Genomic DNA, 57,549 nt, shown 5'->3' on the forward strand with positions numbered 1-57,549 from the left:
ACCTCGGCACAGGTCACCGATACCTATCTTCTTGCGCTCGCCAAGGCGCATGGCGGCCAACTTGCGAGCTTTGACCGCAAGCTGTCGGGGGCGGCGGTGAAGGGCGGGAAGACTACACTGCACCTGATCCCCACAAGGTAGACCACCGGGGTCTTTGTGTCAGGGTACATACCGGCAAAGGATCAGCCGTTGGTGGCCTTAGCCGGCGTGAAGGACAGCTTCTTCGAGGCGGAGATCTTGATGGTCGCGCCCGTCGACGGGTTGCGGCCCTCGCGTTCAGGTGTTTCCTTCACCTTGAACTTGCCGACACCGGGCAGGCTCGGCTCAGCACCGCCATCGGCCGCATCAGCGATCGCCTTGAATTCTCTCGGTGCCGGACGCTTCTACTCGAAAATAGCCGGCCATTCTTGCAGAACGTGACGAATACAACCGCCGTGGCGTACGTGATCTTGGCCACGGTTCGATAGTGCGCAGACCAGAAAAACATCTGCTAACAAGGTCGAAGTACAGCACTCGTTGGACCGAAAACCGGTCGTCTGCGTGCACCCAAGCGGTTACGATTTGCCGGGGCCATGCACAGGCTCAAAGCGCATTCTGAACAGAGCTCAGCATCGCCGTGATCACCTGTTTGTACTTTGCGAACTCGGGCGACGTCTGCCGGACCTCCGTGGTGGTCGTCGTCTGCTGGCCCGCCGTGGTTGTGGCTGGGCTCAGCTTGCGACCCATCTTTCTTTCGGCCCAGTCCGCGACATAGCTGGCGGTCTTGCCCGTCAGAAAGGGATTGGCCTGAATGACGGCTGACCCGAGCACGGCGCTCAATTGCGCGGAACCCGATGCCGACAGCACCTGATGCGCGCCCACCATGCCGAGAAAGTGGCAGAGATAGAGCCGGCCGGCTGTGATCTGGTGGCCGCGCGCCCGAAGATAGGCTTCGCCTTCTCGCGCCAGATTGCGAACCATCTCGCGCGAGATCGTGGCGTCATATCGCAGGGCGAGCAGGTCGGCAGTCGAGAGTGTGCGTGCAAGTTCGGGGCGGTAAGTGTTCATCATCCGGATCCAGGTCTTTGTGATGAATTGGCCGGCGCCGGTCGCTGAAGAATTTGGGTTCTTGGCACGGGAGCTGCCGCCACTTTCGACATGAACGATACGGTCGGTGAGCGTTTCCACGGCGGAAAGATCCGAAGCGACCGCGGTAACCGTGCCCAGTGGGTCGATCGCCGCGCCATTCTGATAGAGTTCGAAATGCAAATGCGGTCCGGTCGAAAGGCCGGTGGTGCCGATATAGCCAATGATGTCGCCAGCCTTCACCTTGCTGCCGACGCCGCCCTCGATTGCGAATTTCTGCATATGCGCATAGCGCGTCTCGCGCCCGCTTCCGTGCGAAATCTTGACTAGATTGCCGTAGCCGCCCCCATTGCCCTGGAAGCTGATTTCGCCATCGAAGGCGGCTGCGATCGGCGTGCCGACCGGCGCCGCCCAGTCGACGCCCTTGTGGATGCGAACGGTGCCTAGAATTGGATGCTTGCGCGGCCCGAAGGTCGAGGTCAAGACCCCGTTGACCGGTGTGACCATGCCATTGGTGACCGTCAGCGAACGGACCTGATCGTCGCCTGTCACGCATGCAAACTGGCCATCACCCTGCTGGAAGACGAAACAGTCGAGACTTTTTGTCGTGCCCTGGACACCAACATACAGCACGCGGCCGGCGCCTTCGTCCTTGCCGCGCGGCGTCTGAGAATAGATCAGCACAAGACGCTGGTCCTCGCTTGCAAAGGCATCCAGATCCTGTCCTCTCGACAGATACATGATGGCTTCGCCGATCACGCCGGTTGGAACGCTGTTGCGTGCCGCAGTCGAGTAGATCGCGTCGAGCAGACGATACTGCCTTTTGTGGCCGCCTTCCGCCGGCGCGCCCGAGTAGTTGAACAGATCTTCGCGTACCCAAGGGTCAACGCCCGATACCAACACGCCCGCGGCATTACGCGTCAGCGTACCGACAAAGACGTTCTTGGCGTAGATCGACACCTGCATGAGGGACATCGTTGTCGTCTCGCGGTTGGGCCGGTATCCACGCATGGCCACGACATAGCCCGGTTCCAGGCCGTCCCGGCCGAAGAGGGCCTTCAGCGCCTCGCCTGCCTGGTTGGCGTCGTCGGCGGAGAAATGTGCATCGAGCGCAACGCTATCCAGACTGCGATCGTTGAGGATCTTCACGAACGTGTCTTCCGTCGCCTCAAACCGCTGATATTCGTTCGTCACAGTTGCGACGCTGGTGTTGTTTTCGATCTGGGTCTTGTGGAACGCCGGAAGAGCTGCATCGCCTGCATCGATTGTTTCACCCCAGCCGGCCTCCGGGTCGTCGGCTTCGGCCAGTTGATCGGCAGCAGGCGCGGGTTCATCCGGGGCAGGAAATGGCTGAAGATTGTTCTGCAGATCGCTGGAGGCTGCTGGAGCCGTCTTTCGTTGCGCCTGGAAGAATGCAAAATCCTCCTGCGTCGACGGTATCGTCGTCATGAATTTTTCGCTGGCGCTAAGCATGACGTCGGACAGGATCTCGATCTGTGGCGAAACCCCTGCCGGGTCGAGTTCTGCCGGACGCGGAATCACGTGGCCTTTCGTTGCTGCGCCGTTATCGGGTGCGAGCGTGATCCACATCGGGTCCCCCGCCAGGCCGATAATGGCAGGCACATAAACAGAGGCATCAGCGGGCACATCGTCGGCTCCTTCGACCGCATGCAGCTCCTCGTCTTCGTCGCCAAACGACCAATAGTCTGCGGTGAGATAGAAGCCGGCGGCAATCGAACACAGGAAAACCGTGGCGAAGCCGGCAAGAAGCCTGCGCCAAAACGTGCGCCGGCGAAGGGCAGCGCGTGCTTGCTTCTTTTCCTTGAAGCTGGTGTCGATAGCGTGCGTCACGGACTGCTTCCGCTCAGGAAAAATGTCCACCGCACCTGTTCAAGCGTATCGACTTCAACAAATCGCGCGGCAATATGGCCGCGCTGCCAGCATTCGTCGATGCCGCGTATCGAGAAACGTCGCCGCTCAATGCACATTTCGGTCGATCCGGTCAGGATGGCGTGGCCGAAAACGTCAGTGGCGTAGAGGTAGATGTAGCGGTTCGTCAGTTCCTCGCGGATGACGTTCACGCACTGATTTGCGCCGATGGTCCACCAGCCATCGGTCTGGTTGGCATTATCGACCTCCTGGCCGACGGCGAGGTTGACGACGTCGAGCGTCTGATTGCACACCGTGAATTCGGCGCGCGCTTCGTTGCATGAGAGCACGGCCAGCAACGCGGCGGCCGAAACGACCGCAAGCCTCATGCGACCCCTCGAGGCAAGCAAGGTCCGAAGCCGACCACGCTGCTTTACGGGCAGGTCAGACGACGAGCGGGGCAGACGCGAGCTACGTGGTTCCATCGGACGCCCATGCTACCCGCCGAGCCGGAAATACTTGGCACTGGCCGAGAACTTGGATCCGTTGGCCTCGATTTCCTCGAGAATTTTGGGCAACAGCTGCGAGGCTGGCATTGGCGTGGAGAACGCAGCCGCCTGGATATCCTGGGGGCCGGTGATCACCATGATGATCTGCGGCACGGCCTTGCCTGCAGCCCTGTCGGCGGCGCCGAGACCGATCGGGATGCTGAAGGTGGCCTTGTCCGATTGAACGACCATGCGGTCATCGAGGTTGAACATCATGCCTTTGTGGTCGATCAGCAGCACGCTGGAAATGAGCCCGCCACGCGTCACCAGCGTACCGCTGATCGGCGTACCATTTGGCACCGATGTTCGATCGAGAACAAGCTGCGGCTTGTCGCCAGCAGCCTGCCCCAGAAAGCGCAGGAAGTTGGTGACTTCGCACTGGCTCGGCTCAATGAGGCGCACGTTGATGTCCGGCTCAACGTGGAACTTTGCCTGGAAATCAGCCAGCATCTGCTCGAATGGCTGGACCGCGGTTCCAAATCCTTCGATGGCAGCGGTCTTGTCGGTTATCGAAGTCACGGCGGCGTAGAAACAGTCGCCGCCGCTGAAGTCGCGAACCCACGAGACACGTTGCGCTATATCGTCGATTACCGGGGCAACTTCTGGCTTAGGCAGGTTCAGGGCGACAATGGCCTGGTCTGGTTCTCTGGCCGCCGGCAAGTCGGCCTGCTGCTCCTTTGCCCTCGTCGCATCCGCCTGGCGTGCAGCCGGCTCTGGAACGGGCGCTGCTGGTATCGCCTTCGCCGGCCGGCTTGCCTGGTGTTTGGCCGGCGGGAGGTCGGGCTGCTGCTCCTGTGCGTTCGTCGCATCTGCCTGGTCTGCAGCCGGTTTGGGGGCGGGCGTGGCCGGTTTCGCCTCCGCCTGGTGGCTTGCCTGATGTTCAGGCTTCTGGCTCGCCGCGGCACCTGACTGGGTCGCGGGCGCCGTCGGAGCTTTTTCGACCGGCGGGAGGGCGGGAGCAATCTTGGCAGGCGGCGGGGGCGTATCGGGCTGAACTGATGGCGTTGCGTTTTCCGCGGGCGGTTGCGCCCCACTTGCCGACGGCATCAACGTTTCCTCGGGTTTCGGGAGCATCTTGGGCGACGCTGCCGGCGGGGGCGTTCGAGCCGCGGCGGCCTCCGCCTGATTTTCAGCTGGCGCTAATGTGGCCTCCGTTTGCGGCTTTGGGGCTGGAACTTCCTGTAGCGGCTCAGGGGAGTCCGCAACATTGTCCGTCGCCAGCGGCTTTGATGCCTCTGCCTCAGGAATTGATGCTTCGGGGACAGGCATTGTTGCTTGTGGTGTAGGTTGTGGTGGCTCTGGCGCGGAAAGCGAGGTCTTGCCGGCGCTCGGCGCGGGGGGCGTTGTAAAGCCGCTGAAATAAAGGCCGGCAGCTGAGGCGAGAGCCAATGTCGCGAAGGCAGAGATTGCGATGGCTCGGCCCTTTGTGGATTTGCCGGGAACAGCGCCCACGACCGCACGTGGCGGCGCGGCGACCGGTGAGGCCCGCGGTTCGGACAAAAGCGCTGGCCGGACATGCGGGACAAAGCGCTGCCCGCCCGAGCCTGCCAAAGGCGCGTCATGGCCCAAGACATTGGATTGCGGGGATGAGGCCTTCAGATCGGGCGCAAGGGTTTGCCCCGCTCGTGGCAAACCCGGCCTGTCGCGGTTTGGGGTAAACGTCGGCGGCGTTGTCCCTTCGTCCTCGTCACGCGTCATCCTGGCGATTTCCGCCATGCTCACCGGGCGGTCTCGCGGATCCGGCTGCAGCATGGCTTCAACAATGCCGCGAAAATCGGCGTCGATGTCGGACAGGTCGGGCACGGTCCGGCGCTTTTCGATGATCTCGAATTGCGACCCGCTCATGTCGATCGGCTTGCCGCGCAGGGCGGCAACCAGCACCAGCCCCAGGCTGTAGATGTCGGACTGCTCGCTGACATCGCCGCTGTATAGCCCAAGCTGTTCGGGGGAAACGTAGTTGTACTTTCCCGCGAATTTTCCGCCGATCAGGGTCTCACCGCCGACGGTCGCCGATCGCGCGATTCCGAAATCGATGATCTTGGCGCGATCCACCCGACCTCCCGGCAAGATGATGTTGTCCGGGGAGAGATCGCGGTGAATTGCTCCCGCTTCATGCACGGCGCTCAGACCCGACGTGAGGCGATGGCAGAGCTTGCGCACCTCTTCAGTCGGCATCGGGCCACGTCGGATGATGTCGTATAGCGACTCGCCGTCGACGAATTCCATCGCAAGATAGGGACGACCGATCCCTGGATCGATCGTGAAGACGTGATATCTCACGACCGCATCATGTGAGAGGTGATTGAGGATCGACGCTTCCTTGCGGAACAAGGACAAGATCGTCGGGTCACGGGCAAATTCGGGCAGGACGATCTTGATCGCGACATGGTCGCCAGTCTGGATGTTGTGGCCGCGGTAGACCTCACCCATGCCGCCGAATGCGATCCGCTCGTCAAGTTCGTAGATGCCGCTGAGCTGCGTGCCGACGGCGGTGTTGGCCAGCTGCGGCGATATTCGCGTCTTGTCGTCGGCGCTCATCGGCCTCAACCCTCCGCTCTGGACAGATCAGGGTAGGGGGGGTGTCCATTGCTTCTGTTTGCGAATTTTACCAGCACAATCGTGACATTGTCTGTCCCGCCTCGCTCCAGCACCGTTTTCAGCAGAGCCTCACAGGCCGCCTGAGGTGTTGCAGTCACGACCGCGGCGCCGATTTCGGCATCGGTCAAATGCGCCGTCAGCCCATCGGTGCACAACACAAAGATGTCTCCCGGCATGATTTCCCCTTGCTGGAAATCGATGACGATTTCGTCGCTCACGCCTACCGCATGCGTGATGACATTGCGGCGCGGCCAGGTGAGCGCCTCGGCTGCGCTGATCATACCGCGGTCGAGAAGTTCCTGAACTTCGGTGTGGTCCTTCGATATCTGCGAGATCGAGGCGTTGCGGATCAGATAAACCCGGCTGTCGCCTGCCCACAGGCAGGCAAATCGCCCATCCATCGCCAACAGGGCGGCAACGGTGGAGCCGATGGTTATGCCGCGGGATTCGGATATCTTGCGGATCTCGGCGTTGGCGCGGCTCAGCCTGTCCTCGAAGCGCGCACGAAGATCCGGGGCGGAACTGGCAATGCCGATCGTGGCCAGATGATCGACAATGCTGGCTGAAGCGACCTCTCCGGCTTCATGCCCACCCATTCCGTCGGCCACCACCCACAGGCCAGTCCGTGGCTCGACCAGATAGTTGTCTTCATTGTGCTCACGGACACAGCCATTGTGGCTCACGCCGAAGCTTTCAAAGGAAAGGGCGACATCGCTCAACTTGCCACCAAGCGCTTCTCGAAGCGTCCTCTGCAGCGCACTCTCAGGCGCTCGCTAGCGCCACTTTGCCATATGCTGCAATATTAAAGTACCGAAATTTAGCTTTGAGCGCGTGACGCTTTTCGGAAGAGCCTTGATGGCGAGGGTCATTGACGACGCGAGGCGGAACGTCGATCGGCTCGTTGCGATACCAATAAAAGGCCGTGTCAATATCGCCAGTGAGTTCCGTCGCCGCCGAGATCACTTTCACCATTTCGCGCATCCTGCCCCACAGGCGCTCGGATAAAGGGTTGCGCAACGTATTTCGATGGACGCCTGTCAGCTGCGCCAGATTGGCAATCTTCACACCTAGGGCCTTCGACAGGCGTTGGGGCGAGATATAGGGGGTCCGAGGCTGCTGAAGGCTGTCAACGGAGCCCGAGACCATTGCGTTGTGTGTGAACCTGCGTTGTGGGAAAGCTCACCAGGTGAGGCTCAAATCCTCTCAAAACGCCTTCGGACAGCTGAATGCAGAAAGTGCGGGAAGGAGGAAGGGGCTGGGTCCGGAACCGGTCTGGATCGTATAGCTGACGTCGCGTCCGCCGATTACGAAGCGCGCCTCAACAGAGCCGTCTTTGCTGGTGATCGTCGCCTTGTCCAGCAACCGCTTGAGCGACCACGGCCCTTCGAACCTGATTGCTGATTCGCGGCCCGGCATTTCTGGCATCAGCCTCAGACTGGCGGATGTCGAGGCCGCACCGGTCGGCCAGGACACAGTGCTTGGCGTGTTACCCGCCTGGTTGCTCTGGACGATCTGGCCATCGACGTCGAGCATCGCAGTATCTGCATCACCGTTCAGCGAGAACGGGGTAAAGGTCAGGTTGACCGACGGCATTGACCCGCCCGAAGGGAAAAATGCGCCGCGGATTTCCGCAGCCAGCTGAAAGTTTTTCAGCGTCGACTTCGACAGGTCGCGTCCAAAGCGCGCATTCTGTTTCCAGCTCCAGTCCTGGCCGCTCATGTCAATCAAGGAAGCAAGGTTTTGTGCGAAGAACCGATCCATCAGGCCGCCCGGAGAGAACAACTTGGCGAAGTCCGCCATCGCAATATCCTTGGCACCATCGCCGGCGAAGGGGTAGCGGCCGTTGACCGCCTCCTCGCAGGTCTGCGTGACGGCCTGGTCGAGCATCTCGTTCAAATTCGTCAACGAAATTTCAGCCGCGTTGCCCTCAAATTCGTCTGCGGTTGCGTTGACTATTCTGCCGAGTTGCTTGGGCAGACGCGATGCATTGGCGCGAAGGGTGGCTATCTGCAGCTGCAGGTTGGCGTTGACATGTTCCGTCTGCGAAGGGACCTCGGTTGCCAGTTGCAGGCTCTGGTGGATATCGCGAAAATTCTGGGTCAGCGCATCGATCGGTCGGTGTCCAAAAGGCCCGCTTACCAGAGCCTGGAAGGACCTGAACTGAGCTTCGATGTTTGCCCCAGGGCTCTGGGTTTGAAATTTCGCGGACCCGGTACCAGCACGGCTTTGCGATTTTGCGGAGCTAATTTGAATGCCGATGCGAGCCAGGCCCTTGGCCATGTCTGCGGCGTCCTGGGACTGGCGCATAACGGTCCCAGCTTGCATCCCAGTGCCCGAGTCTTCGCCGGAGACAGAGTCGCGCGCCAGGGCTGTTTCCTCGGCGATCGCAGTAAAAAGCTGTTCGATCGGCGAGCTTGGTGAGGCAACGGCGGAAAGCGCGACATAGTGCGGCTTGTCGTTCAGCATGGCTTTGAATTTCAAGCCATCGAGAACGCTGTTCCATGCGGCTGCGAACTGCTTGCCGTAGCGGTCGAGAAGTTCGGGGCCGAGTTTGAGCAACTCCTGATCGATGCCGCCTTGCTCGCCGCCACCTCCCAGAACCCACTGGTCGTCGTCGAGTGTCTGCGCAATGCGCGAAAGCTGTCCGAGATAAAAGTTGTTGAATCCGGCATGGGTGTAGAGACCGGGAATACGAAGCTTCGACAGATCGCCGCCATCGACGCGCTCGAACACAAGCTGCGCTTCGGTTCCAGCTTTTTGAGAGACAGCAAAATCGTCCAGCGCAGCCGCATACACCGCCGACTTGATCAATGCTGACGCGCGATCCGCAAGGCTCATACGTCCGAGCGAACGCTGAGCGGCTTCCACAAGCGGCTGGTTGAGTTCGAAAACTGGATCATAGGCATCGTCCAACGCAAGCATGGCGCGTAAGTGCTTTTCGAGCTGCGCGCGTCCTTCGCGGTTGCTCTCGCCTGGATACCGGTTCTGTTCCCAATCCTGCTTCATCCAGGAGATGATCAATGCGTCATCGACCTTGGGTGCCTTGCCGCCGAGCATCAGGTAGATCTTGAGCGGTTCGTAGAGCGCGGCGGGCTCAGCCATCGTCGCCTGGACGGTCCGCTCCGCCTGAACAAGCAGACGCGACCGCAACATTCGTTCCAGTGCTTGCCGGTAGGCCGTTGTCGATGCCGAAAGAAGCCTTTCCCGCTGGCTAAGGCCGACCGTTTCCTCGATCGGGGTCGGTAAGTCACTGGTTTCAAAACCGGCCGGCATGTTGCGCAACTGGTCGAGCGGCCCGATGACGTTTTCAAGGTCGACATCGGTGACCGTCGTGCTTTTGAGCAGGGCGTCCGCTGTCACGCGATATTGGCCCATCGCCTGCGTCGTGGAGGCGATCAGCGAGCGGTTGGCCATGAAGCTCATCCCGAGCGTGCCAAGGGCTATGGCTGTGATCAAGGCTATGATGCCAAAGCCGCAATATCGGAGAACCGCCGCCCGCTTCTCGGTCGCTCGGTCATAGGAAACCCATCCGGATTCAGCGAAAATGACATCAGTCAGGAGGTCGTGCAAAAAGAAGCTCTTGCCGGTCCCGGACAGATGGGGGCGGGAATTGTTGCCGAAACTGCGGCCGATTGCGCCCAACACCTGATCGATCGGCGTTCCCTCTTGGGTCCCCGACGAGAAGTAGAGCCCACGCAAGCTGACATTCACCTGGCTGCGGACCGGATCGAACAGGCTGGTCACGAAACCGGCAATTCGGCCCTTGAGCGCGTAAAACTGGGCCGGAAAGCCAAAGATCGATATGCGCGAGACCGGATCAGGCTCTTCCTGCAGGCGGTCAGCTATCTCGTCCGCCAATCGGTTCGCCAGTGCATCGAATTCGGCCGGAGCCTCACGGGCCATGTTCTTGTTGCGGTCGGTGGTCTGGAATGTTGCGCCCCAGACCTTGCGCCTGCGGGGCTCCTCGAAACTGCCGAAATACTCCATGAAGCCGGAAACAAGATCGGCCTTGGTGAAAAGCAGGTACACCGGAAACTGGATTTTCAGCGTCTCGTGGATCTCCCTCAGGCGACTGCGTATTTCAACGACATGGGCGTCCAGCTGCTGGTCATCGAGGCTGATGAGATCGGCAAGGCTGATGGCCAGGATAACCCCGTTGATCGGTTGTCTGGTGCGGTATTTCTTGAGCAGTGACAAAAACGCAAGCCAGCTCTTGCTGTCGCTTCCAGCATTGGAATCCTGCGTGGTGTAGCGTCCCGCCGTGTCGATCAGCACGGCCTCTTCGGTAAACCACCAGTCGCAGGAGCGGGTGCCGCCAACACCGGCCACCGGCTGGGCGTCTCCTGAACCGGCGAGCGGAAAATTCAGACCCGAATTGATCAGTGCCGTCGTCTTGCCGGCGCCCGGCGGACCAATGACGATGTACCAGGGAATGTCATAGAGGAAACTGCGCTTGCCGCTCGACCGCTTGAGTGCTGCGATGGCCTCACTCATGCGCGCCTCGAGCACCGGTGAATCGTCATTGCCCCCGTCGTTGCGGGCAACGACCGTCTCGAGCGCTTTTTGTGCCTTTCTCACCTGCCAGACGCGCACTGCGTAAACGAGGGCCGCGGTCGCCACGATCGTGCCGATGATTATCGCGCGCAACCAGACAGGTCCCAGCGGCCGGATATCGGCGAAGCGGATCAAAGGTCCAGCAAACCAGATCGCCGCCGCGAAACCGGCCAACGCGGCCGTGCTGAATATCCGCGGCAGCCAACGCATCATTGGCGTTTCCCACCGGCGGTGTTCACAGCGTTTCCTCCTTGGGGATCATCACGTCGACACGGCGGTTCTTGGCGCGGCCCTCGGACATCGCATTGTCGGCAATTGGCTCATCTTCGCCCTTGCCCTCGGCGGTTACTCGCGAGGGATCGCTAAGCTTCGCGGCGATCATTGTCTCAACAGCCTTCGCGCGGGCGACCGAAAGGTCAAAATTCGATTTGAACGTGCTTGATTTCCGTGGTTTCACATTATCCGTGTGGCCAACGATCGTGATTGGCCCTGGCTCGTGCTCAAGGGCTGCGGCAATCTGTGTGGCCAGTGGCAGAAACTCGGGCTTCACTTCGGTCTTGCCTGGCTGAAACAACAATTGATTGTTGATCTCCACTACGATGAAGTCGCCTTTTGTGCCGATGGTCATCCCGCCGCGCTCGACTTGCGTGGACAGTGCTGAGCGGATGCGGTCGATCTGGCCGGTCACGGCAGGCGAGGCGGCTGTCACCGGTTTGGCAAGTGGGGGTTCCACACTGGCGCGCTCGATCGTCACAGGCGTCGAGGGATTGAGCGCCAGCAATTGTCTGGCTGCAGCATCGCCTTCATCGGTCATGAACGCCCGCAACGTGAAGAACGCGGCCGTCACCAGGGCTGACGCCGCTGCAGCAACACCCCAGAGCGGCAGGCGGGTCGAAGACGGCACCATCATAGCGGCCATGCCTTGCCAGCGGGGGGAGATGTCCTCTCCGGCGCGGGCCCTGAAGTAGCGAAGCGTCTCGTAGACGTCGCGCCGCACACGTTCGAGACTGGTATCGTCGCGCGCCAGGCCACGATACTGGCCCTCAAATCCCAGGGATAGGCAGACATGCATCAGCTCGAGCAGGTCTAAGTGTGGCTCAGGATTGGCCAGCACCTTATTCAGTGCTTCGTAAAAGCCGGCGCCGGTGGGCTCGATGTGAAAGAACCGCGACAGCATACTGTGCTGTGCCCAGGTGTCCTCGCCGGCCCAAGGCAGGTTGCCCACAAGATCGTCGGCCGTTTCGCAAAGGGCAAACTTCGCGATCCGCGCATCCTCTTCGGGAACCCCTGACTTCTCCAGCGTCCAGTCGAACCTCTCGATCGCATCGGCGATATGTTCGGCCAATGGCGCCGCCTGTCTTTCGACCGGCACGAGCCTGAGATGCCCGAACAGGACGAGCAACGGTGCTGACCCAGCGAGGATCGGATTTGCCGTCGAATATTTTACCGTGTCTGCGGCGCCGAGCAGCACCTCCTGCTGAATGCTCGGCCTTGACCCGGCCGCCTGGGCTCTGGCCGCTGTACCGGACGATGCTCCCTGATAAAGAATGGTTCCGGATGTCCAGTCCGGCGGCATATGCCGACCTATTTCAGGATCGAAAACTGTCGATTCCTTGACATGCGGGGGCGCGACGGCCTTCGCAATCGGTTCGTTTGCGGCTGATTTCGCATTCTGCCCGCGTCGTGGATTGGTGCGGATGACGGTCTTGCCGACCGGGCCGAAAGGATCGTCCTTCGAGCTCATCGCCGATATGCCGCTGCCGTGCAGTGTCCGCGCTCGCGTGCGAGAGGCGCCAGATCTTTCCTGGCTGGATAGGGCAGGCAATGGTCCTTCCGGTAAGGCGGTCCGGAGCTACAACAAACTATGGCGCCGCAATGTGACATTTGCCGCAGACCCCCAGGTCAATCAGGCTTACCCGCTTGGCGAACTGTCGTATGTGATCGTAGTCCCAGATGTTGTCGATTGGAACATGATGCGTTGCGCCGACGCTCTTTTCTTCGTCAGCTACAGCGGTGCAGTATGTTGCGCAGGTCTATTTGTGCTTGTCGGCCTTGGCATACGCCTCGCTGAAATAGGCCAAGAATATATCCAGCATGCCGTTTTCGTGGGCTTCCTCCATGCTCCGCCATGTGCCGACAAAAGCGTCCCACGCTTGGGCCTTCTTCGAGGTAAACGATGTCGGCGGGAGCTTTTTGCCGATCGCTTCCGGCGACAGGTCGTCAAGCAGTCGCGAGAGTGCAGCTTGCATGGCGGCATAGGTGGCAAATTCGTGCGCCTTGAGATCGCGGAACGCGTCCTCGACGCTGCGCCTGGCATCGAGATAGCCAGCCTTGCGCCGCGCGAACATGATTTCGAGTATGTCGTCGGTCCCCGGGACAAATTTAAGGGGATTGTTTTCAGCGGAGCTTATCATCGTTCGGTGTGGGCTCTTGGCCAATGTCTTTGCAGCCGCACGTGCCTTCAGCAGCATGGCCAGTTGGTCGACCACCGTGCGAAGCACTGCGCCGATTTCGGCAGCGACTTCATGCGGATCACGCAATTGGAACAATTCCGGCGAGATGCCTGCGCCGATTGCAATTTCCCGCAGCGCCTCGTCTGTCGTCGAGGGGACGGACCTAGGCAGCGACGATGACGATGGCGGTGCTTGCCCGAGCCATCGCTCTGCCGAACTGAAGAGAGGCTCGCCTCCGGAATCAAGCAGCCGATCGGCCGCGACCGGCATGTGTCGTTGCGTCGAACTTCGGTCGGCCTCCGGATGACTTGGCGTTGCATGCTCGTCGTCAATCGATACAAAGATGACGTAGCGGCCGACCAGGAGCCTGTCGCCGTGGTCTAGCCGGCGCGGACCGGTGATGCGTTGGCTCGATCCATTGATGAAAGTGCCATTGCGCGAAATGTCGTGCAGCCAAAACGCGCCTGCCTCGTATCGGATTTGGCAATGCCGGCCTGAGATGAACTTGTCAGGATCAGGCAAGATCCAGTCGCAATGTTCGCGGCCGATTTTGAAGCTGCGATTACGCGATCGGTAGCCAGGCGCCACGCCAGTGGGCAGGGCATCGACATTGCTGATCTGCAGACTGATTAACATGCGAAAATCGCCTGTGTGATCGCTGGCGGCCTTGCCGACACGATACTCCATGTTTTTAGCGTGGCTAACCCCAAATTCGCATAACGTTTGGCGCAACGCAGCGAGCGAATTCTTGGTAGCGCAGGGCCGGGCGGCGCTTCATGGTCCTCTTTGGCCAGCACAACAACATGTGTTACGCTCGACATGGACTGGCATTCATCGAGGTTAGATGTGATTTCGAGTTCCTGATTTGGAGATTCGAATCCACCACGCTGGCGGCCAGGCCGAGGAGGGGCACGACCCATGCCAAGTGAACAACGTGCCACGGTGGTGCAAACGCCAGTTGGCGCTGAGCTGTTGACCTTTACACATCTCGTCGGGCGCGATGAGATCAGTCGTTGTCTGGCCTATACGGTCGGGTTCGTGAGCCCCAGCCACGATATTGATCCGCTTAAGATGCTGGGTGGCCCCGTCTCGATCGAAGGTGAAGCCGACCCCCAGCGCTGGTTCAGCGGCATCGTGTCGGAGTTTCGCCTCACCCGGATCGAGGATCGGCTGGCCTATTACGAAGCAGCCGTCCGGCCATGGCTCTGGTTTCTCGGCAATACGATCGACTGCCGCATTTTCCAGAACATGAGCGTCATCGAAATCGTCGAAGAGGTATTTTCGAAATATAGCACGGCAAAATTCGAGAAACGCCTGCAAGGATCCTATCCGCCGCGCGAATATTGCGTGCAATATGACGAGACGGATCTCGATTTCGTGCAGCGGCTGCTCGAGCACGAGGGCATCCTGTATTTCTTCGAGCATGGCGAGGGCAAGCACACGCTTGTGCTTGCTGATGCGATGAGCAAGCTCAAGCCGGCGCCGGGCTATGAAAAAGTGCCGTACCACTTTGAGGGGCAGGGCTCCCGGCGCGATGTCGAATACATTACCGAATGGATTCCGGGGAGTTCGGTGCGGCCGGGCGCCTATGTCCATACCGACTATGATTTCAAGAAGCCGGGCGCTGACCTGATGGCCAAATCCGCCCAGCCGTTCAATCACAAGCTGGCCGCAGGCGAGAATTACCGTCAGCCCGGCGCCCACCTGGAAGTCGGCCGCGGTGATAGCCTGGCGGCGATCCGGCGCGAGGAAATCCAGGCGGTGCACCACCGCATCGCCGCGGTCGGAACCGTGCGCGGCCTGTATTCAGGCTGCACCTTCAAGCTGGATGGCTTTCCGCGCGAGGACCAGAACCAGGAGTATCTGGTGGTGAGCGCCGAATACAGGCTGTTCGACCCGGGCTACAGGCCCCATGCCGACGTCGACAGCGAGAACTTCAAGGTAATCCTTGGTGTGGCACCCACGGCCTTGCCCTATCGTCCGCCGCGGGTCACGACACGGCCGATCATGCGCGGTCCGCAGACGGCGACGGTAGTCGGTCCGTCCGGCGAGGAGATATTCACTGACAAATATGCGCGGGTGAAAGTGCAGTTCCATTGGGACCGGCTGGGCAAAAAAGACCAGAACAGTTCCTGCTTCGTGCGGGTTTCGCAGACCTGGGCCGGCAGCGGCTGGGGTTTTATCCAGATACCGCGCATCGGGCAGGAGGTCATCGTCGACTTCATAGAGGGCGATCCCGACCTGCCGATCATTACCGGCAGGGTCTACAACGCCTCGCAGATGCCGCCCTACGGGCTGCCGGGCAGCGCCACGCAATCCGGCTGGAAGTCCGACTCATCGAAAGGTGGCGGCGGTTACAACGAGCTGATGTTCGAGGACAAGGCCGGCTCCGAACTGGTCAACTTCCAGGCGCAGAAGGATCATAACCTTCTGATCAAAAACGACCGCACCAAGCTGGTCCAGCACGACCAGTCGGACCGCATAGACCATGATGCCAAGCACTCCGTCGGCCACAACCTCGACGAGGAGGTCGGCAACGACAAGACGGTCAAGGTCGGCGTCGACCAGACTACGGATATCGGCTCGAACGATACCGAGACGGTGGGCAAGAACCGGTCGCTGACGGTGGGCGTCGACGAGACGATCAGTATTGGCTCGAACTCCACCGAAACGATCGGCCAAAATCACACGCAGACGGTAGCGCTGCTGCAGACGATCACCGTCGGCGCCGCGCGGATAGACTCGGTGGGGGCGGCCGAGACGCGGACCGTGGGAGCTATTCAGACGAACACGATCGGAGCGTCGAGATCGGTGACGGTGGGGGCGGGCCAAAGCCATAGTATCGGGTCGGGCGACAAATGGACGATCGCGGCTGATCAAACAATCAGCATCGGGGCAGGTCAGACCGTGACCATAGGATCATCGCAGGCAACCGATGTCGGCGCTTCGCGCATAGCCAAAATCACGTCGAACGACTCCACCGATGTTGGTGGCGGCTTCATGCTCAAGATTGCAAAGGGCAGCCTTACCGACATCAAAGAAGACTCGGTTACAAAGTCTGGCAAAAGCCTGTCGATCGAAGCGACGGACGACATCACCCTGACATGCGGAAGTTCGAAGGTTGTCATGAAAAAGGATGGCACGATCGTCGTGGAGGGAAAGGACATTTTCTTGAAGGCATCTGGTAAGATCAACGCCAAGGCCTCCGGTGACATCATCCTGAAGGGCTCGAAGATCAACGAGAATTGAGGTCGCGATGGGCAAAGTTGTCGAACGTATCTACGGGGTGGTCATCGGGCTGTTCCTTGGTTTCGACGATCAGGGTCCGCTGGTTGTATTTCCCGGCAATCCCGAGGATGTGGCGCTGAGGGCCAGAAGCCTGGTTGAACTCGATCAGACTATGATAGGATCAGAAGTGGCGTTGCTGTTTCAGGACGGCGACCCGAGACGTCCGCTCATCATGGGACCGATCGTCGAACCAGCCCGCAAGGGCGCGGCCCAGCGCGTTATCCGCGATGGTGAATATGTCCGACTGAAGGCCTCGAAGAGGATCGAACTTCGCTGCGGAAAGTCCAGTCTCATACTTGACAGTGATGGACATATCTCGCTTCGCGGAAAATACATCGTGAGCCAGGCCAGCGGTGCGAACAATATCCGCGGTGGCTCCGTGAATCTGAACTGATGACTGCGCCACAGGTCACAACGCAGGCGCGGCCCAACAGAGTGGCTAATGACGTGCTCCGTCAGCATGTCGAATTGGTGGCATTCCTTTGGGCGCAACGAGGTACGCTGCTGAATGCAGACCCGCCGGACGTTCAGGTGGCAAAGAGCATTGGCGAGCGGCTTGACGTGCATCTAGACGCGCTGCGGATCGCCGGCGCGGCAGCTTGGCCATTTGCCATCGAACAATGGGCCGATTTTCCCGACAAAGGCGAACTTTTCACGTGTGCATGGCTCGCAATTGAGCTGGAAGACGAAAAAAGCCTGAACGAGTCGATTGAATTCTTCCGCGCTGAAAGAAACGCAGCCTACGGCTTTGTTGGCGCGTTGGAAATCCATCGAGCCGACAAGATCGCGAGGTGGGTCAGGCAGTGGGTGTCGCACGAGGATCCCGTTAGGCGGCAACTTGCCGCTCACGCGATCGACGTGCACAAGATGGACCCCGGCAGAACGCTTTTGCATTTGCTAAAGGACTCTGGCGCAGAGACGCGGTGTATCGGTCTTAGGCTCACGGCGAGACTTCGACATATCGAGCTTGTCCAGGTTGTCGCCGCGCTGCTCGATGATCGCGACGCTCAGGTACGCTTCTGGGCCGGTATCGCACTCGCAGAGCTTGGATTTGGGGAGCGGGCTAGGCCCGACCTTGAGGTCGTAGCCGCATCAGACGACGCTAACGCACTCACCGCGCTGCGTACTTTGATCAAGACAACGCAGTCGCGGGAAGTCCGATCCTGGCTGGGAGGTCTGATGCGCGCCGCGAACCCGGCGGCTGTCCGCGCAGTTGGGATGCTCAACGACAAGACCCACCTCAACTGGCTCGTCGATCGCATGCGCGAACCGGCGATGGCCGCCGCGGCGGGTGCGGCCTTTCTGGAACTCTTCCCCGACGCTGCGCAAGAAGATGATTTGTTCACCATCGACCCAGCCGAAGCCGGTTTGGAATTTGTCCACCGCTTCGAATATGGCGAGCAGAAAATCCCGCTGGCTGACAGAGTCATGGAGTGGGCCAAGGCGAGTGGATTTGTCGGATAGGGCCAACCTCGCAGCAGCGATCTCTCCGCGCACGCGTGGAGCTGCTCAGGTCGCTATCGGGTGCCCAAAAAAGTATCTCTGACCGGACCTAAAGCTCTCAATCTCGTCGCCGTCGAAAAATGCCTCGAGGATCCCGGCTGCATGCAACGATTTCAAGTTGCCGTTGCGATCGAACATTTTCGAACAATTTATACCTGTGGTGGCCTCGAACAGCGTCGCTTCCCGAGCCAGCCTTTGCGCCCGCTCCTCGTCCTGGTCCAGGTTGCGATACATGCGCTTCGCAATCTTGGCGATGTCAATCGCCTCGCCTCCATAGATCGGAATATCCTTGGAGCCTACGCGCTCTAGCACCGCATCGTGCACCTGCTTCACTTGTTCGAAATATCTCTCGCGGTTAGCTCTCTCGACCCAGCCCTCATCCGTCAAGACTTCCTCCATGGACCCCGCCATCAAAGGGCCATCCTCAGCTTCGAGCAGGAAGGATATTTCCTGCTCGATCTGTCTTAGCGGGTCGATGTCCCCAGCTCGTTTGTGCGCTTCCATAAGGTAGTCGACTGCAGAGAGGTTGGATGTGGCTCCCAGTGCAATTGCCAGGAAAGAGAGAAAATTGTCTCCGCTTTTGTCCTCGATATGATCGAAAGTCTGCCGCACCGACTGAAGTGTGCCGGCATAACCGGAAATGTTGGCGATCGCGTGCCAAAGTAGGTAAAGCGGATTGTCTCGCATCAACGGGCCGAGTTCCGGAAGCCTGGAAAAGTTTCCGCGCGAGCATCCTAGCACGACCGCTGCTATCCGCTCCCATGCGCGTGTGCTCGTTTCGAGGCGGGCGAGGTCCAACGCATAGAGGTCGAACGACTTGGGATGAAACCCATAGCTGAGTTCCTCGAATGCGGTGTTGGCAATCTTTGGATAGTGTTCCATGTCTACTCAATAAATAAGGCTGGCGACCTTTTCCAGTTCGCTCTGGTCATCTTCAATATCGTTGCATGCCTTGGTGTTCATGTAGTGCTGGGGAACGACGTTTCCCTGATCGTTGCAGCCACCCGCCATGCGCGGCGTCTTATGATTAAGTTTGTCCGGTCGCTTCGTGCTTGGCGGAGGATAAGAAGCTGGAATCGGATTCGACGGATTCATCTTGCTCCAGATGCTCAGAACCGCGCTCTTCTTCTTCGAGCTGAAAGCGTCGTACGCCGCCTGGGCCGCTGTTGGACCATTCGGTCGATTCACGGTCGGACGATATCGTTTAGGCGCATCACGGTGTTGAGGTATGTCAAAATGGAGTGCGCAGCCCTGGTTTTCCTTCGTTTGAACATTCGGGCAACTCGGCTGACCGTCCTTTCTTGCCTTGCGCTGCCTGGCCTTTCTTCTGTTCATCCGCTTGAGCGTCGCAGTTAGTCGATCTTTGTCGGCCTGCTTGTCCGGCACTTTGATCAAGCTGATCTGCTTTCGCCAGAAGGCGCCTGCCGTCATCACCGGATACGGTCTTCTGGTCTTGGGGTCCTTCTGCCACTTATGCAAAGGGTTGCCGCAACAGGGGCATTTGCCGGCTTTGATGGCCACCTTGGCTTGTTTCATGTCTTGTGTTTCACTCGTAGGCGCCGGTGGCGTTGCGCCGATCTGCGAGGCGTGATTGCTTGTTGTTATGTCGATATGCCGGCAAACGTTCTTGCCCTCGAACTTCACCGTCATCGCCCAGGCCTGGAAGTAGGTCTTGCCCGTGATTTGGTGGGTTATGACAGACGCGCCAAAGCTTCGGGTGGCCGCCTCGTTGCCCAGAGGCGATGATTTGTAATAGGACTTTTGGGCCAGCGCGGCGGGTTTGCCGCCGATATTGACCGTCTCGGACCCTTCCTTGAGGTCTTTCGAAAACGATGTGTCAGGATAGGGAACCGGGATAGGCCCGGCTGGCGGCGAAGGCGGCGACAGACACACGTCGGGAAAGCGCGCCAATGATTTGTTCATACCATTCTTGCCGGCGATTTCCCACTTCTCGGCGAAGACGTCCTTTGTCATCGGTCAACCCAGCCTTCTGGGCGCCACAATCGCTGCGGCCTTTGGGCCGAAGCAAGAGCTTGCATGAAGCGCAGCGAGCTTTCCCGGCGCATAGTTGCGCGCATAGGCTTGCTCGGCCCAGGCGAACTGGATGATGCCGGCGGCGGCGCCGCTGTCGCCAATGCAATCCGCTGCGTGCCAAACGTCTTGGCAGGGCCGGACTTCACGCATATTGCGCATCTGGGCCAGCACCAACTCTTCGAAAGCGTAGGCTTCGCCTGCAACGTCGGACAGGCGAAATGATACTTTGTGCATCGGCATATGCGCGGCTGCCAATGCATCTCTCAGCGCGGCGCTCAATCCGTCAGCCCGGAACGGCGTCTCATTGAACAAGGTCGATCCTTCAACGCCAAATCCGACGCCCAGAATATCGATCGCGGTCGACGTCGCGGCATCGCGCGTCACCACTAGCATCCCGGCAGCTTCACCAGGAACCAGTCCGTCGGTGACTGCACTGGTTTTCAATCGCTGATGTAGATCAAGCCACGACAACGTGCGCGCATCCACCAGGCTATCGACGGCAACGATGATGCATGCGGGATATCCTTCGCTCTTCAAAAGCGTTTCGGCATGCGACAATGCGGTGAAAACCGCGACGGGTCCGCCCGCGATATGCAGCAGCTTCGGTCCGGTTAGCCCACGTCCGTTCGGCAAAGTTATGCCTGCCAGAATCCCTTTGAGCCGGCCTCCAGGAATTTCATTCTCACGCGTGCACAAGAGGAGAGGCATCTGCCCCCAGGGCAGACCTGTTACGGTATCAGCATCGATTTGTTCGAATGCCAGTCTGACGAGCGCCAAGATGCGGTCGCGACCGCGGAGACGAGGTGGCACCGCATCGACAGTGGCGCCAATGATAGGCTCGCCCTCGGAATCCTCGTATGCCAACTCGGCGAAAGCTGCTATGCGTCCCCGCATGGCCGCGATCGAGCTTGCCGGGGTGTAGCCGACCGGGGTGACCAGGCTAATGCAGGCGACGCAACTCATGACAGGCGCCGTCGGCTTTTCAGAGCTTCGATCGCTGCGCCCAATCCAGGGTAGTGTGGCTTGTCGTCATCTTCCGGGATGAGATTAACGCCAACCTGAACTTCCTGCAGTTTCACTATCTTGCGGGGCAGCTTGGTGCCGACCCGCCCGACAAGCACGATCTTTCCTTCATGCGGGATGATGGTGAGCGTGTCCGGAGTGACCGCCTTGCGCTCGATGCGGTCCTCGTAAACAAAACGGACCGGCACCGAGAGCCCCGGCAACTGGACTTTAAATCGGCCATTTTCGGTCATACCCACGCAACCGAACACCATTCCTCCTCTGAGCAGGCCAAGCCATTGGTCCTGCGGCGCCGCCTGGAAATAGCGGTCATCAAAATCCGGCGGCAAGTAGGGAAAAATATTGTCGAGCCAGTGCTTGTCATAGGTGCCCGCATATTGCGCGCGCTGTTTGGCGAAGCGCGGCACCGGGCCGAAGCCAATCGGCTTCACGCGGTCGTTCCAGATGCGGACACGCGATTGCGGGTGCTCCACGCACGGCAACAGGACGCCGTCGGGATCGGCCTGGCTCACCAGGAAGCCGGTGCCGATGGGGTTCACGCCATCGCCATGCGGCTTCTCGGGATCTGTCCTGTCAGTTCCGCCGAAAGTGAGATGCCACGCGAGAGGCATGCTGACAAAGGGCGTAGTCCGTGAGGCCTGTACACCCAGACCTGTCTTGAACCAGCGCCTTTGCCCAGTGAGGATGGCGCGTTTATCGATGCCAGGCCCGATCAGCGCAACTTCCATCGATTCCAGTGGACGGCCGCTTGGCGCGACCGCCTGGGCGTCCAGCAGCACTTCGCATTTTGGCTTGACCGGAACGAAATCGCTTTCGACGCGTACCGACGTCGTCTCGGGGTCGCCGTAGTGCGTGTCTGCAAATACAAAAGGCGATTGCTCCTTCGCGGGTATGCAATTGCCTTGTGCATCGACGTCGAACGTTGCCCGGACAACGGCAACACAGAACTTCACGCAATGCTTGTCCTGATAGGGAAAAGTCTCGGCGAGGAACGGTGTGGTGTTCCGGCTGACGAACATCAGATTTGCCCCTGCATCAGCTGGTCTCCCAGTTGGCGGCGAAGATTTGTTCAAGCGTCGCTTGCGGAGATTGCGGGTCGATGTCGAAAATGTCCGAACGGGCGGTCCACATCACCATGTCGTCGATGACATCTCCGTCCTCCACAATGGGCGGCGCGGGCAGGGCGGTCAGTGCGGCATCCAGTTCGTCGGGCGTGAGCTCACCGCGTTGGGCGGCGAAGGCCGCAGCCTCGATGCTGTCGAACCATTCGTCGCCATGAGCAAGCTGGAGAGGAGCTTCGGCAAGCCGCGCGACGACGCTCAGCGGGAACTGCCTGCCGACTCTATCGGCGCTCTGCAAGATGATGCCCGCCGATGCGCCGAAGGAAGCAGGGCCGGCGAGAAAGCGCACCGCCGTACTCTGCGGCCAGGCTGCCGAACCCACCAGCGGGACAAGATGCTGTGCCAGCCAACGGTCCCAGACGCGCACAAAGTCTCCCGGCAGCCGCCGCGTGACGAAATCGCCCGTAGCAGGCATTTTGCCGTAAAAGCCGGGCAGTATCATATCTGGGGCGGACATGAGAACTTCTTGAACATCTGAAGATTGTAGGGGTTCTCGACGCTTGCCGCCTTGAGTTGGAAATCGGCGTACATGCCTTTGGTGCCCAGGCGCAGGCTGTAGACGTCCGACAGCGAGGTGCCGGTGAAGCGACCGCTGCGCAACATTCTCAGCCACGCCCAGCTGCCGGTTTCGTTGAGCAAGATTTCGGGCGAGCCATCGATCGGCTGGAAGGCAAGCGAGATGACCCCTGTGCCGTCCTTGCCGGGCCACGTCATCGGCTGCGGCCTCGTTGCATTGTTATAATAGACGAGGTTCTGGCCATCGAGGTTGAGCGTCACGCGCGCGACATTGGGCGACAGGTCCTTCGGTTCGAGCGTGAAGCTCATCAGCGGGCCTGTACCGCCGGGAAAGAGATCATCGCGGATCCGCCTTGCCTGTTCGAACGCGGCCAGTGCCGAAGGATCAAGGCCGAAATCGGCGCGCCATTTCCATGGCTGCGCTGACGTGTCGACATAGCTGATCAGATGGTCGTTGATGAAGGTGTCGATCAGCCCTGCCGGTCCGAACAGACGGGCGAAGTCGCGGACATTGACGTCGACGGCGCTGTCAGGGCTGAAAGGATAGCGGTTGTTGAGTGCTGCCTGGCAGAACGGCAGGATGTCGGCTCGCCAGATGGCGTTGAGCTCCGAGGTGACCGCCTTCTGCGTCAGCCCGCTGGTATCGCCGGCAATACCGCCCAACCAATCATCGATCGGGTCGGGCAGGATCTGCGCCTGCCTGGCAACCGCTCCAGTCAGTTCGGCAAGGCCGCCCTGTTTCTTGATGGCGTCCTGAGGATCGGGATTGGCCGTCACCGTCTGCAGCACGTTCGAAAGCGCCGTAAGAGCCACGACCGCTGCGTCGAGCGCCGGCGGCTGGCCGTCGACCTCGGCGATGGCGCCCTTGAGCGGCTTGAAGTGTTCGGCCACCAGATTGCCAGTAAGATCCACCTCGTCGGCGGAGCCGGCACGCGGCAAAAGCTTTGCTCCGGTTTTTACGATCTTGCCAAGCTTGCCCAGCTTGCCGAGCAGTTTCGAGCCACCTGCCGCCGCGGCCTTGTCGTTTGCCGGCGCTTCATCGGATCGCGTAAGCTCGGTCTCCTGGACCACCGCGGTAACCAGGCGCTTCAGCGCGGAGTCGGCGCTTGAAAGATCCTTGAGGTTCTCACTGGCGACGTTGAGGTCGGTCAATGGCGCGAGCCTCATGTCGCGCAGGAAGCTGTCCCATTGCGCGATATAGTCGTCGTAATAAAGCTTCAGAATATCCTCTGACAGCGCCGACACCGAGGTTTCGGAATTTTCCGAGCAACCGCCGGCGAACACCGCCCGGTCGAGTGCTGCCTGGGCGGCGACATCCTCGACCCGGTCGAGAATGGCGTCATGGAAGCCGGCATAGGTGAATGCTCCCGAAATGCCGACGCGCAGCGTCTTGTCGGAACGGCGCGCAAAAACCTTGGCGCCGTTGGGGCCGGCGAAGTTGGCAGGGATCCATTCCTTGAGCGCAGCCACCGCCGGGTCGGCCAGCAGCTGCTTGTAGGCACGCGCCGGCAAGGAAATCGTGCAGACGGTTTTCAGTGCCTCCGCAACCAGCGCCTGGTCCGGAGCGACATAACTGGCGTCAATCGCCATGCGACGGATCGCGGCAAGCTGGTGCTCTTCGGCGTCAGCTGTCGGAAAGGGGGCAGCCGCGGCGAATTCAGGCAGACTGTTGACCCACCAGCTCTGGGCGAAATCTGGATCCATCTGAGAAAGGCCGGTCATCATGCGATAGGTCTTCAGCGCGCCAAGCATGAAGTCCGGATCGCGGATCTGCCGCCACATCGTCGCCTCGAGCAGCGCCACCATGTGCGGCTCGAGAACGTTGCGCAAAGCATGGTCGTAAGTGTCGGTCTGTGCCCGCACCAGTTCCGCCGAGGCTGATGGCCCCAGCAAATCCTGTGCCGCGCCAGGCGGCGGGGTGCGGGCATTTGCGACCTCATCCATCGCACTGAGGGCGCCATCGATCGCAGGCTGTTCTACGGATGCCGGGTTTGCCGCGGCCGAGGTCAGTGGCGTTTGCAGCGCCTCGAACTGGCTCGCCTGGGCCGTGATCGCGTTGCGGTTGTCGTAATAGGACCAGGTGAATAGGCCGCTGACCAGCAGGGCGGCTGCGGCACATGCGGCGGCCGCGCCACGCCAGATCCAGGCGCGGCGGCGTTGCGCCAGCGGATCGAAGGTGCCTAGGCCGGCTTCCTTGAAGATGACTTCTGTGAGCAGGTTCTTTAGGAAGAAGCTGCGTTTTTCGACACGCGGCGCGGCCAACGCCCGGCGCGGCGGAAGGCCGAAGGAGGCAGACAGCGCTGCGGTCAGCCGATCGATGGGCGCCCCTTCCTGGGTCGCCGACGTCAGATAAAGGCCACGCAGCCAGGCGGCCTCCTCATACCGGCTTTCGCCGAACATCGACTCGATCAGTACCTGGATCGGCTCGGACAGGCTGGCGAGTTGGGCGGGAAACCTGAAGATTTCGGCGCGGGCAGCAAGCTTGTCTTCGTCCTCCAGCCGGGGCACCAGCCGCCGCTCGAGCTCGGTTGCTAACGTCGCGATTTCCCGCTCGATCGTCTTTGCATCGACATGCGCGTCGAGTGCGAACGTAGTCCCCCAGACCTGCTCGCGCGCAGCCGTCGACAAACCGCCGAAGAAAGCCTCGAACCCCTTGATCAGGTCGGCTTTGGTCAGCATCAGATAGACCGGAAGGCGGATTTCGAGGCGGTCGTTGAGCTCGGCCAGCCGACGGCGGATCTTGCGGCCATGCGCCTTGATGGCGTCGTCGCCCTCCGAAAGCACATCGATCGAAAGCGCGACGATCACACCGTTGAGCGCGCGACGGCCCCGGTGCTTCTTCAAAAGGTCGAGGAAGCCCAGCCACTCCACTGCGTCGACGTCGGGTTGGCTCTCCTGTTGGACATAGCGGCCTGCAGTGTCGATCAGAACCGCACTCTCCGAAAAGAACCAGTCGCAATTGCGCGTGCCGCCGACCCCTTGCAGGTCGTCGGTCAGGTCGATCGGAAAATTCAACCCCGACTGGCGCAAGGCCGTGGTCTTGCCGGTGGCCGGCGGTCCGACGATCACGTACCAGGGCATCTCGCGCAGGAACTTGCGACCGCCCAGTTTGCGGCGCTTCAACTCGGCCATGACCTCGCCGAACTTGGCTCCGACGGCAGCGACATTCTCTTCGCCGGGGCTGAGTGGCTTCTCTACCGCCGGCGCGGCGATTTCGGCGACGAACATACGGTTGGCACGGATCGCCCGACGCTGGGCGGCGATCAGCCAGATCAGCCAGAAGATGACCAGCAGCGCGATGATGACGATGCGCACATTGTCGGAGGCGAAAGGGTCGTAGGGTCCGACCCTGACGATCGGCCCGAATACCCAGATCACAAAGGAAAGCAGCGTGATGCCAATCAGTGTCCACAGCCAGCGCGATGTCAGGACCGCCCAGAGGAAGCGCAGGATGAACATCTCACAGCCTCTTTTCCACCAGCACCTCAACGCGCCGGTTCAGGGCCCGGCCCTCGCGCGTGCCGTCATCGGCCACTGGATCCGTGGCTGCCCGGCCCTCGGAATGGACGCGTTCCTGCGGCACTCCGTTTTGTACCAGCATGTCGGCAATGGTCTGGGCGCGAGCCTCTGACAGTCGCTGGTTGGTCGACAGCGGATTGGTTCTTTGCAGAGGAACCCCGTCCGTATGTCCGACCACAGTGATGTTGCCGATCAGGTCACGATTGGCGAGGATCACCTTGGCGATCGAGCCGATCAGCGGCTCGAATCCTTCCGTCAGTGTTGGCCGCGACGACTGGAACAGTTCGGGGTTGGAGGCCTGGATGACCAGCTTGGCCAGCGAAACGCTCTCCGTGCCGCTGAGAGCCGATCTGAGATTGCCCGGCGCCCCGGCCTCAAATTCGGGCAGTAGTGCAAAATCCACAGTCTCCGGCGGCGGGACATCGACCGTCGACGACACGCGGCTGATGTCGCCACGGGTCGGCGGCGGCAAGGCGCGGACCAGCGCTGAAAGCTCAACCGCCTGGCTGCTTAGTCCCATCGAGAGCCCGACATAGATCGCGGTGGCGATGACCGCCGCGGCCAGGGCCATCACCCAGATCGGAACGATGAAGCGCTGCGGCTCGTCGGATGCTATGACGCCTTTCCAGTTCGGCGACAGCGGTGCATTCTCGGCGTCGGCATCGCGCAGGAAACGTGCCGCGGCCACACGAACGGCATTGAGCGAGCGATCGCCCGACCGGCCGGGCACGCGATACTTGCCGCGAAAACCGAGTGCCAGGCAGTCATACTGGAGTTCCAGCAATTCGCGATCTCGATTCGGATGGCGTTCCAGTTCGTCGAGCCGTGTGAAGAACTGCGTGCCGGCGTCGACGTCGCCGCGCAACATGACCACAAGCGGCTGACGCGGCCATGCGCTGGCCCCGCCCCAGGGCGTGTTCAGGGCGAGATCGTCGAGCAAGGCCGCCACCACCCATGCTGCCTGATCGGCCCGCTCCATCGACGACCCCGCCGCCATTGCCGTGTCGCGTGCCCGAACCAGTTCTTCGAGCAGCCGGGTGCGTAACACTTCCGGATTCTCCGGTGGCAGCGCGCTTTCAAGCTCAGGCGCAAACTCGAGCAGGGGCGCGAAGGCGTTGACAAGGCCGTTCGGGTGGGTGCGCGAGCGTTTTACCGGCCCGCCCGGCAAGGAGGCCGCCATGGGTCGCGGCATCGGCGTGCCGGTCAGCCTGATGCGAGTGCGTTCGCGATCCTCCGACAGTCCGAAAGGATCATCCCGGCTCATGGTTTCACCTGTTCACCGAATAGCAGTCCACCTGCGGTTCGCTCGGCAGCACACCCGAAACGCCAATGACGAAGCCTGGGGCACCGAGCAGCGATGCCCAGTGCTCGCTTTTCTGGTCGAGCTCAAGGCACAGCCGATCGCCGTCGTAAGGAATCTCGCGTGGTTGCGAATGAAGCGGTTTCAGCGGGATGCCGGGCAGGCGGGACTTCCAAAGGCCCTCGAACTCATCGGCCGAGCCCACGGTCGCCTGGTTGACGAATATCTTGCGCAGCGCGTCCTCCGAGAGTTCCGAACCGACCCGGATGACGATCCGGCTGGCCACCAGCAGCTTCGGATTGTCGATGCGGATTTTCCAAACATTGGTCGAATGGCGCATGACGGGCAGCGCGCGCGATTTCGGCTCGATGTAGCGCAGGCTCAGGATCAGTGAGCGCAATGCATCCGCCAGCGCCGAAAACGGTGGGCCGGGCGCCATGTGATCGTAAGCCGGCAGCTCGCCCAATCGCCGCGCGCTCGAGCCGTAGGTCGCCATCGAGCCGGCAAGCCCGGCCAGTTCCAGGTAAAGTTCGGCCGGATGGAAGACATCCTGCGCCAGCATATGGGCCAGTCGCGGACGCGCCGCGTTGGCGAGGTTGAGCATCAACAGGTCTTCGACGCTGCGCCCTGGCCCGCCCATGACCATCTTGCCATGCGCCTCGGCGATCTGGTCGAGGCCTGTGACGACTTCCAGAAGCAGTTGCCGGTACCAGGCCACTGCACCAGTAACCAACGCCGGTGGCAGGAACGTCTCGTCCAGCGAAACGCCGCCATCGGCACGAACCCCCTTGATGTCGGCTATCGGCAGGGCGGTATAGCCGCCGACCGATTTGCCGGGTGCAAGCAACAGCGATTGCGGCCGGGCGATTTCGATTTCTTCCGGGTCTGAACCGCCCTGGACGGCATCGCGCACCGAAACGATCCGTCCATGATAGCGCGCACCGCTTTGCGGCGCATGCGCCGGATCGAAGCCAATGCCGCCGGCCGGCTCGAGCGGCAAGGCGACCAGCACCGGGCCGGCGCCTGTATCCGGGGTGACCGGCAGCGGACGCGGCGCGTCCATAAGATCCGGAATGGAGAAGGGGGTTCCGTCCGGGAAAATGCCTCGTGCAGACAGGATCGAGATCTGGCCGGCATCGAGCAATGCCTTATCCAGGGTCAATTGCTGAAAGCCGAACGTATGCAGCTGGCCGGCCTGCAACGCGCCGCGCACAGTCGCCTCGAAGAAACGATCCTGCTGCTGGAAATGCTGGGTCCGCAGAAAAAGGCCCTCGGACCACAGCACCCTGTTTGCATCGCTCATCCGGCTACTCTCTGCATCGAGCTCCCCTTGCCTTGGCCGTCAGGCGGAAATGCCGCCGCTGCCGAGTGTGACATTGATCGTAAAGTCTGATCCGGGCGAAACCGATTTGGTCGTCCGCCAGTTTCGCCCGCCAGGCTCACGGATGAGTGCAACGAAGCCCAGGGCCGTCGCATCCGGTTCAACTGTAATGGTCTTGGTCGCGGTTTTTCCAGGCCCGACGGCAATCTGGTCGGATCCGATGAGATCGCCTGCCAGTGCCGAGCCGGCATCCCCCTGCAAGGCAAAGTAGTCGGCGGAGTTGAACTTACCGGTGCTGCGCAGCCGCATGACCAGCACCGTCACAGGCCGGTCGCCGCCGCCTGGTCCAGGGTTCATGCCGCCCGCCCCTGTCAGCTTCACGGTGATGACCGACGGTTTTGGCGGCCCGGCGCTTTGACAGGCCGCAAGCAGCCCGGTCGCACCCAAGGCAACGATAAATTCGCGTCGATCGATCATGTCTTACTCCTCCTCATATGCATCCCGAAAATCGGCGCCGATTTCGCCGAGAAAGCTCTTTTCCGCGCTCTCGGCGATTTCACGATGGCGTTTCTGGTAGAGCTCCCACAGCTTGGCGCCGCGCCCGCCCGACAACAGCGTGCCGATCGCGGAACTCGATTTCAGCTCTTCTTCGATGGCTGCCGGCTCAAAACGGTCGACCATCCGCCGCAAGGCAGCCTGCACGCCGCGCCAGGCGCGCACGTGATGCTGTGCCAGATCGCGAACCGCATCCGCGATAGCCGCTTCGCCGGCGAGAAATCCGGGGCTGCGTTCGGCGATGAGCGTCACGATTGCGTCGTCGACCGTCGGCAGAAACTTGAGTGGATTGACCTCGGAGGCTCCGACCATTGTCTGGGCAACGCGGGCATTTCCCTTTTCTTCGGCACGCTTGCGCAGCAGCTGCATCAATCCTTCCATCATAAGCCGGTATTCGCGGCCGAACTTTTCCATCTCGGCGACGGCGTCGCGCCCGGGAAAATCGGCTTCCGCGACACCCATACCGCGCAGGAATGCGGTGCGAAGCGCCATGTCGGCGTGCTGCCTCGCAGGCGGCTGGCGGGCGGGGCTGGCGGCTGCGCCTGCCCGTATTGGGGGAGGGGCATCTGCCCCTCGCACGGGCACGTCCCAGGGATTGGCCGCTTGCAGTGGCTGGGCGTCGCGCTCGCGCTGCCCGGTTGAGCTGGCGCCGCTTCCCGGGTTGGGCGCTGCGGCTGGACCAAAACCGAAGTCGTCGTTGAATTCCGGCAGCTTTGCCGTCGCAGGCTCCGTAGCGCCGTTGGGGAACGACGCCGACTCGAGGCCAAATGGGTCTGTCTGCTTGGGTGCGCTGGCTGGTTCTGGATAGTTTGCGGTGCCTTTGGATACTGGTGTTGCGATCGGATCGAGGCTGAACGGGTCGTCGAAAGCAGGCGAGCTGCGCTGTCTGGAATTGGCGCGTTCGAACGCACCCGGGATCGGCTGCTCGAACGGGTTCGGCAGCTCGGCTGGACGTGGCCGCTGCGGCTCTTCTTCCACGGCGGCTGAAAAGAAATCGTCACGGCCGATGCTGACCGGCGCCCGAGACGCCGGCGGTGAGCGCTCCGGAACCGGCGCTGCGGCTGCTGCTGTGGCTTGGGCACTCGACGTCTGCAGATCGACATGCACGATGTAATCGCCCAATCTCAGCCGCATGCCATTGCGAAGACGCGTCGACTTGCCTGCGCCGAGCGGGCTGTCGGAGTCGTCTATGAACAATCCGCTGCTCGACGTATCGGTGACGAAATATCCGTCGCGCCCACCAGTGATCCTGCAATGGGCGCGTGAAACGAACATGTCGGGATCGTCGATCTGCCAGCCGGCGTCCGCACTGCGGCCGATCACCAGTTCCCCCTCGTCAAGCCGGGTCTGCCGTACCGCCTGGGTGCGTGGCCCTTGCTCCAGCGTCAGCAGCAGACTCATGCCGCGACCTCCGCCCCTTCCTGCCGCCAGCCGACTAATGTCCGCAGCCGCATGTCGTCAGCATCGCCCCTTTCAGCGGGCCGCGCAAGCCACGCGGTCCGGGCGAGTTGCACGGTTCCAATACGCGGCGGCGGAACGGCATCGCGCGCCAGCACGATGCGCAGATCGACGTCGAGCGATGCGCCGACCATGTCGCTAACGGCTTGCTTGAACAATTTGAGGCGTTGACCGCCCGGCAGGAACGCCTTGAACTCCTCATAGCCCAGCGGGCCGACGCGGAGCTCGATCCTGCTTTGACGGTTGAAGACGCGCGGACCGATCGTCGCTCCCCGACCGAGCCCTGCGTAGGCTTTCCCAACGCGGGTCTGGAGCGCGGCTGGTATGGTCATCCAGGCAGCGATGAACTCCCTGATCTGGACCGGCACCTTGAACGCCTCAGCCAGGAACAGCGTCAGCCGCTCGGGGCCGTCGACCTGATTGGCAAGCGAAGCGGCCTGGCGCAGCTTCACTGCGTCCAGTTCGGGGTTGTGGGTGCCGGGAAGCCCTATTCCCGCCATGGCTTCAAGCATGGCGCGAACGCGCCCACCTACCGGGCGCTCGACCTGAACCGCCGGATGCGCATCCGCCCACGCCCTGTAATACAGCGCAATCATGCGGTTCTGAAGAATGTTGACGAAGTCCATGAACGTCGTGTCGCTGGTCTGCTGCGCATCGGCGCCGGTGAACCAGCGTTGCGACAGGCGATCGAGTACCCAGCGCGTCAAATGCAGGGGCATCGGACCTTCAGGTCCCATCAGACCAATGTTTGCGACCGTGACCCGAGCGGGCGCTTTGTCAGTCGCTTCGCGGAATTCTGCCAAGTCCTTGGCGAAAAAGCTGAGACGGACATGCTGCCCCAGCCGCGAGGGCTCGCGCTCCGGCGGGCCGGAATAGCCGAACAGCCCGCCTCTTCGTTCGAGTCGCCGCAACAACTCGAAGAAGTCGAATGCATCCGACAGCTCTTCGGACCGGCCAGGCTTGTCTAGATCAGGTAGCGATTGCCGGGCGTCATCGGCCATGGCACATCCTCCTGCTTCTGCAGCAGCCATGTGCGGGTTCGCACAAAGCCATTTATTCCGGCATGACGGGCAAACAGCCGTGCCAGCAATGCCGAAAGCAGCAAGGTACTCTGCCCCGCCAGAACCGATTGATCGACATGCAATGTCACCTCCGTGCCTCGTCCGAAGCACATCGGCCCATCGATCTGTAGCCGTTCGATGACCGACCGGGAGTCGATGCGCACGATCGAGTGCACATTGCGGGCGAGGCTCGGGTCTCCCCTGTCGGCGTAAAGCTCAAGCAGCGCATGCAGCGGATCGACGCCGCGACCTTCCTTTGCAAGGCTTAGAAAGTTGAGCGCGAGCTGCGCTACAAGCCGCCAGGCGAGATTGTCGGCTCGCGATTCACCCGCCGCGCCCGCCGGCAGCGCTGCGGGGATGGTTGGGCGAGGCGGGCGCAATGCGCCGAGAAGCCGGATCGTCTCGACCGGATCGCCGGCTTCCAGAGTCAAGGTAGGGTTGTCGTCAAGAATCGGCAGATCGCGGTTGGTGCAGAGCGCCACGACGTCGACGCGCTTCAGCGGCCGGTTCGGAGGACTTTCCGCGGGACGCGAAATCGCCAGGAAAACGTCGTCGCCCGTGTATGAAGTACGGGTGAGGCCGTCGCGCCGTTCCTCCTCCGTCGGGCGGCGTGGGCGCCGTTCGGTGGAATAAACCCAACCGCTGCCGCGGTTCTGTCCCAGACTGAAGAGCTCCGGGATTGCGGCGTCGCTCCCCTCGCTGTCGGCGTCCTCGACGCGGATAACCCGATAGATTTCGAAGTCCTGCGCTCTCGTGCGGTCGGCATGCAGCACCTGCCGCGTCTTGCGTGGATCGAGCTCGACGACGTTGCACTCACGTTCGAACAGATTGATGATCGGCGTTGCGAAAAGTTCAAAATCGGCCGCCGTCACATCGGCAACTTCAGGCACCGGACGCCTGAAGATGAAGATGATCTCGAGTTCGGCTGTGCATGTGCGCACGATGGGCTGCAATCCCGAAACCCGAGCATAATGAAAGCGCTCCGGCATCATGAAATATTCGCGCAGAAGACGGTACCCTTCGAAGGTCGGACGTGTACGAGGCATCAGCGCCTCGTCATCGTTGATGCCGACCATTTCAGGTACCGGCAACAGCGATATCGGGTTGGTCTTGCCTTCCGGCCGTGCACCAACGGCCGCGCAGGCGCCGAAAATCGCGTCGAAAAGCAGTGGTGCCTTGGTGCGCGCGGAAAAGTAGAGATCAAGCCGGTCGAGCGACAGTTCGTCGAGCTTGCCTTTTCCGGTACGAGCCAGCGTGATGCGAAGCGCCGCCTCGCCATCCACACCGCCGATCCGCGCGATGCCGGCTGCAGCCAAGGCGCTGCGATCCTGAAAATAGCCGACCGAGGTGATGGCAATCGGCCACAGCGTGATGTCCTGGGCGGTGGTGAACGTGCAACGCGTCGACAGGCCTGGCTGGAGGCTGGAAACCAGACGCGTATTGCGTTTGACGACATGGCCCCCAATCATTGTCTGGACCTGCTGGCCGGGTTTGAACACCACCACGGCCGTTGCCGGCGCCGGCGTGACAAGATCGGGATAGAGAACATCAAGGACGGCGCGCGAGAAACGCGAGCGTTCCGCATCGACCTTGAGTCGGGTCCGCGCGGCCAAGAAAGCAACGCCGTCAAGCAGCCGCTCGACGTAAGGGTCCGGACAGGGGACCGTATCGAGTGAAAGGTTGCGCGCCACCGCGGGATGCATGTCGGCAAATTCTGCCGCGAGCGCGCGGATATGGGTCAGTTCCTCCTCGTAATATTCTACGAAGACCCGGTCCATCTCAGGCTTCCCTAAATTCGGTCCGAGCCAAGCCGTTATCGAGATTGATCGTGGTGCGCAGGCGCATGCGTTCGGGCGTGGGCGTCATGATCAACACCGCATCTATCTCGATCTTCAGGCCCACGGTTTTGTCGCCAAGGGTTACCGCAACCTTTGTTGTACTGTCCTTGAGACGCGGCTCGAAGGTGGCAAGCACCGAGCGGATCTCGCGCGCAAGGGCCTCGCGATCAAAGTCGCGGGAAGAACGGCCCGAGAAGGAAGGCACTCCGTAATTGACGACGCTGCGACGCACCTCCGGAAAATCGGCGAGCGACGGTGGGTTGTCCGTGGCCTGTTCGCTTTCAAGGTCGGAAAGAAGCGGAACGGCCTCGAAGCGCTCGGTATTGAACAAAGCCTCGACATCGCGCCGCACGGCTTCCTTGAGCACACGCGCCGACACCACCACGCCGCGGCTTTCGATTTCAGCGCGGTGCTGGCTCTGAAAGGCCAGGCGATGCAGACGCCGCTTCTGGTCGGCCGTCAACTCCGCGTCGGTGTCGATGAGCCGCGCGCTGGCCGCAACAAGATTGTCCAGCCGCTCCGCGCCAAGCTCGTCCTGCAGTGCCTGGCGCAGCCCGTCTATCTCGGAGGTCATACCCGGCAGATCGTTTACGAGGCGGTCCCATAGAGAGGGCTGGACGGCTTCGCGCTTTGCTCGCGAGCTGCCGCTACCCAGCGACTTGTCCGCGCCGGGCCGCCGGGCCTCACTTGCCGACATAGACATCCATTTCGATTTCGTCGTTGTCGTCGTAGACGAACTTTATTTTCTTGTAGGCAAAGCTGACCTCTTCCTCGATCAGGTCCTCCTCATCCTCGGCCTGCGACATGTCGTATTCCATGATCGAGGCGTCGGTGAGTGTGACGACCAGGTAATCCTTGGTCTCGCCATCAATGGTCCGCCGTGCCGAAAACACGACTTCGTCCAGGGCCTTGTTTTCGAACAGCGCCTTTTTCAGGTAGGGCGAGGACTTGTCATAATGCTTGGTGAACTTGATCATACCCAAGGACACACGACCGCGGCGCGAGAGTGAGTTTGGATCATAGGGTGCGATCATCTTGTAATCGACGCCATGGATTTCAATTTCGTCCTCATGGCCATCACGAGTGCTTGGGCCTTTGATATCCGGAACCTTTAGAAAGCCATCAATCTTCGTATTTGTGGGCATTGTCTTTCTCCACCGCTTTCAAAAACCAAGATGTTGTTGCTGCAAATCAAGTCTTTACGGACGGAAGTTCCGAAACCAGCCGGAGCGAGGCATTGATACCCTCCAGCTGATAATGCGGGCGCAGATAGAAGCGGGCATTGTAGTAGCCTGGGCGTCCCTCCACGCTGTCCACCTGAACCTCGGCGGCGGCGAGCGGGCGCTTGGCGCGCGCCTTGTCGTCGGCAAAGGCCGGGTTGGCCAGCACATACCGGTTGATCCATTCGGTCAGCCAGATCTGCATGTCGGAGCGCTCCTTGAACGAACCGACCTTGTCGCGCGCGATCGCCTTGAGGTAGTGGGCAAAGCGCGAGACCGGGAAAAGGTAGGGCAGGTTGGCGCTCAGCCGCTCGTTGGCCTGCGCATCAGGGTCGACCAGCCGTCCCGCCCTTGTCTCGTCGTCCTGCAGCGAATGGGCGCCAATGAACGCGGCGAGATCGGTGTTCTTTCGATGCAGGATGGGCATCAGGCCGAGCTTGGCCAGCTCCGCCTCGCGCCGGTCGTCGATGGCGACCTCCGTCGGACATTTCATCGCTATCGAGCCATCATCGGTCGGGAAGCTGTGCACTGGCAGGTTGAGGACCGTGCCGCCATTTTCGACGCCGCGGATCTGCGTACCCCAGCCATAGAGCTTGTGGCTGCGGTTTATGTTCACGCCCATCGGGAAGGCAGCGTTCATCCAGACATATTTGTTGTGGTCGCCATGCACCTCCTCCTCGAAGGTGAAGCCCTTCACCGGAACGGTATCGGTACCATACGGCAGCCGCGCCAGAACGCGAGGCATGGTCAGGCCGATGTAGCGTGCATCCTCGCTCTCGCGCAGCGACTGCCAGGAGGCATAGGCGGGGTTGGAGACAATCTGCTGCAGGTCCTGCGGATTCGGCAATTCCTGCCAGCTATCCATGCGGAACAGGCGAGGCGAGGCAGCTGCGATAAAAGGCGTGTGCGCTGAGGCGCAGACGCCGGAGATGTTGCGCAGCAGACCGACGTCGCGCGGGTGGTTGGAGAATTCGTAGGCACCGATCACACAGCCGATCGGCTCGCCGCCAAGCATCGAATACTCGTCCGTGTAGACTTTCTTGAAGATCGGGCTCTGATCCCACATCTGGCCCTCATAATCCTCAAGCGTGTCGGCCAGCTGCTCCTTGGAGATGTTCATCACCCGGATCTTCAGCTTCTGATCCGTCTCGGTATTGTTTACGAGATACCACAGGCCACGCCATGTGCCCTCCATTTCGCGCACTTCCGGCGCGTGCAGGATCTCGTTGACCTGTTCGGAAAGCATCTTGTCGATTCCGGCAATCAGCGACTTGATCGACTTGATCGCATTCGACGAGATGGTCGTGGTATCGGAACGTGTCTGCGCTGCAAGTGCGAGATTGCGCACCAATTGCTGCAGCTTTTCGCTGTCGTCCTTCTTGACCTTGAAATCCTTCTCGAGGAGCCCGCTGAATTCTCCAAGATCGATGGTTTCCGCCTCGGCGACGGCGGCGGTTTTTTGCTGTTCGGCCATGGTCATTCCCCTGCCTTGTCGTCCGCCAGTGCCTGGCTGGCGATCTGGCCAAGAAGCGGTTCATTGTTCAGCAGTTGCGCAATGCGCTTTTCGGCGTCGACGCGCCCGTCCATGAAGCCGAGAAGTTCCTCGAGTTGGCGGCGCATCTTGAGGATTTCGGCCAATTGGGGCACCTGCTCGGCAATCTTGTCCGGCGCAAAATCGCCCATCTTGGTGAAGGTAAGGTCGAGCGCCAGCTCCTCGTCCCGCTCGGCGCCTTCAGCCTGTGGCAGCGTATTCTTCACGCGGGCTTTCACGCGTGGTCCAAGTGCCTCCATGAAACGCGGAAACCGGTTCGCATCGGTCTCGACCAAGGAGCGGTCCAGCACCGACTTGGCCGCTTCCTTCGTCTGCGAAGCCCCCGAAAGATCGGCCATGACGGCCATGACAAACGGCAGCTCGATTGTCGTTGGACTGCCATAGGTTTCCACGTCATAGGCGATCTGCACCCGCGGCGCGCGATTTCGTTCGATGACCTTGGCTTTGCTTTCGGCTGGCATTGCTTGCTACCTTTCATCCTTCTGAGCCGTCTTCTTGGCATCGGGAACGCCGGCAAGAAGCCGGAACTCCTTCAGTCCCGACGGGGCGAGGTCTTCCATCAGTTCAACAAAATCCATATGCACCATCCGGCGCACACGGCGGGCGAGGTGGGGAATCGGGCTCGACGGTTCGGTACGGTCATAGAAGGCGACGACGAGGTCCAGGCATTTCACCACGTCGTCGCGCGAAGAAATCCGGTCGGGGAGTCCGGTGCTCGAGTCCGCGTAGCTAGCCACACTTGCCATTGTATCGGCTCCATGACCGTTTCGGGCAGGTATTACCGGTTCTGCAGGCGAAGGGGACGGCTTTGCCGAGCCATTCGCCATCGCGCCGGCAGCCGAGTTGCGCTCGAGGGTTGTCAGCAAACGCTGCAGGAACCGTTTTAATTCCGGAATGGTGGTCCCGCCGCTGCCTTCAAGGCGAGCATTGAGGGCTGTCTCGACCGTATCCAGTGCCGCGACCGCCGCGCGCGCATCGGCGATGAGCGACTGCATTTCCTCATTGGCTTGATCCGCCTGTGCCGCGCACCCGGCACGAACCCGGTTCAACAGTTGTCCGTGCGCACTGACAAGCGCCGCCTTTTCGGCCGCATTCAATCCTGACGCTGCTTCTTGCAGCATGACGCGGTCGTCGAGTGCAGCGTGTTCCAGGTCGCGTCCGCTGATCGGCCCGATCGAGCGTGGCGCAAAGAAAGTCATTTGACGCAGGTTGGCCAGCAGCCCGTCCTGACCGTTTTGAAGATCGAGCAGCGCGTTGATGCGGCGCAAGGCGGCCTCGCGAGGCGACGTGTTGGGCCGCAGCGCCGGGTGCATGGATTCCCAATGCTGGTCGAATGTCCGCCCAATAAGCGTCAGACCCTGCGCCAAGCCGGCCAGTCCCTGCTCGTTGGCCAGTGCGCGTGTGACAATGACAATCAGGCGCAGGTCGCGACCACGCGCGCGCAATTCCTCGGCCTTGGTGAGCACTGCTGGCCAGTCGACGGGAATGGTGCTTTGCGAGACCGGCCTGTTGTTGCCGTCATGGACAACCTTGACCTGGGGCTCCGTCAGGCGCTCCAGTTCGTGAAACGCCGGATCGTTACGCAAATCCTCTCCCGACGGAATTTCACCGTCGAGCGGAGCAAGCCAGAGTGCGACGTCGATCACACCGATCCCCCAGTCACCGGCCCTGAGGCCGACCTGCCCCTACGTTATCACACGGTTGCGCTTTTCCACAATTCAGCGAGTGCGGAAAAAATTAACAAAAGCTAATGCAGCCTTGTCTTGATTGTGGAATCCGAAAGGCGTGATTGCCGAGCCCTGGACCGGAAATGTCGTGCCTGGGATGTCAGGCTCGTGGTTGTTTGCAGCCGGCGACGCAGGATCTTCCACCAATGATGGGAGCCCGCATAATCGGGGATCGAAACCTTTGTTCATCCTGTACTTTGTCAAGCGGCTGCTTATGTGGCAGGTTATCGACTTGCAGAGTGCAGGAGCACTTCGATGGAACAGCGCCGGTCATCGCAGAGTTTCAAGCGCAAGGAACTGGTCGGAAAGCTCAATCCTCTAGGGTTGCGCGCCTTCAAGGCAGCGGCCGACAGTGCCAAACTGCGCGGCAATCCTTACGTCGAACTCGTCCACTTCGTCGAGCAGTTGGTGCTCTCCGACCGCTCGGATGTGCAAATGATGATCGCCGATGCGGGACTGGATGCGGGCCGACTTACGGCCGATATGACGCGTGCGGTGGACAAGCTGCCTTATGGCGCAACCTCGATCGAAGAGTTTTCCGACCATATCTTCCACGCCATCCAGGAGGCCTGGAATCTGGCAACACTGGAATTCGGCGTGGAGGAGGTCCGCAGCGCGCATGTTCTGCTTGCTTGTCTGAAGACACCGGTGCTGGAAGGCCTGCTATCGAAGATCAGCGGCGAGTTCGACAAGATCGACGCCGACGCCCTCGTGGCGCGCTTCGCCGATGTCACGCAGGGCTCACTCGAAGCCGGCGCTGCGCCAACGGTCACCGCGACAGAGGCGCCGCGGCGGGCTTCGGGCGGGGATTCGGCACTGGCCAAATATGCCACCGACCTGACCCAGCGCGCCCGCGACGGAAAGATCGACCCCGTCGTCGGCCGCGATCCGGAGATCAGGCAGATTGTCGACATATTGATGCGACGCCGGCAGAACAATCCGATCCTGACCGGCGAGGCGGGCGTCGGCAAGACTGCAGTCGTGGAGGGTTTTGCTCTGCGCATCGCCAAAGGCGATGTGCCGCCCCCACTGCAGGGAGTGAGCGTGCGCATGCTCGACGTCGGATTGATGCAGGCAGGCGCAAGCGTAAAAGGTGAATTCGAAAAGCGGCTGAAGGCTGTAATCGACGAGGTTCAATCGTCCGAGGCGCCGGTCATCCTCTTCATCGACGAAGCCCATACCCTGATAGGCGCCGGTGGTGCTGCCGGAACCGGCGACGCTGCCAATCTACTCAAACCGGCGTTGGCGCGCGGCGAGCTTCGCACGATAGCGGCAACGACGTGGGCGGAATACAAACAGCACATCGAGAAAGACCCGGCGCTGACCCGCCGCTTCCAGGTGGTAAAGATCGACGAGCCGTCGGAAGGGGTGGCCATTCTCATGTTGCGCGGGGTGGCCGGCGTCCTGGAACAGCACCATGAGGTGCAGATATTGGACGAGGCGATCGACGCGGCGGTCGCCCTGTCGCATCGCTACATCCCGGCGCGGCAGTTGCCGGACAAGGCGGTCAGCCTTCTCGACACCGCCTGCGCGCGTGTCGCCGTATCGCAGCACGCCACGCCCGCCGAGGTCGAGGACATCATGCGCCGTCGCCAGGCGCTGGAGGTCGAGCGCGGCATCATCGGCCGCGAGGCTGCAATCGGCATCGAGGTGGCTGAGCGGCAGGCGCGGGTCGAGGCTGGACTTGCCGAGACCGAACGCACGCTAGCAGCCGCGCAACAGCGCTGGGAGCGCGAAAAGGCGCTGGTGGCCGAGATACTCGAACTGCGCGCCAGGCTGCGCGGTGACGGCGTGCCTCTCGATGCCGTGGAAGGGCAGGAGGCCGCCACTGAGACAGAGAGCGTGGACCTGCCGGAGACCGAACGGTCCAACGCCGGGACGAAGGTTCCGGCGGGAGGCGGTACTTCTCCTCCCGATCCGGCTGCCGATCTCGCTCGGCTGCGCGAACTGATGAGCGAACTGGCCGAGGCGCAAGGCGAAACACCGCTGATCCTGCCATCGGTCGACCGCAACGCCGTGGCGGCCGTGGTCCAGGACTGGACGGGCATCCCGACGGGGCGGATGCTGTCGAGTCAGACCGAGAAGGCGCTGCGGCTCGCGGTCACTCTGTCCGAGCGCGTTGTCGGACAGGATCACGCCATGGAGATGATCGCCAAGCGCGTGCAGACCAGCCGCGCCGGTCTCGGCGCTCCGGAAAAGCCGGTGGGTGTATTCCTGCTTTGCGGCCCCTCGGGCGTCGGCAAGACCGAAACCGCCTTGGCACTGGCCGAAACGCTTTACGGCGGAGAGCAGAACCTGATCTCGATCAACATGTCTGAATTCCAGGAGGCGCATACGGTCTCTACCTTGAAGGGCGCGCCGCCCGGCTATGTCGGCTACGGCAAGGGAGGAATTCTCACCGAGGCGGTGCGACGCAAACCCTATTCGGTGATCCTGCTCGACGAGGTCGAGAAGGCGCACCCGGACGTGCACGAAATCTTCTTCCAGGTCTTTGACAAAGGGATGATGGACGACAGTGAAGGTAGACGCATCGATTTCAAGAACACGCTGATCCTTCTCACGTCGAATGTCGGCTCAGAAGTGATCATGGACCGGACACGGAATGGTGCGGTCCGGGCAGGGCTCGACGAACTGGACGCCGCGTTACGCAGCCCATTGCTGAAAGTCTTCCCCGCGGCCTTTCTCGGCCGGGTGGTGACCATCCCCTACTTTCCGCTTTCGGATTCGATGATCGAAGCGATCACCCGTCACCAGTTCGCCAAGATAGCTCGCCGGCTGCGTGCGACCAACGATGCGGAATTGGTAATCGGCGACGGTGTCATGGATCTGGTCAAGGCCCGCTGCACGGAAATCGAATCGGGCGGCAGGATGATTGACGCAATTCTGACCAACACGCTTCTTCCGGAACTGAGCCGCGGCGTGCTGAACCGGTCGCTCGCTGGTGAAAAGATGACGAAGGTGACGGTTGGCGCCTCAGCCCAAGGGTTTACCTATTCGTTCGAATAAGAGCGCGGATATTAGGGGCGGCTCCTTTCGTCAGCTGTGGCGTTAGTCGCTCATGCGGCAGCAAGCCAACACCACCTGCTAGTAAGCGAAGCGGGTCTAATTAATGCTCGTCCGGCAGTATGTCGGCGACAAGCAATGCCTCGGCCCTGTCGGCAGCGGCCAGAAGGGTGCCGTCGGGAGCGGTGATCGCCGACAGCCCGGCATAGCAGAAAAGGTCGTCCGCGCTGCAATGGTTCACTAGGCGATGAAGAGTTGGTTCTCGAAAGCACGGACAGGAATCATCTTGCGGGCAATGAGTTCGGCATGGTCGGTTGCGGGCAAGGCCGGCGGCACGGCGATGAGATTGGAGCCGGCGAGCGCCAGCCGCCGCACATTTTCAGGAAATTCGACATCGTAACAAATGAGCATACCGATGCGAGGCCGCCATGCTCGACGATCACAATGGCTGCTATCCGATGCTTGTCGGTAACAGGTTGCGCCTCCACACCATGGTGGCCTTTATTGGGTCAGTCGGCGGCATTGTCTTGTTCGGTGCATCCGGCCTTGTCCTCGGCCCGTGGTGATCGCCATCACCATCAGCCTCCTTGACGTGCTGAAGAATCGGTTGACCGACCAGCTCGAGGCGGCGCCGACGCGCCTTACCGAGTTACCGCACCAGTCCGCAAGCTATCAACAGCCGTGGGTCCTCGCGGTGACTTATCCAAGCACGTCGGAGGCTTGTTGGCTCGCGCCCCACTGTCCAAGGGCCTCTCACCTGCTCGACCAAGCTGGCTCACAGTGCGGCGGTGGCATCCGCGGCGCCACGCGGTGCCCTTATTCCACGTGGCGGGCGTTTTTCTGTGGCTATCCAGCATGATCTTAGCAAAGGTTAATGCAATCTTGGAGGGGCGGATTCTATCGTTCGGCTGAGAACATCGAGACGGAGAATTGGTCATGCCGATCCATCGAACAGCCCAGACTGCTGGTATTTTCAATCCATCCGAGCTGGCGCTTCTGGGCCGGGTATTCGATGGGCTCAAGGGTGACTGTCAATCCGAGCATGAGCATGAAGCGCTCGCATCGCATCCTAGCAAATTACATGCCCGGAGTGATGGACGAGGCCGAACTGCTTTCGACTTCGAAGCTGCCGCTGGGCCGATAGGGCGGGATTCACCTCGGCTGACTGGCCTTCAAGCCAATAGTGAACCAGTCTCCTGGCAGACTCAATCAGGCAAGCACATCAGCCAGGCTGCTGTATTGCGGCAAGCTTCTAGTCACCGCCGTTCTGCCGCGTAAAGGTGCACAGTTCGGTTGTCTCCGTCGGCTGATCGGCCTGGCCCTCAACGATCTTGCCACTGATGCGATCGCGGGTCACGTCGCGAGACTCATAGCGCAAAGCGGCTGTCGCGTAGTCGCGATCACCCTCCCGCCAGCTTTCCGCAATACCGGCCTCCAACAGGCTGACCTCCGACACGTCGTTCCTGACGCCCTTTTTGGCATTGTCGGCAAGCTCCTCGGACAGATAGGACACCATCTCGGGCGTCACCAACCGGCGCAATGCAGCATGGTCCTCACGCCCGAACGCCTCTGGCGGCATATCACGGAATGGGTTTGTAAATTCTTGCGGTAACACCGAGAAAATCGTTGTTACCCCAATCGTCCTTCGAGAATGTCCCCCCTACGGGATGCGAGTGTATGAACTGCAACAGTGTTTGCGTGTTGCTTCAATTTCCGCACAACGTGCAATAATTGCTCCCGTACGAGTTCGACAGAAGGACCACCTATGGTAGAGGCAGGATGGCCTACTGTCCTCGTCTGTTTGAATGAGGTAGATTGACGGTCGGAAAAGCGCGGTCGCGCCAGTTGTCGCACCTCATTAGACCGTTTCGAGCCGGCTGAACCGAACCGGGATGAGTTTACGAGTCTTCAGTTGCCCTGCCGAACCCTTGTCGATGACCGTCAGCAACTGCACATCTTCAGGTCCCACAGGCAGAACCAGGCGTCCCCCCGGCTTGAGCTGCTCAAGCAAGGCCGGCGGCGCCCGCCCGGCCGCGACGGTGACCAGGATCTTGTCGTATGGGGCGTGCTCGGGCCAGCCGCGCGACCCGTCTCCGACACGAATGCCGACATTGGATAAGCTTAGGCCCTGCAGCAGAGCCTCGGCATGGCTTGCGAATTCCTCGATGATTTCGACGCTCCAAACTTGCCCGGCGAGTTCCGCGAGAATTGCGGTTTGATAGCCCAGGCCGGTGCCGATCTCGAGCACCGCCTCGTGCGGTTGCGGCGCAATGAGATCGGTCATGAGAGCGACGATGAAAGGCTGCGAGACGGTTTTATCGAAGCCGATCGGCAGCGGCATGTCCTGATAGGCATAAGGTGCAACCGAGGCTGGCACGAAGAGATGCCGCGGCACTCGCCGCATCGCTGCCATCACCCGCTCATCGAGCGCCGCCTTGCCGAGTTCTTCGCTTGCAAGGTCGGTATGGATTGCAATCATCTCGACCATGTGCCTGCGTAGGACCGCGAGGTGCTCTTCGTTCATTGGCTTCATGACGGTGGGGCTTTCCTCAACCAGCTTGCTGCCGGAGAGCCTTATATCCTGTTCGTCACGGTAGCGCCCGCCGTCGTTTCCATTACGGGTGCCCAGGGCAAGCGTGGGTGACCGTCTTGGCAGGCTATCGCCGGCGACGACCCTGGAGATTCTGGGCGCCACATCGCCATAGCGGTGTGTCCCACATACGGCTATCTCGCGCATCAGCTTCGCCAGCACCGGCCGGGACGGCGAGGCGCCGGAGCCGTGCTCCTGGTGGACGAGGCGGCAGCCAGCCGCCTTGACCTCGTCGAACTGGGCGTCGGTCGCCCGATCCTCGGTCGAGACGCGGGGATCGCCAATGGGCGGCCGATCGGGAGAACTGGACGTTGCGCGTGCATTTGGCCGGTTTTGGGGCCGTTTTTTTTTTGGGTTTTGTACACACAAGGAATGGGCCAGAACACGAACGTGTGAATGCGTCTGGTGAGGCCTCAACGACGCCTCGTCAGCCAACCGAGGCTTGTAATCCGTCGCTAATGCCATATCTTATGCACAAGAAATGTGTTTCTGAATATGGCAAGGGAGACAGGAATGACCCAAGCGTTGAAAGTTCCAGTTCAGAACGAACCGTTGGTGCTGTCCTATATGGATCGGGCTGGGAAGATCGCTGTCGCCCAGGTTGCGGATGGATTCGGTATGTCCAAAGGTCAGCTTGCCGAAACGGCGGGTCTTGCGCGGGAAACCCTCTATAGGGCTGAGCGTAGCCGTGCTGCAAAGACGCAAGGTCGCCTTCGTGAAATGCTTGAGATCATCAGCAGGGTGATCGACTGGGCTGGAGGCAAGGAGCAGGCGATGGCCTGGTACCGGGCCCAGCCGATACCGGCATTCGGCGGGCGGACGGCGGAAGCTCTGGTTAAGGAAGGCAAGGCCAGCGCGGTTCGCGACTACCTGGATCATGTCGCCGTTGGTGGCTTTGCTTGAGGTTTGCCGGAATTTGCTACCGCGCCCATGATCCGCGGTGGTCCTTCCAGCCTATCTCAGGCGACGGAGCGGCTATTCGGGGTGCCAGATTCAACCCGAAAGGTGTGCCTACGCTTTATCTGGCGCTCGACATCATGACGGCCGTGAAGGAGGCCAATCAGGGTTTTGCATATCGCATTGATCCCTGCGTGCTCTGCTCATACGAGATCGATTGCGATGACATTGTCGATCTGAGGATGGCGCAAGGCCAGGCCGACGCCGGGATCCGGTTCGAAGATATGGCTTGTGCCTGGATGGATTTTCTCGCCGATGGCAAACCGCCGCCCTCATGGAGCATCCATGACCGCCTCGTTGCTGAAGGCAAGTTCGGCATTCTCGTGCCCAGCTTCGCGCCAGGTGCCGACACATCCGATCAGAACCTCGTGCTATGGAGTTGGGGCGAGGTGCTCCCGCACCAGGTCAAGGTGATCGATCCGGGAGGCCGGCTGCCTCGGAACCAATTGTCCTGGAGCTAACGCCGCAAGGGTCGGATCGAATTGCGACTCAGGCGATTATCCGCCCGCCCGCCCGAGCGTGCGTTCCGCGTCATTGTAGTAGTTCGAGGCCTGCTGCACCGAGCGATGCTGCGACTGCTGCATGGCTTCGGGCAGCGGAATGGCGCGGCATGCGGTTTCGGTGAGATAGCCGGAGCGCAAGCCCTGGGCGGAGAAGGCTTGCGGATCGAGCCCGGCCTCGGCGGTGCGCCGCTTCAGGATCAGATTGACGGCCTGCGGCGTCAGGGCGCGCTTCGAGATTGCCCCAGCGGTCGAGGCCGCCAAACACGGCGCCGTCGCTGATCCCGGCGCGCGCCAGCCAGTCCTTCAAAACCAGCACAGGCCGGCCGACGAGCAGCACGAAAGCGTCGCTGTCGGCTTGCGTCGTCTCTTTGCGGCCGAGCCGTATCGACAGGCATGGCAATTTATCGCCGTCGGAAGCGTTGGGATCGGCCGGAACCGGGTCTTCGTCGACCAGCTGTTCGACGCGAAGAGCAGAAATTTCGCTGCGACGCCGGCCGCCGGAGGCGAAGGCGCTGATGAGAATCGCGCGATCCCTGACGTCGACGAGACAGTCGCCGGCGTGTTTTCAGGAGGGCGGCCAGAATATCGGCGGTTACAGCCTTCCTGCTCTTGCGGCCGCGGACGGGCGCTGGCGCACACCGCCAGTTTGATCGCGCTCTGCAGCCCCGGCGCATTGAATCTTCCGACAAGTTCCGCAAGATTGACCAGCTCGACAGCCGCCGGCGCACGGTGGACGACACGGGCGGTTTTTTTCACCCGTAACAGGCCCTGGGCTACCAGCGACGCCGCCACGTCAGCCGGCATGCCCTGCGCCGGGTCGGCCTCACGTTTCGAAAAATCCCAAACGTAGTGAGCGACGACTTTGAGGAGCAGGGATTCCGGCGCCGGCCAACGCAGAGGCTGTCCGGTGGCGGCCAGCGACCAGGCGTCGAGATAGCCGAGGTCGGGCGAGCGCGCGGAGGGAGTTTTTGCCGATGCCTTCCTGGGCCAGATGGCGCAGCATCGCGACGTCGTCGTCGGTCAGGATTTCGACCAAAGTTCGCGGCGGTCCAAGGGCAGCACCGAATCCAATGCGAGTCGAGCGCCTCGGCGCGTCGAACACCATTGCCCGGTGGCCGAGCGACGCGGTCAGTTGCCATTCGCGAGCGGTCCGAGAATTCGGACTCCCTGGCCGCGCGCGGCAACTGCGAGCTTGCGATCGAGGGTGGCCAGCGGCAACGCGGTTCCAATTGCCAGCGCAAGGTAGGCGGCGTCATAGGCGCTAAGACCGTGCCCGGTGGCAAGCTCGATGATGGCCCCGTTACGGCCGGCGCCCGCATCCTCAAGCGGCAGCCGGCGAAGTCGCGCCATGGCGATCGATTCGCCGGAACGATCCGCCCGCGCCGTTCGGCCGTCAGGACAATGCTGCGCGCCTCATGCCAGAACAGGGAAGGGACTGGAGATTGACCACTCAGTCCCGCGATTGTTGTTTCGGCCGCCTCACTGTGCTGCTCGGGCAAGAGCCAGGCAGCGGCAAAGGAGGCGTCGAGGACCAGGATCGTCAACAACGATGCCCTTCGTGACGCCAGGCCAGGATCTCTTCGGTGGTCACTGGCTTCGCCCTGGCGCGCGCGGCGCGAACCTCGTCGATCAAGGCGTCCAGCCGGTTATCCTTGTGGATTCGGGAGAGTTTTGCGATCGGATCGTTGCCGCGCGAAATATTCACTTCCTCGCCGGCCTCGACTTTCGCCAGCAGTTCGGAGAGATGGGTCTTGGCCTCGCCGACCTTTACTGTGATGGTCATTTTTCCGTCCTCGTGTGGCGTTGTACGCTGTGGCCTCCGTGTTCCGCCACGGCCACTCTCGTCGCGCTGAGCGCAGCCTTGCACGACAAACGCGATGTTGCGCGACCATAGCGCCGTCGGTTGGTCAAGGCTTGGCCAAGTCACTATCGATAAGCGGTCATTATCGATAGTGTTCTTTGGCCTCAGCATCATCCTCGGTGACTGTGGCTTTCACTTCCCGATTTCAATTAAAGCCCTAAGCTGAAAAGTCAGCCGATGGTTTTTGCCTTCTCGCTTCAATCGAAGGCGAGCGACGGGCCTTTTGCAAGGCTGTTGGCCCCAGTCCAGATGAACTCAAGATGGTCGCGGCGGTGCCGAGTTCCGAAGGTCAGCGGCGAAGGATCTGCGGACGTCCCGTTCGCGGCTAACGGCTCAGGGCAACTCCCGATACTTGAATCCATCGCGCGGAGGTAATACCATATTTCAAGGTGTCCTTACCGAGGCTGCAATGACAACAACCGTAACCGCAAAAGGTCAAGTGACCATTCCCAAGCCCGTGCGCGATCTCTTGGGGATCGCACCGGGCAGCCAAGTGGATTTTCGCCGCGCCGCCGACGGCAGCGTGGTGTTGGTTCGTGCGGACGAAAAACGGCCGGCGAGCCGCTTTGCCAAGCTGCGCGGCCATGCCGGCAAGGGGCTGAGCACCGAGGCGATCATGACCTTGACGCGCGGCGAAGCGTGACGCTGGTCGACACCAACGTTCTGCTCGACCTCGTCACCGACGATCAGGACTGGGCGGAGTGGTCGATCGAACAGTTGGAGGCCGCCTCGCTGCGCGGACCGTTGCTGATCAACGACGTCGTCTATGCAGAGCTCTCGGTCCGCTACAGCCGGATCGAGGATCTCGACGCCTTTCTTGACGCGGCCGGCCTCGAGATCGTGACGATGCCGCGGCCGGCGCTATTCCTGGCCGGAAAGGTGTTCACCCAGTATCGCAAATCGGGCGGATCGCGCACCGGGGTGCTGCCGGATTTCTTCATCGGCGCCCACGCGGCGGTCGGTGAGCTGCCGCTGCTCACCCGCGACGTCGGCCGTTATCGCACCTATTTTCCATCGCTGATGTTGATCACGCCAGCCTCCTGAGCGCGCCTGGCGAGGCCTCGAACGGCGCCGGCAGGGGAGGGTGCTTTTTAGAGCCCGGACGCTTTGGTCAGGTTGACTCGGTAACGATCGCGGCGGCGTTGGTATTTGCGGGTGTCGGTTTTATTTCCCGATTTCAACTGAAGTCGTAAGCTGAAATGCGGAACCGCCGTTTACACCTTACGGCTTCAAGCGCGAGGAGGGGACCGTCAGAGCCTTGGTGAGGTCGACGCGGAACCGATCGCGCGCGGCAGCTCGCAAGGGCGGGACGTGCCGGAGTCATGCTCCGAAGTCAGTTCGCAGCCGGCCGAATGCTGCTCGACCCGCGCGCGCTTCTGTAGCTCGTCCGTCTACGCGCGCATGACCGCTCAGGCGTCACTGTGGCCGACGGAAGGACGATTGTGAGCCTCGCGAGCCATTTGCAGTGCCCGAGTCTCGCAGCTTGTGCCCATCCACGAATTGACTATTTTGCATGACTATGAGCGAGCATCTGGCCTTGGTTCTGACGACAGTTAACGCGCCCTACAGCGAACAGCTCGACGGGGTGGCGCTGGCTCATTGTCTTTCGGATCTAGATCTGGCGAAGCAGTATCCTGGGCAGGTCAGTGCCTTCCTTGGAGAAGTGCCGGTCGAGCAGCAGATGGAGTTCGCCGCCGCGCACCAGATAGCGGTCGATGATCTGAAGGCTTTCGCGGCCCATTCTCTGCCTGGTCCGGCGAGACCTATTAACTCGCTGCTTGATGATCGAGGTCCATAGCCGTCGTCCGTCCGAATGGCGGCGGCTTTTCGCCATTGCTGCCGATCTGATCGACCAGCTCCGGAAGAAGGCCGGAGGTTTTGAATTCGAATGGTCGTTTGGCGGCGGCACGGCGATGATGATCCAGATCAACCATCGCGAAAGCCACGACGTCGATATCTTCCTCGACGACCCTCAGCTACTCGGCTTCATTGACCAAGAGCCAACAGGGAGGGCATTGCCGGTCGCCGGCAGAGCAACTTGGCCATATTAGGCGTTAGGCGGCGACAGTTCCATGTCTCGCCTTCTCGACCGTGACGGTCACCTTTCGGTCAAGCCGGTTCAGCACCCGCACAAGCCGATCGATGGTAAACTTGCCAAGCGTTGCGGATGTTCGAAATATCCGACGGCCTAACGCCGGTCACCTCCGCCGCAGCTCTGACCGTGAGGTGCCGCCGATTCAGCGCAGCGATGATCTCGGCCGCCAGGAAGGCCTTCATCTGCTTGGTATCGGCGTCGGGATCCCCCATGTCCGCGTAGACATTGCCGCTGCCTCTGACGATCTCGATTTTTTCTCTGTCATGACTCGATCTTCCGTATTTGCTTCAGCCGCGCCTTGATGAGGTCGATCGCCTCCTTAGGCGTGGCGATGCCCGTGGTCGACTTCTTCTGGAATGCACGCACGACCCAGATGGCATCGCCGAGCTGGACGGCATAGATGACCCTGTAGGCGTGGGAGGGGTAGGGCAGGGCGATTTCCATCACGCCTGACCCCGGTGCTTCATCGGCTTTGCCAGATCGGCCTTCTGCCCGAAGCGTGCGACCGCCAGCGCGTCCAACATTCTATCCTGCACGGCTGTTGGCTTGCCGGCCGCAAGGCGGCGAAGCGGCGCTGAGGGCGGCGATGGTGCGGCTGCTCGACAGCCGCCTGAGCGCACCGACGGGGCGCTGACCGTCGCCAACCTAGCGCGCGAGGCCGGCGTCAGCCGGGCTACAGCGAACGCGCCGTCGCACTTCTCGCGGAGTTCCGTGCGGCCGAGGCCCGCCAGCGGTGGTCGTCTCCAAGGCCCTCAAGGAACGCGTCCCTGCACGCCCGGCAGCTCCAGCCCGCCGAGGGCCCCGTCGTGACGGGGTTGATCCGGCCGAAGAAAACCAGTGCTGCAGCGAACGTTCCTCGTAATATTGCGTTTAGCCATGAAAGACGACGATTCGCCCAAAGCATGCAAAAGGGGCCTATCGGCTCTCGCGCCGCGATGCAAGGCCTGGAAAGCCTTACGCCAGATCAGTTTGTGAAAAGTCATTGCCCTTGTAAAGCAAGGCAAGCCGGTGAGCCTTCGCGCAAGCATAGGCAAAACAATCGCCGAAATTGAGATCGGCTTTGTGCCCGACTGCTTTGCCGTATTTCATGCTGGCTTCGGTCGCCCGGTCGCCGATGTCGCCGGATATCATGATTTCTTTGCCGGCGATCTCGATCAAAAAGGCGTCGACGGTATCACGGGCTTGCGCCAGCATGTCGGCCGTCGGCTTGGCGTTCTTTTTGATGGCTTCGGCCGATGCTCGCGCGAGACCCTGGACTGCCTCGAACCGGACGAGCGGGGAGATATACAGCGGCTTGGTCGCGGCCGCGAGCCGCTTTTCCAGTTCTTCCGCGCCAGGTTCCTCGTTCAGGATGGCAACGATCACCGAGGCATCGACGAACATCAGTCGTCGCCCCACATTTCGTCGGTGAATTTCTTCATATCGAAATCAGGGTTGGCCGGCCCGATCCGCCGCGCCATTTCCTTGACTTTGGCAAGTCTCTCGCGCAGCGGGACGCTGCCCGCGGTTGCGCTCGATCTCATGGCGCAAGGCGGTTCTGACGGCCTCGGTCTTGCTGCGCGCGTTGGTAATCTGCTGCAGCTCGATGGCCATGGCATCGACGTCGGGATCGCGAATGAAGAGCGGCATTTGTATATCTTCCGAGTGATATATGTATATCACATCGGAGATATACTCGCCAACGAATTCGCGAGCGGCGGTTTTGGTAAGGAGGGGAGGGAGGAATGCAGCTCGCGAAAATCCGTCGGGAGGGTCGGTTCTGGTGCTCAGTCGGGCGGATTGCCAGGACGCCTGACGCAGCCGAACCTTCTTTCGATCTCGTCCGGCCGGTCAGCATGAGCTTTTTGCTGCAGCCTGATATGCAGCTTCGATATCACGATCGTGTGCCGAAACATCCCAGACAGCGTGCTGCGGGGAAGGGGCCATTTATGAAAACCTGGATGGTTGATTTTGGGGTCGTACCAAAGGAGTTAGCATTCGCACAAATGCCAAGCCCGCTGCCCCGGGAAGGTGCAGCGGGCCCTTCAAAATAATGGTCCTGCGATGGCTTCAGCCGATCGTCACGGTCACGTCGATCGAGCTCCTCGCTAGACTGAGACTAGGTGTTCTGAGCGCGGAGATGGCGACCAGCAGCAGCGGTCCTCCGCAAAATCGACCTCGGCCGTTCAAGGAGGGCGGAGCGAAACGACTATTCTTGCACTGCACCCGGCTGACGGCATTACCGTCAACCGAATATCTTTGCGCTCGGACGACTCCGGTCTGTGGAGCAGCACTCGGCGCAGCCGGTCTGCTTGGGAAGATAGAGTCGCGCATCCGCCTGACACTGAAGATGCTCCGGTGAGATGGCCTCGTCGGCCGCCTGAACCGCAACTACGATGCTGACAGTGACGCGGTGCGACACGCCAGGTGCAGGGCTCGGAAAAGCGGCGGCCTCAATGTTCCCGCGAATTTGCTCTGCCACAGCTTCCTTGTCCAACCCGGGCAGGACTACGAGGATCGCCATAGAGCGCCACATGATCGCGATCGCGCCTCACATTGTTTCGGATAGTGCCGGCGGTCTCGACCAGACAGCGATCGCCGCTCCAGACCGCGGCGCGTGCCCTCGAGTTATGGCCGAACCGTGCTTCTCGCGTGTGCGTCGGAACCCGAGGCAGGACAAGTGGGCTTTCCGAATTTTTCAGTAGCAGCACGGCAAATCTCACTTGCGCACAGCGGGTCGAAGGTCAACCACCGCAATTCACCTCGGCGATGGATCGACAGCCGTGACGTCCTCGATGACGAAGAAGCGGTTCGATTATGAGGTGCTCTTTCCTCCCGGCTCAAAGATCGTCGTCACCGGTGGGCTCGACTTTGACGATCACCGGCTGATTTGGGCCAAGCTCGACCAGGTCCATGAAAAGCACTCCGGCTGATTAACTGCCAAGCGGCAAAACTGACGCTCCGCACTGGCCTCTCATGCGCTTCAACGGTCACGTTTCAGATCAGCGACCAACCTTCTTCTATCCCGTCGATTTCTGATTTGCTCTGTTTGGAGCTCTTGGCCCCGAATGACCGATTTGGCGGTATTTTCAACCACAACGAAGACCCTGCGCGCGCCAATGGGAAGGTCTTCCGAGCCGTAGTGGCCTACGATCTCAATCGACTGATATCGAGCGTTCGAGGCGGACGCCAAGAAGAACATGCGGCACAAGCGGATCGGACGCCCATGCTTTATCTGCACGGCGACGCGGACGGCCGCGGAATCGAGGACTATGTTGCTGGGATCGAGGCAATTGGTGCCGAGGCCTTGACAGGTAAGGTCATCAGCGGAGCTGGCGAGTTCATGCCCGTCGAAAGACCGGAGGCATTCGTGCAGGTCGTGCGCGACTTTGCGAAGAGCGCTGTGTCGGCTAGGGCCAAGCAGCGTAGCGTTGTACTACCCGACAAGCCACAGCGATGTCGTCAGCGCGAGGATTCACTCATGGCGCATAGAAGGGCCGAGGTTCGCTTGTGGCGAAGCTGACGATCCGTGGTTCCATTATCATCATTATTCATGGTCTTTTTCCGAGAGCAGCCGATATCAGGCCGCTCAGTTTCCGGCGGCCAATCATTACCCGTCGCAACTGGCTTAGGTGCTTTTGAGCGTGCCGTTCATCCCTTCCGGATAGAAGCCACCCTTGCTCACTCCGTCCTTGTCGGTGAGATAGACGATCCGGAGCACCTGTTGCGGTGTTCTGGTGAAGGCGATTGCGTCCGGCGTTGAAGGAACGATGTTGGCTTTCCCGTCCACCTGGATCCCCTGGTCCTTATCGTCCGATCCGTCGATTTTGTCTCGGGCATCTGAGACAGCGTTGGCGGCCTTCCAGGCTTCCTCTCCCTTCCGGTATAGCGTAGATCGCGCCATTCCCATGTGGTAGGCCTCGACCGCCAGGATGCCTGCGGCGGCGGCGAGGAAGTCTTTGTTTTTCAGAACTGTCGCCGCACCCGCATAGGCGGTGACGCCGACATCCTCGAACAGCATGCCGCCGAGAACGAAGTTCGTTTCGTTACCGAAGGGATCGAAGTCCCGCCCGAGGCCAGCTGCCTCCGTAACCGCCTTGAACCCCGCATCGAAATCTATGGCCGGCCTGTCGACGGCGTTCTTTGCAAGCGTCTTGCGGTAGAAGCGGACGTGCGCGAGTTCGTTTTCGGCGACTTCCTGCATGAATTGGCCGATGGCGGGCGTCTCGAAAGAGACTTGCTTTCCGCCAACGACGTCGCCGGGTTTCGAACCGGCATCGGCTGCGTCGATACCTTTCCCGGTGGTGCCGCGGAGGTAATATTCGGCCTCCATATATTCGAGGTTGAGCGCAAAGCGGAAAATGTCCTCGTCCGATATGTCCTGTGCCAATACCGGAGAAGGCCGCGCGATTCCGAGTGCCGCTCCGGCACCGAGTACGACAAGTCCCTGAAGCGACTGACGCCGGGATAGGTGAAGTGCGCCCTGCATGGCGGTCTCCTATGTTTGTTGGTTCAACACCGCTGTCAGCACCGCGGCGCCGAATGCATTTGCCCGACGATTGGATGGTCCGGGGCGCCAAAATATTCCCGCGTCCCGCTACAAAAACCCTGCGAAGGGAGCCGGCGTAAGCTCGACGTGGACTGCGTCTACGTGCGCTCGCTCGCCACGTTCAACTGATGAGTATTTTTTCGAACCAGGCTGATTGCGAGCCGATCTAAGACTGATTGCGCGAGGCGGTCACAACGGGCGCCAGCGAAGAGAAACGTATCCGTGAACACGGTGGCGAGCTTGTCCCGCAGCGCCTCGCGAAGCAGCCGGCGTGCGCGATAAAGGCGGGTGCTCACTGTCTGAGGTCGCAATGCCAAAAGAAAAGCCGTTTCCTCAATGCTCATTTCCTCGACGTCCCGCATGACAAAGACGATCCGAAAGGGCTCTGGTAAGCCACCGACGGCTCGCTCCAGGAGGCTGCGGATTTCAGCGAGAGCGGCCGCTTCTTCGGGATCAGGCTTGTGGGCGCTGAACGGAGCGACCATGCCTTCGATGACTTTCACGTCGACAGTGGGTCGCCTTTTCCGGCGGCGTCCCAGCGCCTCGTTCAGCGCGATCCGGGTGAGCCAGGTCGACAGCCGCGCCTCCGCGCGGAATTCGGCCAGATGAGTGAACGCGTGGATATAGGTCTCGTGAAGTACGTCCTCCGCCTCAGTGTCGTCATTCAGGACGGCGCGGGCGACCCGGTGAAGCCGCTGATTGTGACGCTTGATGATTAACCAGAATGCGGCGGGGTCACGCTGTCGCGCGTGTTCAACCAGCCCCGCGTCGTCAAGGTCTTCGATCCTCACTGCCTCGTTGGATCCGGTCGGCTTCATCATAGGCGCTCCAGATGCATCAGCTTACTATGAGATAAGCGTTTTCCGGGTTTCGGTCTGCAGCCCGGTGGAGACTTGGGACTCTAGCGAACCAGAGGTCTGCTCACCACCCAACCCCGACGTAGAACGCTCCACGGCAGTAGGGTGGAGCCGAACCCTTCGGCCGGCTCGGTCGCGCCACGACCTGACTTTTGGAGAGATGACTCCGATCAGCAGCTTACCGATGGGAAAGCAGCCCTTCACGCTTCCCCTGAACGGAAGGTCTTCTGGTCGTTACCGGCTGATCGAATTGCGGGCCGAGTTTCGTGAAACGCACGTATTCCAACGCCAGTGTCGAAGAAAAAGGCTTTATGCGGTATTGCACGAGCAAGCTGGACTGCGATGCGTGTTCGCTGACGCTGCGGTGTTGTCCGAAGGCGCCAGCGCGCAAAGAGGGTCGTTGGCTAGCGCGGAACGTCTGCCAACGAGCTTAGTGCCCGGCGGATAGAATCGCGCGAAAACGGCTTCTCGACAACTGGTCGACCGGCCCGTTCAACGAAGCGCGCCGCAGCGCCGCCGAGCGTGTCGCCGGTAACGAAAACGAATCGCTCCGCTATGCCCGGGGTTGCCTGACAGGCCCAGTCGAACAAAGCGGGGCCGTCGATGTTCGGCATTCGCAGATCGCAAAAGATCACATCGAAAACAGCACTCATCAGCGCTGCCTTGGCGCCGGCGCCGTCCTCGACGATCCTGACGGCAAAACCTTCAGCCTCTAGTAGCTCTGCCATCGTTTCTCCAACCTCCCGCTCGTCATCGACCACAAGGGCGGTGCAACCGATGCCCGCGACCGAGTGCGCCGCAACACCTTCGACTGAATCTGATGAAGTGCAGGCCTCCACCGGCAACAGCAACCGGAAATGCGCGCCGTCCGCACGGTCAAGCAGGGCCAGTCGTCCATTGTGCGACTGCACCACACTGAGCGAGAAAGCGAGCCCGATCCCGGTTCCCGCCCCCTGAGCCTTGGTGGTAAAAAACGGATCGAAAATGCGATTCCGGATCTCGGCGGGCACACCGGGGCCATTGTCGGCGATCACGATCTGGAGGTCATTGCCTTCAAGCGACGTTTCGATCTCGATCCGCCGCGGTGCGGGTATCTCCTGCAGGGCGTGTTGCGCGTTGACAATCAGGTTGTAGAACACCTGATGCATCTGGTCAGGGTCGACTTCCAGAGGCGGCAGGCCCTCGGCGAGCCGGCATAGCACCTCGATGCCCGCCGTGCGCAAACCGTAGCCGGCGATGCCGAGAACTGCGCGGATCAGATCGTTGATGTTGGTACTGCGGCGCTCCGGCTGGCGTTGTCGCGCCATTGCCAGGAAGGTCTTCACGATGCGTGCGCAGCGCTCGGCGGCGAGTCTGATCTTGCCGGCCCGCTGTGCGTGGGCGGTTCCGCCTAGAAATTCTTCCAGCAACTGGGCCTGCGCGACGACGACCGCCAAGGGGTTGTTGAGTTCGTGCGAAACGCCGGCAAGCAGCGAACCAAGTGCGTTGAGCCGCTCGCTCTGAGCCAATGCCTCACGCGACCGCGCCAGTTCGGCTTCAGCCGCCTTGGTTGCGGTGAGATCAAGAATGCTGCCGACGATCACCGGTCGATCGTCCATCTCGATGTGGCGCCAACTCAGCGACACGGTAAACGCGGAGCCGTCCAGACGCCGAAGTTGAGCCTCCACGCCGTCGGCGCGCGGCTGCTGACGTGACAGGGTTCTGAGGCGCCGATAGTCTTCCCGTGTGGCGAACCAGCGGTGCCGCCGGAAGCGGTCCTCGTCATGCGGGCCTATACCCATGATCTCGCGGAAGGCGGGATTGGCGCTAATCAGCTGCCTCGTTCGCGAGTCTATGAACGCGACCGGAACCGGATGATGGTGAGTGAGGTCTCGGAAGCGCCGCTCGCTTCGCAGCAGGCGCTCGGCCGCGCGCTTCTGCTCGGAAATGTCAATATCGAAGCCGCCGATGCGCGCCTGCTGCTGATCGGCCCCCAGAACGGGAAAGCGGACGACAAGGCTCCAGGCATAGTGGGCCGCGTTGCTTAGGAATTCCTCGATTGCAATCGCCTGTCCCGATTCCAGGACGCGGCGATCGTTTTCCGCGATCATCGCGGCCTCCTGGGGCCCGAAAATGTCGGCCGCGCTTAATCCGATTGCGCTCTCGGCCGGCCGGCCGAAGACCTTTCCCATTTCGGGATTGGCGATCAGATAGCGCCCGTCGGTATCCTTCAGGTACATGCCTACGGGAGCATGCTTCATGAACGCCGCCAATCGGGCTTCGCTGGCACGCAGAGCGGCGTCGGCAGCGTGGCGCTGCGACAGGTCGCGCAAGCTCGCCGTGAAGAAACGACGTTTGCCGCTCCGGGCTTCGGTGATCGTGAGTTCCACCGGAAACTCGGTGCCGTTCGCTCGCATGGCAGTCTGCTCTGTACGACGCCCGAGCAACCGCGGGGCGCCACCCGCCAGATAGGCCGCAAGCCCGTTTGCGTGCGCCTTGCGCAGATGCGGCGGGACGATGAGCTCCGAGATCTGTCTGCCGACCGCTTCAGCGCGCGAATAGCCGAAGGTCGCCTCGGCCGCCGGGTTGAATTCAACAACGAATCCGGCTTCGTCCGTGACGATCACGCAGTCGAGCGATGAGCGAACCACCGAAGCGAGGATCGCCTCTTGGAATGCGTTTGCGGCGTCGTCTTCTTGCAAGGGCGGGGCACTCCGTGACGGCCGGTCGGAACGCTGGCCGTCGGGCTGGCAAGGATGACGATTATCGTGAGTTCCGGCAAGATGCCTGAATCCGACCGCAGTACGGTGCGGGGGTAGGGAAACGCTTGCACCAGCAGGATAAGGAGCGCCAGTAGCGGGCCTTCCAGAACGTGCCTGTCAACTTCGGATAGGTACAGTAAGCGGACGCTCCGTGATCGCCGTAGAAAAAACCATGAGGCCGCGGTGACACTCTTGACGCAGGGGCTTTCATCGCTTCCGCTTCATCTCCGTGACACGCCTCGTCCGCACCTCAGTTGATGCCTTCTCCTTCCGAATATTACGAGGAGCCGA

General features: G+C 61.1%; 47 protein-coding genes and 7 pseudogenes. 13 read left to right on the forward strand and 41 right to left on the reverse strand.

Going from position 1 to position 57,549, the window contains the following annotated elements:
* Positions 1-141 (forward strand): annotated as a pseudogene (locus NKJ91_RS10355) (TA system VapC family ribonuclease toxin); the annotation flags it as partial.
* 41 nt (positions 142-182) lie between these two features.
* On the opposite strand, the pseudogene NKJ91_RS10360 reads toward NKJ91_RS10355, so the two are convergent.
* From NKJ91_RS10360 to tagH (NKJ91_RS10400), 9 genes and pseudogenes are all read right to left on the reverse strand, one after another.
* Positions 183-356, reverse strand: a pseudogene (locus NKJ91_RS10360) (HU family DNA-binding protein); the annotation flags it as partial.
* Positions 357-582: 226 nt separating this feature from the next.
* Positions 583-2,916 (reverse strand): M23 family metallopeptidase, encoded by a 2,334-nt coding sequence (locus tag NKJ91_RS10365; protein ID WP_352455456.1) that lies wholly within the window; start codon positions 2,914-2,916, stop codon positions 583-585.
* A complete protein-coding gene (locus tag NKJ91_RS10370; RefSeq protein ID WP_352455620.1) occupies positions 2,913-3,284 on the reverse strand; it encodes a DUF1036 domain-containing protein in 372 nt (123 codons plus the stop codon). Before NKJ91_RS10370 ends, NKJ91_RS10365 begins: the two co-directional genes overlap by 4 nt.
* A gap of 147 nt (positions 3,285-3,431) precedes the next feature.
* Complete coding sequence (locus tag NKJ91_RS10375; protein WP_352455457.1) at positions 3,432-6,020, reverse strand: protein kinase domain-containing protein; 2,589 nt, start codon at positions 6,018-6,020, stop codon at positions 3,432-3,434.
* Between the two features lie 5 nt (positions 6,021-6,025).
* A complete protein-coding gene (locus tag NKJ91_RS10380) occupies positions 6,026-6,799 on the reverse strand; it encodes a PP2C family protein-serine/threonine phosphatase (RefSeq protein ID WP_352455458.1) in 774 nt (257 codons plus the stop codon).
* A 172-nt stretch (positions 6,800-6,971) separates the two neighbouring features.
* Positions 6,972-7,226: pseudogene (locus NKJ91_RS10385) on the reverse strand (hypothetical protein); the annotation flags it as partial.
* A gap of 57 nt (positions 7,227-7,283) precedes the next feature.
* On the reverse strand, positions 7,284-10,847 hold the full coding sequence (gene tssM, locus NKJ91_RS10390; protein ID WP_352455459.1) for a type VI secretion system membrane subunit TssM: 3,564 nt from the start codon (positions 10,845-10,847) through the stop codon (positions 7,284-7,286).
* A 22-nt stretch (positions 10,848-10,869) separates the two neighbouring features.
* A complete protein-coding gene (tssL, locus tag NKJ91_RS10395; protein ID WP_352455460.1) occupies positions 10,870-12,105 on the reverse strand; it encodes a type VI secretion system protein TssL, long form in 1,236 nt (411 codons plus the stop codon).
* Between the two features lie 562 nt (positions 12,106-12,667).
* Complete coding sequence (tagH, locus tag NKJ91_RS10400) at positions 12,668-13,723, reverse strand: type VI secretion system-associated FHA domain protein TagH (RefSeq protein ID WP_352455461.1); 1,056 nt, start codon at positions 13,721-13,723, stop codon at positions 12,668-12,670.
* 282 nt (positions 13,724-14,005) lie between these two features.
* On the opposite strand from tagH (NKJ91_RS10400), the gene NKJ91_RS10405 reads away from it, so the two are divergent.
* From NKJ91_RS10405 to NKJ91_RS10415, 3 genes are read left to right on the forward strand one after another with little or no spacing between them, the layout of a single operon-like run.
* Positions 14,006-16,336, forward strand: coding sequence for a type VI secretion system Vgr family protein (locus NKJ91_RS10405; protein WP_352455462.1), 2,331 nt, complete (start codon positions 14,006-14,008; stop codon positions 16,334-16,336).
* Positions 16,337-16,343: 7 nt separating this feature from the next.
* Positions 16,344-16,769, forward strand: coding sequence for a DUF6484 domain-containing protein (locus NKJ91_RS10410; protein WP_352455463.1), 426 nt, complete (start codon positions 16,344-16,346; stop codon positions 16,767-16,769).
* Entirely contained in the window at positions 16,769-17,839 is a 1,071-nt protein-coding gene (locus NKJ91_RS10415; protein WP_352455464.1) for a hypothetical protein, read from the forward strand. The genes NKJ91_RS10410 and NKJ91_RS10415 overlap by 1 nt, the downstream gene beginning before the upstream one ends.
* Before the next feature lie 45 nt (positions 17,840-17,884).
* Here the strand turns inward: NKJ91_RS10415 and NKJ91_RS10420 are convergent, their stop codons facing one another.
* From NKJ91_RS10420 to tssA, 17 genes are all read right to left on the reverse strand, one after another.
* Positions 17,885-18,760, reverse strand: a complete 876-nt coding sequence (locus NKJ91_RS10420) for a hypothetical protein (RefSeq protein WP_352455465.1) — start codon at positions 18,758-18,760, stop codon at positions 17,885-17,887.
* Positions 18,761-18,766: 6 nt separating this feature from the next.
* A complete protein-coding gene (locus NKJ91_RS10425) occupies positions 18,767-19,852 on the reverse strand; it encodes a DUF4150 domain-containing protein (RefSeq protein WP_352455466.1) in 1,086 nt (361 codons plus the stop codon).
* A gap of 3 nt (positions 19,853-19,855) precedes the next feature.
* Positions 19,856-20,689: a hypothetical protein gene (locus tag NKJ91_RS10430; RefSeq protein WP_352455467.1), complete on the reverse strand. Its 834-nt coding sequence runs from the start codon at positions 20,687-20,689 to the stop codon at positions 19,856-19,858.
* A gap of 182 nt (positions 20,690-20,871) precedes the next feature.
* A complete protein-coding gene (locus NKJ91_RS10435; RefSeq protein ID WP_352455468.1) occupies positions 20,872-21,954 on the reverse strand; it encodes a DUF2169 family type VI secretion system accessory protein in 1,083 nt (360 codons plus the stop codon).
* Positions 21,955-21,970: 16 nt separating this feature from the next.
* Complete coding sequence (gene tagF / locus NKJ91_RS10440; RefSeq protein WP_352455622.1) at positions 21,971-22,498, reverse strand: type VI secretion system-associated protein TagF; 528 nt, start codon at positions 22,496-22,498, stop codon at positions 21,971-21,973.
* Positions 22,495-26,031, reverse strand: a complete 3,537-nt coding sequence (gene tssM / locus NKJ91_RS10445; protein WP_352455469.1) for a type VI secretion system membrane subunit TssM — start codon at positions 26,029-26,031, stop codon at positions 22,495-22,497. Before tssM (NKJ91_RS10445) ends, tagF begins: the two co-directional genes overlap by 4 nt.
* A gap of 1 nt (position 26,032) precedes the next feature.
* A complete protein-coding gene (gene icmH / locus NKJ91_RS10450; protein ID WP_352455470.1) occupies positions 26,033-27,355 on the reverse strand; it encodes a type IVB secretion system protein IcmH/DotU in 1,323 nt (440 codons plus the stop codon).
* A gap of 4 nt (positions 27,356-27,359) precedes the next feature.
* Positions 27,360-28,694 (reverse strand): type VI secretion system baseplate subunit TssK, encoded by a 1,335-nt coding sequence (gene tssK / locus NKJ91_RS10455; RefSeq protein WP_352455471.1) that lies wholly within the window; start codon positions 28,692-28,694, stop codon positions 27,360-27,362.
* A gap of 39 nt (positions 28,695-28,733) precedes the next feature.
* Entirely contained in the window at positions 28,734-29,189 is a 456-nt protein-coding gene (tssJ, locus tag NKJ91_RS10460; RefSeq protein ID WP_352455472.1) for a type VI secretion system lipoprotein TssJ, read from the reverse strand.
* A gap of 3 nt (positions 29,190-29,192) precedes the next feature.
* Positions 29,193-30,668, reverse strand: a complete 1,476-nt coding sequence (tagH, locus tag NKJ91_RS10465) for a type VI secretion system-associated FHA domain protein TagH (protein WP_352455473.1) — start codon at positions 30,666-30,668, stop codon at positions 29,193-29,195.
* A complete protein-coding gene (gene tssG / locus NKJ91_RS10470; protein ID WP_023678579.1) occupies positions 30,665-31,726 on the reverse strand; it encodes a type VI secretion system baseplate subunit TssG in 1,062 nt (353 codons plus the stop codon). The genes tagH (NKJ91_RS10465) and tssG overlap by 4 nt, the downstream gene beginning before the upstream one ends.
* Positions 31,690-33,564, reverse strand: coding sequence for a type VI secretion system baseplate subunit TssF (tssF, locus tag NKJ91_RS10475; RefSeq protein WP_352455474.1), 1,875 nt, complete (start codon positions 33,562-33,564; stop codon positions 31,690-31,692). The genes tssG and tssF overlap by 37 nt, the downstream gene beginning before the upstream one ends.
* A 1-nt stretch (position 33,565) precedes the next feature.
* The gene (gene tssE, locus NKJ91_RS10480; protein ID WP_023678577.1) at positions 33,566-34,321 is read right to left on the reverse strand and encodes a type VI secretion system baseplate subunit TssE; all 756 of its coding nucleotides are present in this window, start codon (positions 34,319-34,321) and stop codon (positions 33,566-33,568) included.
* Positions 34,308-34,769: an Hcp family type VI secretion system effector gene (locus tag NKJ91_RS10485; RefSeq protein ID WP_023678576.1), complete on the reverse strand. Its 462-nt coding sequence runs from the start codon at positions 34,767-34,769 to the stop codon at positions 34,308-34,310. The genes tssE and NKJ91_RS10485 overlap by 14 nt, the downstream gene beginning before the upstream one ends.
* Positions 34,770-34,815: 46 nt before the next feature.
* Entirely contained in the window at positions 34,816-36,318 is a 1,503-nt protein-coding gene (tssC, locus tag NKJ91_RS10490) for a type VI secretion system contractile sheath large subunit (protein WP_023678575.1), read from the reverse strand.
* A gap of 2 nt (positions 36,319-36,320) precedes the next feature.
* Positions 36,321-36,857, reverse strand: a complete 537-nt coding sequence (tssB, locus tag NKJ91_RS10495; RefSeq protein ID WP_023678574.1) for a type VI secretion system contractile sheath small subunit — start codon at positions 36,855-36,857, stop codon at positions 36,321-36,323.
* 6 nt (positions 36,858-36,863) lie between these two features.
* Positions 36,864-38,042, reverse strand: coding sequence for a type VI secretion system protein TssA (gene tssA, locus NKJ91_RS10500; RefSeq protein WP_352455475.1), 1,179 nt, complete (start codon positions 38,040-38,042; stop codon positions 36,864-36,866).
* Positions 38,043-38,378: 336 nt separating this feature from the next.
* On the opposite strand from tssA, the gene tssH reads away from it, so the two are divergent.
* Positions 38,379-41,129 (forward strand): type VI secretion system ATPase TssH, encoded by a 2,751-nt coding sequence (gene tssH, locus NKJ91_RS10505; RefSeq protein WP_352455476.1) that lies wholly within the window; start codon positions 38,379-38,381, stop codon positions 41,127-41,129.
* A gap of 100 nt (positions 41,130-41,229) precedes the next feature.
* On the opposite strand, the gene NKJ91_RS33800 is transcribed toward tssH, so the two are convergent.
* Both NKJ91_RS33800 and NKJ91_RS33805 read right to left on the reverse strand, forming a co-directional pair.
* Positions 41,230-41,367 (reverse strand): hypothetical protein, encoded by a 138-nt coding sequence (locus tag NKJ91_RS33800; protein WP_502900707.1) that lies wholly within the window; start codon positions 41,365-41,367, stop codon positions 41,230-41,232.
* On the reverse strand, positions 41,367-41,537 hold the full coding sequence (locus NKJ91_RS33805) for a nitrilase-related carbon-nitrogen hydrolase (protein ID WP_352578846.1): 171 nt from the start codon (positions 41,535-41,537) through the stop codon (positions 41,367-41,369). The genes NKJ91_RS33800 and NKJ91_RS33805 overlap by 1 nt, the downstream gene beginning before the upstream one ends.
* Before the next feature lie 17 nt (positions 41,538-41,554).
* Between NKJ91_RS33805 and NKJ91_RS10515 the strand changes: the two genes are divergently transcribed.
* Positions 41,555-41,692: a hypothetical protein gene (locus NKJ91_RS10515; RefSeq protein ID WP_352455477.1), complete on the forward strand. Its 138-nt coding sequence runs from the start codon at positions 41,555-41,557 to the stop codon at positions 41,690-41,692.
* Between the two features lie 686 nt (positions 41,693-42,378).
* Here NKJ91_RS10515 and NKJ91_RS10520 read toward each other — a convergent pair.
* Positions 42,379-42,696: pseudogene (locus NKJ91_RS10520) on the reverse strand (TIM44-like domain-containing protein); the annotation flags it as partial.
* A gap of 288 nt (positions 42,697-42,984) precedes the next feature.
* Positions 42,985-43,659 carry a protein-L-isoaspartate(D-aspartate) O-methyltransferase gene (locus NKJ91_RS10525; protein ID WP_352455623.1) on the reverse strand — a complete coding sequence of 225 codons (675 nt, stop codon included), beginning with the start codon at positions 43,657-43,659 and terminating at the stop codon, positions 42,985-42,987.
* Between the two features lie 570 nt (positions 43,660-44,229).
* On the opposite strand from NKJ91_RS10525, the gene NKJ91_RS10530 reads away from it, so the two are divergent.
* Positions 44,230-44,619 (forward strand): antitoxin Xre/MbcA/ParS toxin-binding domain-containing protein, encoded by a 390-nt coding sequence (locus NKJ91_RS10530; RefSeq protein ID WP_352455478.1) that lies wholly within the window; start codon positions 44,230-44,232, stop codon positions 44,617-44,619.
* Positions 44,616-45,134, forward strand: a complete 519-nt coding sequence (locus tag NKJ91_RS10535; RefSeq protein ID WP_352455479.1) for an RES family NAD+ phosphorylase — start codon at positions 44,616-44,618, stop codon at positions 45,132-45,134. Before NKJ91_RS10530 ends, NKJ91_RS10535 begins: the two co-directional genes overlap by 4 nt.
* A gap of 36 nt (positions 45,135-45,170) precedes the next feature.
* Here NKJ91_RS10535 and NKJ91_RS10540 read toward each other — a convergent pair.
* The 3 genes and pseudogenes from NKJ91_RS10540 to NKJ91_RS10550 all read right to left on the reverse strand — a co-directional run bounded on the left by NKJ91_RS10540 (position 45,171) and on the right by NKJ91_RS10550 (position 46,959).
* Positions 45,171-46,315, reverse strand: a pseudogene (locus NKJ91_RS10540) (site-specific integrase).
* Positions 46,305-46,720 (reverse strand): annotated as a pseudogene (locus tag NKJ91_RS10545) (type II toxin-antitoxin system VapC family toxin). Before NKJ91_RS10545 ends, NKJ91_RS10540 begins: the two co-directional pseudogenes overlap by 11 nt.
* The gene (locus tag NKJ91_RS10550) at positions 46,717-46,959 is read right to left on the reverse strand and encodes a type II toxin-antitoxin system Phd/YefM family antitoxin (protein ID WP_352455480.1); all 243 of its coding nucleotides are present in this window, start codon (positions 46,957-46,959) and stop codon (positions 46,717-46,719) included. Before NKJ91_RS10550 ends, NKJ91_RS10545 begins: the two are co-directional and overlap by 4 nt.
* A gap of 487 nt (positions 46,960-47,446) precedes the next feature.
* On the opposite strand from NKJ91_RS10550, the gene NKJ91_RS10555 reads away from it, so the two are divergent.
* Both NKJ91_RS10555 and NKJ91_RS10560 read left to right on the forward strand, forming a co-directional pair.
* The gene (locus NKJ91_RS10555) at positions 47,447-47,680 is read left to right on the forward strand and encodes an AbrB/MazE/SpoVT family DNA-binding domain-containing protein (RefSeq protein ID WP_352455481.1); all 234 of its coding nucleotides are present in this window, start codon (positions 47,447-47,449) and stop codon (positions 47,678-47,680) included.
* A complete protein-coding gene (locus NKJ91_RS10560; RefSeq protein ID WP_352455482.1) occupies positions 47,677-48,081 on the forward strand; it encodes a type II toxin-antitoxin system VapC family toxin in 405 nt (134 codons plus the stop codon). Before NKJ91_RS10555 ends, NKJ91_RS10560 begins: the two co-directional genes overlap by 4 nt.
* Before the next feature lie 568 nt (positions 48,082-48,649).
* Here the strand turns inward: NKJ91_RS10560 and NKJ91_RS10565 are convergent.
* A complete protein-coding gene (locus NKJ91_RS10565; RefSeq protein ID WP_352455483.1) occupies positions 48,650-48,778 on the reverse strand; it encodes a hypothetical protein in 129 nt (42 codons plus the stop codon).
* Positions 48,779-48,818: 40 nt separating this feature from the next.
* Between NKJ91_RS10565 and NKJ91_RS10570 the strand changes: the two genes are divergently transcribed.
* Complete coding sequence (locus tag NKJ91_RS10570; RefSeq protein ID WP_352455624.1) at positions 48,819-49,088, forward strand: nucleotidyl transferase AbiEii/AbiGii toxin family protein; 270 nt, start codon at positions 48,819-48,821, stop codon at positions 49,086-49,088.
* A 58-nt stretch (positions 49,089-49,146) separates the two neighbouring features.
* Here the strand turns inward: NKJ91_RS10570 and NKJ91_RS10575 are convergent, their stop codons facing one another.
* From NKJ91_RS10575 to NKJ91_RS10590, 4 genes are all read right to left on the reverse strand, one after another.
* The gene (locus NKJ91_RS10575; protein ID WP_352455484.1) at positions 49,147-49,344 is read right to left on the reverse strand and encodes an XRE family transcriptional regulator; all 198 of its coding nucleotides are present in this window, start codon (positions 49,342-49,344) and stop codon (positions 49,147-49,149) included.
* 49 nt (positions 49,345-49,393) lie between these two features.
* A complete protein-coding gene (locus tag NKJ91_RS10580) occupies positions 49,394-49,576 on the reverse strand; it encodes a type II toxin-antitoxin system RelE/ParE family toxin (protein WP_502903575.1) in 183 nt (60 codons plus the stop codon).
* A 510-nt stretch (positions 49,577-50,086) separates the two neighbouring features.
* Positions 50,087-50,515, reverse strand: coding sequence for a type II toxin-antitoxin system VapC family toxin (locus NKJ91_RS10585; protein WP_352455486.1), 429 nt, complete (start codon positions 50,513-50,515; stop codon positions 50,087-50,089).
* A 45-nt stretch (positions 50,516-50,560) separates the two neighbouring features.
* A complete protein-coding gene (locus tag NKJ91_RS10590; protein WP_502903567.1) occupies positions 50,561-50,761 on the reverse strand; it encodes a type II toxin-antitoxin system VapB family antitoxin in 201 nt (66 codons plus the stop codon).
* A gap of 1,081 nt (positions 50,762-51,842) precedes the next feature.
* Between NKJ91_RS10590 and NKJ91_RS10600 the strand changes: the two are divergent.
* Both NKJ91_RS10600 and NKJ91_RS10605 read left to right on the forward strand, forming a co-directional pair.
* A pseudogene (locus tag NKJ91_RS10600) lies at positions 51,843-52,035 on the forward strand (SLOG family protein); the annotation flags it as partial.
* Between the two features lie 302 nt (positions 52,036-52,337).
* Entirely contained in the window at positions 52,338-52,634 is a 297-nt protein-coding gene (locus NKJ91_RS10605) for an alpha/beta hydrolase (RefSeq protein WP_352455487.1), read from the forward strand.
* A 105-nt stretch (positions 52,635-52,739) separates the two neighbouring features.
* Here NKJ91_RS10605 and NKJ91_RS10610 read toward each other — a convergent pair whose 3' ends face one another.
* From NKJ91_RS10610 to NKJ91_RS10620, 3 genes are all read right to left on the reverse strand, one after another.
* Positions 52,740-53,600 (reverse strand): ferritin-like domain-containing protein, encoded by an 861-nt coding sequence (locus tag NKJ91_RS10610; RefSeq protein WP_502903568.1) that lies wholly within the window; start codon positions 53,598-53,600, stop codon positions 52,740-52,742.
* Positions 53,601-53,758: 158 nt separating this feature from the next.
* Positions 53,759-54,481 (reverse strand): RNA polymerase sigma factor, encoded by a 723-nt coding sequence (locus NKJ91_RS10615; protein WP_352455488.1) that lies wholly within the window; start codon positions 54,479-54,481, stop codon positions 53,759-53,761.
* A gap of 440 nt (positions 54,482-54,921) precedes the next feature.
* Positions 54,922-57,198 (reverse strand): hybrid sensor histidine kinase/response regulator, encoded by a 2,277-nt coding sequence (locus NKJ91_RS10620; protein WP_352455489.1) that lies wholly within the window; start codon positions 57,196-57,198, stop codon positions 54,922-54,924.
* Positions 57,199-57,549: the final 351 nt, after the last annotated feature.

The sequence above is a fragment of the Mesorhizobium sp. M0040 genome (genome assembly GCF_040323505.1).
Classification (GTDB): Bacteria; Pseudomonadota; Alphaproteobacteria; order Rhizobiales; family Rhizobiaceae; genus Mesorhizobium.

Bases quoted from the DNA above. Each gene is read 5' to 3' on its own strand.
- NKJ91_RS10375 (WP_352455457.1), bottom strand. From the start codon at position 6,020: ATGAGCGCCGACGACAAGACGCGAATATCGCCGCAGCTGGCCAACACC.
- tssM (WP_352455459.1), bottom strand. From the start codon at position 10,847: ATGATGCGTTGGCTGCCGCGGATATTCAGCACGGCCGCGTTGGCCGGT.
- tagH (WP_352455461.1), bottom strand. From the start codon at position 13,723: ATGTTAATCAGTCTGCAGATCAGCAATGTCGATGCCCTGCCCACTGGC.
- NKJ91_RS10405 (WP_352455462.1), top strand. From the start codon at position 14,006: ATGCCAAGTGAACAACGTGCCACGGTGGTGCAAACGCCAGTTGGCGCT.
- NKJ91_RS10410 (WP_352455463.1), top strand. From the start codon at position 16,344: ATGGGCAAAGTTGTCGAACGTATCTACGGGGTGGTCATCGGGCTGTTC.
- NKJ91_RS10415 (WP_352455464.1), top strand. From the start codon at position 16,769: ATGACTGCGCCACAGGTCACAACGCAGGCGCGGCCCAACAGAGTGGCT.
- NKJ91_RS10420 (WP_352455465.1), bottom strand. From the start codon at position 18,760: ATGGAACACTATCCAAAGATTGCCAACACCGCATTCGAGGAACTCAGC.
- NKJ91_RS10425 (WP_352455466.1), bottom strand. From the start codon at position 19,852: ATGACAAAGGACGTCTTCGCCGAGAAGTGGGAAATCGCCGGCAAGAAT.
- NKJ91_RS10435 (WP_352455468.1), bottom strand. From the start codon at position 21,954: ATGTTCGTCAGCCGGAACACCACACCGTTCCTCGCCGAGACTTTTCCC.
- tagF (WP_352455622.1), bottom strand. From the start codon at position 22,498: ATGATACTGCCCGGCTTTTACGGCAAAATGCCTGCTACGGGCGATTTC.
- tssM (WP_352455469.1), bottom strand. From the start codon at position 26,031: ATGTTCATCCTGCGCTTCCTCTGGGCGGTCCTGACATCGCGCTGGCTG.
- icmH (WP_352455470.1), bottom strand. From the start codon at position 27,355: ATGAGCCGGGATGATCCTTTCGGACTGTCGGAGGATCGCGAACGCACT.
- tssK (WP_352455471.1), bottom strand. From the start codon at position 28,694: ATGAGCGATGCAAACAGGGTGCTGTGGTCCGAGGGCCTTTTTCTGCGG.
- tssJ (WP_352455472.1), bottom strand. From the start codon at position 29,189: ATGATCGATCGACGCGAATTTATCGTTGCCTTGGGTGCGACCGGGCTG.
- tagH (WP_352455473.1), bottom strand. From the start codon at position 30,668: ATGAGTCTGCTGCTGACGCTGGAGCAAGGGCCACGCACCCAGGCGGTA.
- tssG (WP_023678579.1), bottom strand. From the start codon at position 31,726: ATGGCCGATGACGCCCGGCAATCGCTACCTGATCTAGACAAGCCTGGC.
- tssF (WP_352455474.1), bottom strand. From the start codon at position 33,564: ATGGACCGGGTCTTCGTAGAATATTACGAGGAGGAACTGACCCATATC.
- tssE (WP_023678577.1), bottom strand. From the start codon at position 34,321: ATGTCGGCAAGTGAGGCCCGGCGGCCCGGCGCGGACAAGTCGCTGGGT.
- NKJ91_RS10485 (WP_023678576.1), bottom strand. From the start codon at position 34,769: ATGCCCACAAATACGAAGATTGATGGCTTTCTAAAGGTTCCGGATATC.
- tssC (WP_023678575.1), bottom strand. From the start codon at position 36,318: ATGGCCGAACAGCAAAAAACCGCCGCCGTCGCCGAGGCGGAAACCATC.
- tssB (WP_023678574.1), bottom strand. From the start codon at position 36,857: ATGCCAGCCGAAAGCAAAGCCAAGGTCATCGAACGAAATCGCGCGCCG.
- tssH (WP_352455476.1), top strand. From the start codon at position 38,379: ATGGAACAGCGCCGGTCATCGCAGAGTTTCAAGCGCAAGGAACTGGTC.
- NKJ91_RS33805 (WP_352578846.1), bottom strand. From the start codon at position 41,537: ATGCTCATTTGTTACGATGTCGAATTTCCTGAAAATGTGCGGCGGCTG.
- NKJ91_RS10515 (WP_352455477.1), top strand. From the start codon at position 41,555: ATGCTCGACGATCACAATGGCTGCTATCCGATGCTTGTCGGTAACAGG.
- NKJ91_RS10525 (WP_352455623.1), bottom strand. From the start codon at position 43,659: ATGAAGCCAATGAACGAAGAGCACCTCGCGGTCCTACGCAGGCACATG.
- NKJ91_RS10530 (WP_352455478.1), top strand. From the start codon at position 44,230: ATGACCCAAGCGTTGAAAGTTCCAGTTCAGAACGAACCGTTGGTGCTG.
- NKJ91_RS10550 (WP_352455480.1), bottom strand. From the start codon at position 46,959: ATGACCATCACAGTAAAGGTCGGCGAGGCCAAGACCCATCTCTCCGAA.
- NKJ91_RS10555 (WP_352455481.1), top strand. From the start codon at position 47,447: ATGACAACAACCGTAACCGCAAAAGGTCAAGTGACCATTCCCAAGCCC.
- NKJ91_RS10565 (WP_352455483.1), bottom strand. From the start codon at position 48,778: ATGGGCCGCGAAAGCCTTCAGATCATCGACCGCTATCTGGTGCGCGGC.
- NKJ91_RS10570 (WP_352455624.1), top strand. From the start codon at position 48,819: ATGATCGAGGTCCATAGCCGTCGTCCGTCCGAATGGCGGCGGCTTTTC.
- NKJ91_RS10575 (WP_352455484.1), bottom strand. From the start codon at position 49,344: ATGGGGGATCCCGACGCCGATACCAAGCAGATGAAGGCCTTCCTGGCG.
- NKJ91_RS10580 (WP_502903575.1), bottom strand. From the start codon at position 49,576: ATGGAAATCGCCCTGCCCTACCCCTCCCACGCCTACAGGGTCATCTAT.
- NKJ91_RS10585 (WP_352455486.1), bottom strand. From the start codon at position 50,515: ATGTTCGTCGATGCCTCGGTGATCGTTGCCATCCTGAACGAGGAACCT.
- NKJ91_RS10590 (WP_502903567.1), bottom strand. From the start codon at position 50,761: ATGCCGCTCTTCATTCGCGATCCCGACGTCGATGCCATGGCCATCGAG.
- NKJ91_RS10605 (WP_352455487.1), top strand. From the start codon at position 52,338: ATGCTTTATCTGCACGGCGACGCGGACGGCCGCGGAATCGAGGACTAT.
- NKJ91_RS10610 (WP_502903568.1), bottom strand. From the start codon at position 53,600: ATGCAGGGCGCACTTCACCTATCCCGGCGTCAGTCGCTTCAGGGACTT.
- NKJ91_RS10615 (WP_352455488.1), bottom strand. From the start codon at position 54,481: ATGATGAAGCCGACCGGATCCAACGAGGCAGTGAGGATCGAAGACCTT.